Source organism: Mucilaginibacter rubeus, from assembly GCF_014643835.1.
GTDB classification, from domain to species: Bacteria; Bacteroidota; Bacteroidia; order Sphingobacteriales; family Sphingobacteriaceae; genus Mucilaginibacter; species Mucilaginibacter rubeus.
The window spans coordinates 543,527-601,197 of the sequence record NZ_BMKD01000004.1 but is presented as its reverse complement, the minus strand read 5'-3'; the positions used below and the strand labels follow the sequence as shown (position 1 = coordinate 601,197).

46 protein-coding genes and 1 pseudogene (1 of these 47 cut by a window edge) are annotated in these 57,671 nt (G+C 43.0%); 27 read left to right on the top strand and 20 right to left on the bottom strand.

Translation table 11 applies throughout. The features are described 5' to 3' along the window. Positions 1 to 4,494 carry the 3' portion of a T9SS outer membrane translocon Sov/SprA gene (gene sov / locus IEX80_RS16575; protein WP_229701658.1) on the top strand. 2,520 nt of this gene lie to the left of the window's left edge, so only the last 4,494 of its 7,014 coding nucleotides appear in the window; its start codon lies beyond the left edge, outside the window; the stop codon is at positions 4,492 to 4,494. Between the two features lie 674 nt (positions 4,495 to 5,168). Here sov and IEX80_RS16570 read toward each other — a convergent pair. Continuing rightward, a complete protein-coding gene (locus IEX80_RS16570) occupies positions 5,169 to 6,971 on the bottom strand; it encodes a hypothetical protein (protein WP_188833497.1) in 1,803 nt (600 codons plus the stop codon). A 254-nt stretch (positions 6,972 to 7,225) separates the two neighbouring features. On the opposite strand from IEX80_RS16570, the gene IEX80_RS16565 reads away from it, so the two are divergent. The 7 genes and pseudogenes from IEX80_RS16565 to secG all read left to right on the top strand — a co-directional run bounded on the left by IEX80_RS16565 (position 7,226) and on the right by secG (position 13,823). Beyond that, positions 7,226 to 8,083: a hypothetical protein gene (locus tag IEX80_RS16565; RefSeq protein ID WP_090534349.1), complete on the top strand. Its 858-nt coding sequence runs from the start codon at positions 7,226 to 7,228 to the stop codon at positions 8,081 to 8,083. A gap of 147 nt (positions 8,084 to 8,230) precedes the next feature. Further along, positions 8,231 to 9,724, top strand: coding sequence for a MiaB/RimO family radical SAM methylthiotransferase (locus IEX80_RS16560; protein WP_090534351.1), 1,494 nt, complete (start codon positions 8,231 to 8,233; stop codon positions 9,722 to 9,724). 136 nt (positions 9,725 to 9,860) lie between these two features. Then, positions 9,861 to 10,145, top strand: a pseudogene (locus IEX80_RS27995) (four helix bundle protein); the annotation flags it as partial. A gap of 112 nt (positions 10,146 to 10,257) precedes the next feature. Then, entirely contained in the window at positions 10,258 to 11,514 is a 1,257-nt protein-coding gene (locus IEX80_RS16550; RefSeq protein ID WP_090534355.1) for a sigma-54 interaction domain-containing protein, read from the top strand. A gap of 5 nt (positions 11,515 to 11,519) precedes the next feature. Then, positions 11,520 to 12,044, top strand: a complete 525-nt coding sequence (locus IEX80_RS16545) for an LptE family protein (RefSeq protein ID WP_090534357.1) — start codon at positions 11,520 to 11,522, stop codon at positions 12,042 to 12,044. A gap of 21 nt (positions 12,045 to 12,065) precedes the next feature. Next, positions 12,066 to 13,445, top strand: a complete 1,380-nt coding sequence (locus tag IEX80_RS16540; protein WP_139160069.1) for a hypothetical protein — start codon at positions 12,066 to 12,068, stop codon at positions 13,443 to 13,445. A 9-nt stretch (positions 13,446 to 13,454) separates the two neighbouring features. Next, the gene (gene secG / locus IEX80_RS16535; RefSeq protein ID WP_090534360.1) at positions 13,455 to 13,823 is read left to right on the top strand and encodes a preprotein translocase subunit SecG; all 369 of its coding nucleotides are present in this window, start codon (positions 13,455 to 13,457) and stop codon (positions 13,821 to 13,823) included. A 452-nt stretch (positions 13,824 to 14,275) separates the two neighbouring features. Here the strand turns inward: secG and IEX80_RS16530 are convergent, their stop codons facing one another. The 3 genes from IEX80_RS16530 to IEX80_RS16520 all read right to left on the bottom strand — a co-directional run bounded on the left by IEX80_RS16530 (position 14,276) and on the right by IEX80_RS16520 (position 18,132). Further along, positions 14,276 to 14,614 carry a hypothetical protein gene (locus IEX80_RS16530; protein WP_090534362.1) on the bottom strand — a complete coding sequence of 113 codons (339 nt, stop codon included), beginning with the start codon at positions 14,612 to 14,614 and terminating at the stop codon, positions 14,276 to 14,278. Between the two features lie 89 nt (positions 14,615 to 14,703). Then, entirely contained in the window at positions 14,704 to 15,573 is an 870-nt protein-coding gene (locus IEX80_RS16525; protein WP_229701657.1) for an aldose 1-epimerase family protein, read from the bottom strand. Positions 15,574 to 15,684: 111 nt separating this feature from the next. After that, on the bottom strand, positions 15,685 to 18,132 hold the full coding sequence (locus IEX80_RS16520) for a bifunctional YncE family protein/alkaline phosphatase family protein (RefSeq protein WP_188833496.1): 2,448 nt from the start codon (positions 18,130 to 18,132) through the stop codon (positions 15,685 to 15,687). Positions 18,133 to 18,281: 149 nt separating this feature from the next. Here IEX80_RS16520 and IEX80_RS16515 point away from each other — a divergent pair, with 149 nt between their 5' ends. Continuing rightward, the gene (locus IEX80_RS16515; RefSeq protein WP_188833495.1) at positions 18,282 to 18,731 is read left to right on the top strand and encodes a hypothetical protein; all 450 of its coding nucleotides are present in this window, start codon (positions 18,282 to 18,284) and stop codon (positions 18,729 to 18,731) included. An 80-nt stretch (positions 18,732 to 18,811) separates the two neighbouring features. Here IEX80_RS16515 and IEX80_RS16510 read toward each other — a convergent pair whose 3' ends face one another. From IEX80_RS16510 to galB, 3 genes are all read right to left on the bottom strand, one after another. Then, complete coding sequence (locus IEX80_RS16510) at positions 18,812 to 19,702, bottom strand: helix-turn-helix domain-containing protein (protein WP_188833494.1); 891 nt, start codon at positions 19,700 to 19,702, stop codon at positions 18,812 to 18,814. 133 nt (positions 19,703 to 19,835) lie between these two features. Next, the gene (locus IEX80_RS16505) at positions 19,836 to 20,657 is read right to left on the bottom strand and encodes an SDR family NAD(P)-dependent oxidoreductase (RefSeq protein ID WP_188833493.1); all 822 of its coding nucleotides are present in this window, start codon (positions 20,655 to 20,657) and stop codon (positions 19,836 to 19,838) included. 404 nt (positions 20,658 to 21,061) lie between these two features. After that, positions 21,062 to 23,494 carry a beta-galactosidase GalB gene (gene galB / locus IEX80_RS16500; protein WP_188833492.1) on the bottom strand — a complete coding sequence of 811 codons (2,433 nt, stop codon included), beginning with the start codon at positions 23,492 to 23,494 and terminating at the stop codon, positions 21,062 to 21,064. A gap of 342 nt (positions 23,495 to 23,836) precedes the next feature. Here galB and IEX80_RS16495 point away from each other — a divergent pair, with 342 nt between their 5' ends. Next, positions 23,837 to 24,160, top strand: a complete 324-nt coding sequence (locus tag IEX80_RS16495) for a hypothetical protein (RefSeq protein WP_188833491.1) — start codon at positions 23,837 to 23,839, stop codon at positions 24,158 to 24,160. 40 nt (positions 24,161 to 24,200) lie between these two features. Here IEX80_RS16495 and IEX80_RS27825 read toward each other — a convergent pair whose 3' ends face one another. The 3 genes from IEX80_RS27825 to IEX80_RS16480 are packed head-to-tail and all read right to left on the bottom strand — an operon-like array spanning position 24,201 to position 25,362. Beyond that, positions 24,201 to 24,416, bottom strand: coding sequence for a hypothetical protein (locus tag IEX80_RS27825; protein ID WP_176627839.1), 216 nt, complete (start codon positions 24,414 to 24,416; stop codon positions 24,201 to 24,203). A 51-nt stretch (positions 24,417 to 24,467) separates the two neighbouring features. After that, positions 24,468 to 24,704, bottom strand: a complete 237-nt coding sequence (locus IEX80_RS16485) for a putative quinol monooxygenase (RefSeq protein ID WP_229701656.1) — start codon at positions 24,702 to 24,704, stop codon at positions 24,468 to 24,470. A 19-nt stretch (positions 24,705 to 24,723) separates the two neighbouring features. Beyond that, entirely contained in the window at positions 24,724 to 25,362 is a 639-nt protein-coding gene (locus tag IEX80_RS16480) for an NAD(P)H-dependent oxidoreductase (RefSeq protein ID WP_188833490.1), read from the bottom strand. 99 nt (positions 25,363 to 25,461) lie between these two features. Here IEX80_RS16480 and IEX80_RS16475 point away from each other — a divergent pair, with 99 nt between their 5' ends. Beyond that, a complete protein-coding gene (locus IEX80_RS16475) occupies positions 25,462 to 26,358 on the top strand; it encodes a LysR family transcriptional regulator (protein ID WP_188833489.1) in 897 nt (298 codons plus the stop codon). A 38-nt stretch (positions 26,359 to 26,396) separates the two neighbouring features. On the opposite strand, the gene IEX80_RS16470 is transcribed toward IEX80_RS16475, so the two are convergent. Together IEX80_RS16470 and IEX80_RS16465 are read right to left on the bottom strand one after the other, a co-directional pair. Further along, the gene (locus tag IEX80_RS16470) at positions 26,397 to 27,137 is read right to left on the bottom strand and encodes a hypothetical protein (protein WP_090534384.1); all 741 of its coding nucleotides are present in this window, start codon (positions 27,135 to 27,137) and stop codon (positions 26,397 to 26,399) included. Positions 27,138 to 27,148: 11 nt separating this feature from the next. Further along, complete coding sequence (locus IEX80_RS16465; RefSeq protein ID WP_175490114.1) at positions 27,149 to 27,541, bottom strand: DoxX family membrane protein; 393 nt, start codon at positions 27,539 to 27,541, stop codon at positions 27,149 to 27,151. Positions 27,542 to 27,655: 114 nt separating this feature from the next. Between IEX80_RS16465 and msrA the strand changes: the two genes are divergently transcribed. The 5 genes from msrA (at position 27,656) to odhB (ending at position 35,540) form a co-directional block, all read left to right on the top strand. After that, positions 27,656 to 28,201: a peptide-methionine (S)-S-oxide reductase MsrA gene (gene msrA, locus IEX80_RS16460; protein ID WP_188833488.1), complete on the top strand. Its 546-nt coding sequence runs from the start codon at positions 27,656 to 27,658 to the stop codon at positions 28,199 to 28,201. 242 nt (positions 28,202 to 28,443) lie between these two features. After that, positions 28,444 to 29,250 carry a 5'-nucleotidase, lipoprotein e(P4) family gene (locus tag IEX80_RS16455; RefSeq protein WP_188833487.1) on the top strand — a complete coding sequence of 269 codons (807 nt, stop codon included), beginning with the start codon at positions 28,444 to 28,446 and terminating at the stop codon, positions 29,248 to 29,250. 259 nt (positions 29,251 to 29,509) lie between these two features. Next, positions 29,510 to 30,811 (top strand): DASH family cryptochrome, encoded by a 1,302-nt coding sequence (locus IEX80_RS16450; protein ID WP_188833486.1) that lies wholly within the window; start codon positions 29,510 to 29,512, stop codon positions 30,809 to 30,811. 291 nt (positions 30,812 to 31,102) lie between these two features. Further along, on the top strand, positions 31,103 to 33,919 hold the full coding sequence (locus IEX80_RS16445; protein WP_090534392.1) for a 2-oxoglutarate dehydrogenase E1 component: 2,817 nt from the start codon (positions 31,103 to 31,105) through the stop codon (positions 33,917 to 33,919). 61 nt (positions 33,920 to 33,980) lie between these two features. Continuing rightward, the gene (gene odhB / locus IEX80_RS16440) at positions 33,981 to 35,540 is read left to right on the top strand and encodes a 2-oxoglutarate dehydrogenase complex dihydrolipoyllysine-residue succinyltransferase (protein WP_090534394.1); all 1,560 of its coding nucleotides are present in this window, start codon (positions 33,981 to 33,983) and stop codon (positions 35,538 to 35,540) included. A gap of 152 nt (positions 35,541 to 35,692) precedes the next feature. Here odhB and IEX80_RS16435 read toward each other — a convergent pair whose 3' ends face one another. From IEX80_RS16435 to uvrA, 4 genes are all read right to left on the bottom strand, one after another. Next, on the bottom strand, positions 35,693 to 37,333 hold the full coding sequence (locus tag IEX80_RS16435; protein WP_090534396.1) for an ABC transporter substrate-binding protein: 1,641 nt from the start codon (positions 37,331 to 37,333) through the stop codon (positions 35,693 to 35,695). An 89-nt stretch (positions 37,334 to 37,422) separates the two neighbouring features. Continuing rightward, the gene (locus tag IEX80_RS16430; protein WP_090534398.1) at positions 37,423 to 38,220 is read right to left on the bottom strand and encodes a Fic family protein; all 798 of its coding nucleotides are present in this window, start codon (positions 38,218 to 38,220) and stop codon (positions 37,423 to 37,425) included. An 89-nt stretch (positions 38,221 to 38,309) separates the two neighbouring features. Then, positions 38,310 to 38,903 carry a glycoside hydrolase family 19 protein gene (locus IEX80_RS16425; RefSeq protein ID WP_090534400.1) on the bottom strand — a complete coding sequence of 198 codons (594 nt, stop codon included), beginning with the start codon at positions 38,901 to 38,903 and terminating at the stop codon, positions 38,310 to 38,312. 240 nt (positions 38,904 to 39,143) lie between these two features. Further along, positions 39,144 to 42,032, bottom strand: a complete 2,889-nt coding sequence (gene uvrA / locus IEX80_RS16420) for an excinuclease ABC subunit UvrA (RefSeq protein ID WP_188833485.1) — start codon at positions 42,030 to 42,032, stop codon at positions 39,144 to 39,146. Between the two features lie 508 nt (positions 42,033 to 42,540). On the opposite strand from uvrA, the gene IEX80_RS16415 reads away from it, so the two are divergent. The 8 genes from IEX80_RS16415 (at position 42,541) to IEX80_RS16380 (ending at position 50,419) form a co-directional block, all read left to right on the top strand. Further along, complete coding sequence (locus IEX80_RS16415) at positions 42,541 to 43,125, top strand: RNA polymerase sigma factor (RefSeq protein ID WP_090534404.1); 585 nt, start codon at positions 42,541 to 42,543, stop codon at positions 43,123 to 43,125. Between the two features lie 270 nt (positions 43,126 to 43,395). Further along, positions 43,396 to 43,590, top strand: coding sequence for a hypothetical protein (locus IEX80_RS16410; protein WP_090534406.1), 195 nt, complete (start codon positions 43,396 to 43,398; stop codon positions 43,588 to 43,590). A gap of 245 nt (positions 43,591 to 43,835) precedes the next feature. Further along, a complete protein-coding gene (gene nth / locus IEX80_RS16405; protein WP_188833484.1) occupies positions 43,836 to 44,594 on the top strand; it encodes an endonuclease III in 759 nt (252 codons plus the stop codon). Between the two features lie 158 nt (positions 44,595 to 44,752). Beyond that, positions 44,753 to 45,775 (top strand): recombinase RecA, encoded by a 1,023-nt coding sequence (gene recA / locus IEX80_RS16400; protein WP_090534412.1) that lies wholly within the window; start codon positions 44,753 to 44,755, stop codon positions 45,773 to 45,775. A gap of 197 nt (positions 45,776 to 45,972) precedes the next feature. Next, positions 45,973 to 47,088, top strand: coding sequence for a cyclopropane fatty acyl phospholipid synthase (gene cfa, locus IEX80_RS16395; RefSeq protein ID WP_176627852.1), 1,116 nt, complete (start codon positions 45,973 to 45,975; stop codon positions 47,086 to 47,088). A 203-nt stretch (positions 47,089 to 47,291) separates the two neighbouring features. After that, a complete protein-coding gene (locus tag IEX80_RS16390) occupies positions 47,292 to 47,576 on the top strand; it encodes a Bor/Iss family lipoprotein (RefSeq protein ID WP_143020878.1) in 285 nt (94 codons plus the stop codon). 6 nt (positions 47,577 to 47,582) lie between these two features. Further along, on the top strand, positions 47,583 to 49,091 hold the full coding sequence (locus IEX80_RS16385) for an FAD-binding protein (RefSeq protein WP_188833482.1): 1,509 nt from the start codon (positions 47,583 to 47,585) through the stop codon (positions 49,089 to 49,091). Then, entirely contained in the window at positions 49,076 to 50,419 is a 1,344-nt protein-coding gene (locus tag IEX80_RS16380; RefSeq protein ID WP_188833481.1) for a hypothetical protein, read from the top strand. Before IEX80_RS16385 ends, IEX80_RS16380 begins: the two co-directional genes overlap by 16 nt. Here the strand turns inward: IEX80_RS16380 and IEX80_RS16375 are convergent. Continuing rightward, a complete protein-coding gene (locus IEX80_RS16375; RefSeq protein WP_188833480.1) occupies positions 50,416 to 50,895 on the bottom strand; it encodes a DinB family protein in 480 nt (159 codons plus the stop codon). The two genes, IEX80_RS16380 and IEX80_RS16375, sit on opposite strands and share 4 nt — an antisense overlap. A gap of 150 nt (positions 50,896 to 51,045) precedes the next feature. Between IEX80_RS16375 and IEX80_RS16370 the strand changes: the two genes are divergently transcribed. From IEX80_RS16370 to IEX80_RS16360, 3 genes are all read left to right on the top strand, one after another. Then, positions 51,046 to 52,767, top strand: coding sequence for an ArnT family glycosyltransferase (locus IEX80_RS16370; RefSeq protein WP_188833479.1), 1,722 nt, complete (start codon positions 51,046 to 51,048; stop codon positions 52,765 to 52,767). Between the two features lie 10 nt (positions 52,768 to 52,777). Further along, positions 52,778 to 53,803: a lipid A deacylase gene (locus IEX80_RS16365; RefSeq protein ID WP_090534425.1), complete on the top strand. Its 1,026-nt coding sequence runs from the start codon at positions 52,778 to 52,780 to the stop codon at positions 53,801 to 53,803. 142 nt (positions 53,804 to 53,945) lie between these two features. Then, complete coding sequence (locus IEX80_RS16360; RefSeq protein ID WP_188833478.1) at positions 53,946 to 54,671, top strand: DUF2490 domain-containing protein; 726 nt, start codon at positions 53,946 to 53,948, stop codon at positions 54,669 to 54,671. 221 nt (positions 54,672 to 54,892) lie between these two features. On the opposite strand, the gene IEX80_RS16355 is transcribed toward IEX80_RS16360, so the two are convergent. The 3 genes from IEX80_RS16355 to IEX80_RS16345 all read right to left on the bottom strand — a co-directional run. Beyond that, a complete protein-coding gene (locus IEX80_RS16355) occupies positions 54,893 to 55,732 on the bottom strand; it encodes a DUF2911 domain-containing protein (protein ID WP_188833477.1) in 840 nt (279 codons plus the stop codon). A 42-nt stretch (positions 55,733 to 55,774) separates the two neighbouring features. Beyond that, entirely contained in the window at positions 55,775 to 56,797 is a 1,023-nt protein-coding gene (locus IEX80_RS16350; RefSeq protein ID WP_188833476.1) for a proline iminopeptidase-family hydrolase, read from the bottom strand. A gap of 165 nt (positions 56,798 to 56,962) precedes the next feature. Next, positions 56,963 to 57,671, bottom strand: a 709-nt coding sequence (locus IEX80_RS16345) for a head GIN domain-containing protein (RefSeq protein ID WP_308421697.1), incomplete at its 5' end; no start/stop codon positions are given.

Sequence of the window (57,671 nt, the reverse complement as noted above, 5' to 3'; positions counted from 1 at the left end):
GGAGCTAACAGCTGGCAAATTTCAGGAACGCCGCAATTGTTTGGAGAATCAGCTTTGTTTGATAACCTGAGCTATGGCTATAACCGTGCCCGCCTGGCATTTTATAATATCGACCCTATATTTTATACCAATGCAGGTTCCATCCCCATATCAAGAAGCGAGCTTTCCAACCATTATGTAAGGCAGGTGATTGAGCAGGAAGTTTTCCCTTACAAGCAGTCGGCTACCGGGCAACCGATTAGTTTGGCTACGCTTAACATGGCTTTTTATCCAAGTATCCGTGGGCCGTACAACTATGCTACCACAGGTATTAATCCCGATGGTACCTTGCAAAACCCTAAAACACGCTGGGGGGGTATGTTCAGGAAGTTGGAAACAAATGATTTTGAATCGTTGAACGTATCCTACATCGAGTTTTGGATGCTCGATCCGTTCATATACAAACCAAACTCAGCTGGTGGCGACTTGTACTTTAACTTAGGTTCGCTATCGGAAGATATTTTAAAGGACGGGCGTAAAAGCCTGGAAAATGGTTTGCCTGTAGACGGCGACCTGACCAAGGTGGATGAAACCAGCTGGGGGCGGGTGTCTAAACTACAGCCGGTTATTAATGCTTTTGATAACAACCCCGATGCCCGTAAACTGCAGGATGTTGGTTTGGACGGCATGAACGACCAGGATGAGCAAACCAAATTTGCCCCTGTTGTTCAGCAGATAAAAGGACAACTGAACGCGCAGGCCGCGACTACCATCGCTGCCGACCCTTCGTCAGATGATTATCAGTATTACCAGGGCGCGGCGCTCGACCAGGCCCGTGCCGGCATCCTCGACCGTTATAGCAAATACAACGGCACCGACGGTAACTCGAAAACGGCGCAGCAGTCACAGGCCGAACTCGGCATTCAAAATTCAGCCTCAACTTCGCTGCCCGATGGTGAGGATATTAACCGCGACAACAACATGAGCCAGGAAGACTCATACTTCCAATACAAGGTATCTATGCGGCCGGCCGATATGGTTGTTGGTCAAAACTATATCAACGATAAAGTTACCGCACAAGTGAAACTGCCTAACGGTACAACCCAGGCAGTTAACTGGTACCAGTTCCGCATCCCAATCTCAGATTATCAATCAAAAGTGGGCAATATCCAGGATTTTAAGGCAATCCGTTTTATGAGGATGTTCATGACCAACTTTGCCGATACCGCCGTGCTTCGTTTTGCGACCCTGGAACTGGTGCGCGGCGAATGGCGTGCTTTCAATACCGAAAAAAATCCGCTGAATGTTATTGCCGATCCGGCTATCCAAAACCCGCCGATAGATAATTCGACCATCGACGTGCAGGCTGTAAATATTGAAGAGAACGGTAACCGCACGCCTATTCCTTATGTGGTGCCGCCCGGTATTAACCGCCAGCGTAATTACAATAACCTGCAAACCAATACCAAACTCAACGAGCAATCGCTGTCTCTTAATATAAAAAGCCTGCGCGATGGATATTCAAGGGCGGCCTTCCGTACTTTTTATAATGACCTGCGCAAATACAAACGCATGCAAATGTTTATCCATGCCGAGGGTGATTATTTGAAGGATAATGACCTGAACGCGTTTATCCGCCTCGGGGTTGATTACCAGGATAACTATTATGAGTACGAATTGCCTTTGAAAATAACCCAGCCGGGTACCAGTGATGCGGGAGCAATATGGCCGGATGTTAATGAAATGGACCTGGAGCTTGATTTGCTGATCCGGGCCAAGCTTGCGCGTAATCACTCCAACGTAGCCTACAATCAGCTTTTTAAATACACCGAGGGTGATAAGGTAGTTTATATCAAGGGCCAGCCCGATTTAAGCAAGCTGCGTACCATTATGCTTGGCGTGCGCAATCCTTATAAAGGCACAAATGTTTTGCCCGATGATGGGTTGGATAAATCAGGAACTGTTTGGTATGATGAGCTGCGCCTTACCGATTTTGATCAGCGCGGGGGATGGGCCGCTACCGCGAGGATTGATGCCAAGCTTGCCGACTTTGCCGATATCACCGTATCGGGCAGTAAAACAACTATTGGTTTCGGTACCCTTGATTCAAGGCTGAATGACCGGAGCCAGAGTGATGATCAAACCTATGACGTATCGGCCAATGTTGAGCTTGGTAAGTTTTTTCCGGATAAAAGCGGCATCCATATCCCGGCATATATCAATTTATCATCACAAAGGAGCATGCCGCAATATGATCCCGGAGCGCCGGATGTTGAGCTGAAGGCATCGCTGGCAGCGGCAACGAGCACCAAAGAGCGCGACTCTATCAGGAACGCGGCTATTGATATTACCACCCGCAAAAGCATCAATTTTACCAACGTACATAAGGCGCGTACAAACCAAAATGCGCTTAACCATATTTGGGATATTGAAAACTTTAATGCCACTTATGCCTATACCGAATACAATCACCATGATTTTGTGACGCAGAATGATGTGGAGAAAACCTATAATCTCACACTTGCTTATAACTATACCAATCAGCCCAAATACTACAGCCCATTTGCCAGGATCATCAAAAGCAATATGCTGGCCCTGTTCCGTGATTTGAACTTTAGCCTGCTGCCGTCGCGATTGAATTTCAGCATCAATTTTAACCGCTTTTATTCGGAGAATACCCTGCGCGATAATGATCCTAATAACTATATCCCTATCCCGACAACTACATTCAACAAGTATTTCAACATAACCCGTGTATACGGCATAGGCTGGAACCTGTCAAAATCATTACAGATGGATATTGACGCTACCAATCTTTCGGTTGTGGATGAACCCGCCGGGCGAATCAATGGTTTAAAGCGCGATACCCTTTGGGATAACCTGAAAAAGCTGGGCCGTACAACTAACTATAATCACACTATTAACTTTAATTATACGGTACCTATTAACAAAATTCCGGGATTGGATTGGATATCGGCAGTAGCTCGTTACAGTACACACTTTAACTGGCAAACACAGCCGCTGTTTGCTATCAACAGTACCGCTTATGACGTTGGTAACAGTATTCAAAACTCAAGGGCAATCCAGCTTAATCCAACCCTGAATATGGTGTCGCTGTATAACAAGTTTCCTTTTATCCGTAAGGCCAATAATCCCAACAATAAAAAGAGCAATATCCTGATAGGCCTGCTAACCAGTATTAAAAACCTGAGCGCAACCTATACCCGTACCCAGGGAACGTTTTTACCGGGATACTTACCGCAGTCGGGCTTTTTTGGTGCAGATGGTAATGCCCCCGGATTAGGCTTTTTATTGGGCAGTCAAACAGATATCCGGGCTAAAGCTGTTGCCAACGGCTGGATCACCACCGATACCCTGCAAAATCAGTTATATACCACATCGCTAAATGAGGATATGCACTTCAGGGGTATTATTGAACCATTTAAAGATCTGCGGATTGAGCTTAGCGCATTTAAAACCCAGGATCATAATTACCAGGCCAATTTTAAATACCTGGCATCAAGCAATAGTATCGAAACATTAAGTCCGGTTACATCGGGTAACTACAGTGTATCGTTCCTTACCATCGGTACCGCATTTGAATCGGCAAAGGGGATAAATAATGTTTCATCTACATTTCAGAAATTTTTGGATGCCCGCGCCGTAATATCGCAAAGATTAGGGCGTACCAACCCAAATTCGGCAGGGCTTGTTGATGGCTATGCCGATGGTTACGGGCCAAATTCGCAAAATGTGCTGGTGCCGGCATTTCTGGCAGCATATGCAGGAAAAAATGCTTCGGGCAGTAACCTGTCGCAATTCCCAAAAATTCCTATTCCTAATTGGCAGGTAACATACAATGGCTTAGGTAAGATCTCCTGGTTCCAGGATATTTTTGATTCGTTTGATCTGAGCCATGGTTACCGTTCATCATATAATGTAAGCGGCTTTACCTCGCTGCTGCAATATCGCGAGGCTAACGGCGCTGCCACTTCGCGCGATTTAAATAATGATTTCCTGCCGTTGTACCAGTTTTCGCAAGTCACCATTTTTGAGCAGTTTGTGCCTTTGCTGGGTGCAAGCGTACGCTTCAAAAACAGCATGACCGCCAATGCCGAATATCGCCAAAGCCGTTCGCTGAGCTTAAGTATGCTTAACAGCCAGTTGGCACAGCAAAATGAAAAGATCATTGTTTTTGGCTTTGGTTATCACACCAAAGATTTCCATTTTCCGTTTGGCTGGTTTGAAGGCATTCAGCATAAGGACGTGAACTTTAAACTCGATTTTTCATTGCGCGATAATAAAACGCTCATTTACCGTGCTGATGTTGAATCGGCCGAGATCTCATCGGGCGCGCAAAATATTACCGTAAGGCCATCTGTTGATTATGTGATCAATCAGCGTTTTAACCTGAATTTGTTTTATGATTCAAACCTTACCAAACCCTATACTTCGCAAACGTTTAATACATCATTTACCAATTTTGGGATTAATTTGAAGTTGTTGCTGCAATAAAATTGAATGAAATACGGGACCTGATAAAGAAACGTCATTGCTGAGGTACGAAGCAATCGCGAACTTTACAGGGCTGTTTGCATAGCTACTCTGCCCGTCGGGGATTGCTTCGTACCTCGCAATGACGTGGTGGAGATATTATTTTCATACCTTATCAAAACTTCCCCTGGTCCATCAGCTTTTTTCGCCCCGCCGTTGTTGGTGTTGTCACCAACAACGTTTAGTCCCTCCGATATTTAATGCTTACAAGAGCCAAAGGAGCTGTTGGTGACAACACCAACAGCGGCGGGATGAAATACGGGACCTGATAAAGAAACGTCATTGCGAGGTACCCATCAGGTGGAACCCAAAAAAAATGAAATGACATGTAAAATAAATTTTAGCGATGGTGCGCGGAGGCCGCGTTAGAGATTGCAGTGTAAAGCCCACAGCGCGGGTTGGGATTGTGGGCAGGAAAGGCGAGGACTTGCAACGGAAAGCCCGGGCCGCAGGCAACGCCCATGTTATAATTTCGATCGAAAAAACACCGTTAATAATCAATAATTTACAATCACGTCATTGCGAGGTACGAAGCAATCGCGAACTTTACAGGGCTGCTTGCATAGCTACTCTGCCCGTGGGGGATTGCTTCGTACCTCGCAATGACGTGGTGGAGATGTTATTTTCATACCTTATCAAAACTTCCCCTGGTCCATCAATTTTTTTCGTTCTGCTTTTCTTTTCTGGCGCTGTGCCTTGTTTTTTAAGCGTTCTTCCTTGTTTTTGAGGTGTTCGTCAATGCGGTCTTTAGTGGCTTTTTGGCTTTTTTCATCAAGGCCGACACATGGTTTTATACCTGTAAGCAGGGTTTTCCAGATAGTTTTAAAAAATGGCGAATCTTTAGGCCGCTTATAGATCACTAATGATGATGTGAGCTTTCCTTTATCATCAGGATTACTGCGCCTGATCACGAAGAGGTTGGCATATATCGACATGATTGATTTTCTTTTGAAACGATCATTGACCGTATCGGCTTTTAGTAGTATCACCTTTAAATCGTTATATAAAAAATCAACCTTACCTTTAAATACCTTGCTGTTGGCCTGGATATCAAAGCTGAATTTTTTTACGCTGCCCGATGTCATTTTTACCATAGCCAAAGGCATGGTAGCTGGATTTAGCTTTCCAAATTCCATTGGTCCTAATGTGCCCTTATAACTGAAGGCGGCATCCGCATCGCTTAAATTAAATTTCAATTGCACATCGAGCCGGCCGCGGTTCATAAAATAGGTTGTCAGATCAACAAGGGTAATGTTGTTTTTGGCAATGGCCGATGGATTGTTGGTAATATTATAAATATGCCCGCTGGTATTGTTAAATGTAACGGTACCTGTTTTTTGAGATTTTTTATTGAACTCGTTATAGATCACATCAACGTGCCGGATTTTCATGGTATCGATCCTTAAATCAAGATTTAATTTCTTGATCATCATATTGGGGAACGTTTTAACCTTATCTGTTGTGGGATCTGGTTTCTTACCCGGGTTGGTGAAAGCCGTTATCTTGCCATTTGTCATGGTTAGGCTTGAAGCAGAAACAGTGCGGTATTTGTGATAATTTAAGTAGTCAAAATTGTTTAGCTGCACAGAATCGGCCAGTAAGCCCAGCCGGTCTTTCTTGCTTTTATCAAAAAAAACATCCGATTTAGTTGGCTGCATAGCAAGCCCTTCGATATTTAGGCGTGATGTGAGGGTGGAAAGTTTAAGATGCCTGATCTTATAAGTGTACAGGCCGCTTGGTGTTTCTCCGGTGTAATTGTTCAATTCGGTGATAATATCTTTGCAATAAAGCAGGCGCGATTTATCATATTGCGTAGCCGAATCAATGAGCAGGTCGTTTGCACTTAAGTTTAGTTCTTTAAGTTTGGAAATGGCCACCTTGTTGCCCGAGTAATCTTCATAGTTCAGGTTAACATCATTGAGCAGGATGCTTCCGATATGGATCGATTTCAAGCTTTTGGAAATTCGCTGCCAGGCCGTACGGCGATCTTTAACAACAGTATCTTTGGTATGGTTTAGCTGGTAGCTTACATTCAGGCGCGGCTCATTCAGGATGATTTGCCCAATATTAAGCTTTTTTTGAAAATAGAGCTTAAATGGATGCACATGGTTAAGCACCAGCCGTTTTACCTTAAGCTCAACCAGTGTATTGGGGACCAGGCGTAAACGCTTTTTTTGATTATAAACTGTCGTGTCGGGCTTAAGGGTTATATTGTAAATAATAATTTTGCCCTGAAGGATATGCAGCTCGGCATCCGAGAAATCTGCTTTGTAAAGGCTATCACTGCTGCTTAATACCACATCCTTTACTTTGGCGGCCAAAATGGGCGACCAATACCTGTTTACTACTACAGCCAGCAGCAATATCACTATAACCGGTATCAGCACAAATTTGAACGTTCTTTTTTGCCACTGGTGCTTTAAAAAATTGAGTGCCATTTACCGGTTGTTACTTTTTACCTGTGTTTTATGCTTTAACAGCAAGTTAGTAACTTTTGTTACAGTTGATGGGCGGGTAAGCTGTTTTTTTATAAAAACTCATACTTAATTCATTGTTTTTGAAGGTGCCTGTAGTAGTTTGCATGTTGTTGATTAACTGATATTGTGGTTTTGTTTAACTGTTAAGCAACCCTCGGGGATTTCAGGGCGTTATGTCTATATAAAAACCTTTTTTTAACACTAATAGACTCCCGATGAAAACAAAAATGTACTTAGCCCTGACAGGCTCAATTGTTTTAACTTTATTAGCAGCATCGTGCAAAAAAAATCACGACAACAACCCGACCACACCTAAAGCTGTTACCGGCGTACAGCTTACCTCAAACGCAACTTTTGGTAGCATCATAACAGACAATAACGGTCGTGCGTTGTACCTGTTCTCTGATGATGCGGCCAACGTTTCAACTTGTACCGGAGGATGCGCTGTAGCCTGGCCTGCCTTTTATAAAGAAAACCCATCTATAGGTACCGGCCTGGCAGCTGCCGACTTCGGCGTTATCACCAATGCCGACGGGAATAAGCAAACTACCTATAAAGGCTGGCCTTTATATTATTATGCAAAAGACGTGGCTGTTACCGATGTTAACGGCGATGGTGTTGGCAAATCATGGTTTATAGCCAAGCCGGATTATACAGTTATGGTTTCCTACGCTCAACTGATAGGGCATGATGGTAACCAATACACAAGCAAAGGTATCGCCGGTACTGAAAATTCACAATATATCACAGATGCCAATGGCCGTACTTTGTACCTGTTTAGCAAGGATACGTTTAAGACAAATAAATTTAGCACAGGTGTGGCGGCACATGATGCTAACTGGCCAATCGATGCGGTAACGGCGGTTCAAAGTGTTCCTTCTATTTTAAATAAAGCCGACTTTGATGTGATAACCGTATTCGGACAAACACAACTGGTGTACAAAGGGCATCCGCTTTACTATTTTGGTCAGGACAATGGTGTTAAAGGTAGCACCAAGGGTGTTAGCTTCCCTACGCCCGGTGCAGCTATCTGGCAAATCAATAATACCACCACTGTAGCTTTAACGCAGTAAGTGACGGCTTATTTGAATAGGATAAACGGGTAATGCGAAAGTGTTACCCGTTTTTTTTTGAAATAAATGAGATTTTATTTAATACTGACAATATGTCATTTAGGTATTTAAATTTTGTTTATTTTTGCAAACTAATTTTTTATATAAATGATGGATTTGCTTATTCCGGATAAAACACATGATGAGAGCAGGCAGGGTGAGGCGCTAATGTTAAAAGCCGAAACAGCTAAAAATAATGGCCGCAAGCTTTATATTGAAAGCTACGGCTGTGCCATGAATTTTTCTGACAGTGAGATAGTTGCATCGATATTGGCCGAAAGCGGTTTTGAAACCACTGCCGACTATAGCGTAGCCGATGTTATTTTCATCAACACCTGTTCTATCCGCGAAAATGCCGAACAACGCGTACGCAACCGTTTAAAAGAGTTTACCGTTGCCAAGGTGAAAAATCCGGGCCTGGTAGTAGGTGTATTGGGCTGTATGGCCGAACGCCTGAAATCAAAATTCCTGGAAGAAGAAAAATTAGTTGATGTTGTGGTTGGTCCGGATGCGTACCGCGATCTGCCGAACCTCATTAACCAGGTAGATGATGGTCAAAAGGCAGTTAACGTGCTGCTCTCCCGTGAGGAAACTTATGCCGATATCAGCCCGGTACGCTTAAACAGCAATGGTATCAATGCATTTGTATCCATTATGCGCGGGTGCGACAACATGTGCTCGTTTTGCGTGGTACCCTTTACCCGTGGCCGCGAGCGCAGCCGAGACCCTTTATCGATAGTTGCCGAATGCCGCGACCTGTTTGACAGAGGTTATCGTGAGGTTACTTTATTAGGGCAGAATGTAGATTCATATAAATGGACCTCTCCCCAACCCTCTCCAAAGGAGAGGGCTTTAGAAGGGCAAATTGAAGCAGGCGTTGAAAATGACAAAAGCCTCCCCTTGGGGGAGGTTGGAGGGGTAAACTTCGCTAACCTGTTGGAAATGGTTGCACTGATCGATCCTGATCTGCGGGTTAGGTTTTCAACCTCACATCCAAAGGATATTACCGATGAGGTGTTGTATGCCATCAATAAATACGATAATATCTGTAATTATATCCACCTGCCGGTACAATCGGGTAACAGCCGTATTCTTGACCTGATGAACCGCACTTATGACCGTGAATGGTACATCAATAGGATCGACGCTATCCGTCGTATCATTCCGGATTGTGCAATTTCAACCGATGTGATCACCGGTTTTTGCAGCGAAACAGATGAGGAGCACAAGGATACCGTAAGCATGATGGATTACGTAAAGTATGATTTTGCCTACATGTTTAAATACAGCGAAAGGCCGGGTACCTTAGCGGCAAAACGCTATGCCGATGACATACCGGAAGAGGTAAAACAAAAACGCTTAACCGAAATTGTAGCCAAGCAACAGGAATATTCTTTTTACAGAATGCAGGCCCGCATTGGCCGGGTAGAACGTGTACTGATAGAAGGTTTCTCCAAAAAATCAGACAAAGACTATTGCGGCCGCAGCGATCAAAACGCGATGGTGATTTTCCCGGTTGGTGAAAATTACAAGCCGGGGCATTATGTAAACGTATTGATTGAACGCAGCACTACGGCCACGTTGATAGGGAAAGTGGTATAGACAAAGGAAGTTAAGAGTCAGGAATCAAGAAAGAGAATAAAGCTAAGTAACGATGAGGCATAATTTTAAGAGCTTGAAGATTTGGCAAAAATCAATGGACCTTACTGATTTAACTTAGGACTATTGTAAAGCATTACCTATCGAGGAAAGATATAACCTGATTGACCAATTAAACAGATGTTCCTGTTCAGTTCCGTCTAACATAGCGGAAGGTTCAGGCAAGAGAACTAAGGCGCATTTTGCCGAGTTCTTAACAACGTCTCTTACTTCATCGTTTGAAGTGGAGACCCAATTATTAATATGTGAAAGAAGGGGCTACGGCTCTAAAGATAAATTAAAGGAGTGTTTAGACCTTGTTGTTGAAGTTCAAAAAATGATATTCTCTTTTAGGGAGTACATTTTGAACTCCGATGATGAATGAAAGCATTGCCTAAAATAAAAGACAAGATGTATTTAAGGAGCTAATTTGAGATAAGGATAATCTTCGCTCAAATCTTGCTTCCTGACTCTTGACTTCTTGAATCTTTTTTAAAATGGAAGTACAGGAAATAAAACAACGCTTCGGGATCATTGGCAATTCGCCATTGCTTAACCGGGCTATAACTATAGCAAACCAGGTTGCACCTACTGATATCTCGGTATTAATTACCGGCGAGAGTGGTAGTGGTAAGGAGGTTTTTTCGCACATCATACACCAGATGAGCCCGCGCAAGCATGGGCCTTTTATTGCCGTTAACTGCGGCGCCATACCTGAAGGTACTATCGATTCGGAACTTTTTGGTCACGAAAAGGGAGCCTATACAGGCGCCGTTGGTGAGCGTAAAGGTTATTTTGAAACCGTAAACGGTGGTACCATATTTTTAGATGAGATTGCTGAAATGCCGCTGGGTACCCAGGCCCGTTTGCTGCGGGTGCTCGAATCGGGACAATATATCAAAGTAGGTTCATCAAAAGTTGAAAAAACAAATGTGCGTGTCATCGCAGCCACAAATGTTGATGTGTATGAGGCGGTGAAGAACGGCAAATTCCGAGAGGACCTTTACTATCGTTTAAACACGGTACCTTTGAAGATTCCGCCATTGCGCGACAGGAAAGAAGACGTGTTTCTGCTGTTCCGCAAGTTTACGGCTGATTTTACCGACAAATACCGTACGCCGCCCATCCAGCTTGATGAAGAAGCGCAGCAGGTATTAACCAACTATTCGTGGCCGGGTAATGTAAGGCAGTTGAAAAACATGGCCGAACAATTGGCCGTACTTGAGCGCGACAGGATCATCACTGCCCAAACGCTGCTTACCTATATCCCGCACGAGGCCGGCGCGCGTAACCTGCCAATGCGTTTGGACAATCAGCCTAAAGAAGATTTTTCTGAACGTGACATCCTCTATAAAGTATTGTTTGATATGAAGCGGGATATGGTAGAGTTGAAAAAACTGGTGGCTGATATTATTGAGCATGGCGGTGTTTCGCCCCATTATGCTAATAATCCGCAAACCTTAAATCAGCTTTACCGCGATATTGAGCTGCATGGTAATAACGAACCACAATTTACTTTACAACAACCCGTTAATACCGTTACAAACACCAGCAGTAATAGCAGCACTATCGACGGTTTTAATATAACACATGATGCCGAAGAAGTAGAGGAATCATTATCGCTGATTGAAAAGGAATCAGACCTGATCCGCAAAGCTTTGAAAAAACATAAGGGTAAACGCAAACTTGCCGCTAATGAACTGGGGATTTCTGAGCGTACGTTATACAGGAAAATAAAAGAACTAAACTTATAAAATTGATGAAAAAACTTTTGGGGATTATTTCAGTGTGTGTGCTGATACTTATATGCCAATCATGTTACACGCTCAAAAATCAATCAATCCCTCCCGGTTTGAAGACCATCAATGTGCAGTTTTTTGAAAATAACGCCCCGCTGGTGGTAAATAACCTAAGCCAAACTTTCACCGAATCGTTAAAAGAGAGGATCCGTACACAAACCAGCCTAAGCTTAGTCCGCGGCGAGGCCGACGCAACCATGTCGGGTGCTATTACCGGTTATTCTATTGCTCCGGCATCTATTCAGGCTACCGCAAATAATGTGGCCCCAATTGCTGATGCTAACAGGCTAACTATTACCGTTCGTGTTAAATTTTCATTTGATGCCGCGAAAACTCCGGCAGATAAAAAGCTTAGTTTTGAGCAAAGTTTTACTAAGTTTGCTGACTACCGTGGGGACATTTCTTCGCAGGAACAGAACCTGATACGGCAAATTAATAAGCAATTAATTGATGATATTTTTAACGCGGCCTTTTCTAATTGGTAGGCAATTTGTATTTTCAACCACGTGGATCAATATTTGAACAGCAGGCAATACGAAATATTAGATGAACTGTTGGCTAACCCGGCCGAAACAGGTTCTTTTTATGGTTATAACCTGCAACAACTGGTTGATGCCTACCCGCAAAGCGGTATTTTGCGTGCTTTGCTTGCCCATGCCGGTACCAATAAGGATATACAGCGCGCGGCCGTTTATTACAAACCCGTTTTACTGCATAAATTAATTCAGGAGCCCGAAGGCCTTTCTCCGGTAAATTCATCACAGGTAATTAACCTGCTTGATGTTGTTCCGGTAAATAATACACCGGCCTCCGAAAACTATTTTAATATCGGTCCCGCTGTTGATGACCTGGCTGATACACTGCCACCGTTCTCCGAAGATTTAACCGCAGACACAGATCAGGATAAAAGTAGTTTCAATTTTATCAATATCGATGATCCTGAGCCTGAAATTGCAGATACAGAACCAGTAATGGAGTTTGCTGATCCGGGAGCAGTTGCAACTGAGCCCAACGGGGAATCAGTTTCATCAACCCACGATATAGATGATGAGGTTTACGATGAAATTGTTGGGATCGAGAATATAAGTATAGGCCAGGCTAATGTGAATGAACCCGTTGCTGCTAATGTTAATGCGGAAGCAGCGATAAACGATAAAACAGAGGTGGCCGATGAGGCGCCGGTTGCCGTTGAAGAAGCTAAAGACGTAAGGGACGATGTAACTGAAAAATGGATAATCGGCAATATCGCATCCACGGATTATTTTTTGTTTGATAACTCGGTCGTTGACACAAGGAATGATGATAAGGCGATATCGCAGGAGTCGGCTCCGCAGCCGGCAGAAATTGAAGCTGCTGAACAGCAGGAGGTTTTATCAAAGTACAACGACGAGAAAATGCCTTATACCTTTATGTGGTGGTTAGATAAAACCCGTAAGGAATATGCATCAACTTATCAGCCTTATAATATTGAAACGGTTGCACAGCCAAAAAAACCTGTAGCGCCTGATAGCCAAACAGCGGATGCACTGCAGCATCAGTATTATGAAAATATCTTCCATTCGCAATCTCTGGAGGAGCTGGAGAAAACCCCTCAGCCCGATGTGCCGGAGATAAAAAGAAAAGAAGATATCATTATTGAGAAATTTATTAAGGAGGAGCCCCAGATCAGGCCGCCATCAATTGATAAGCTCGATAATGAGAACAAAGCAAAGAAGAGCTCGGAAGACAGAAATGACCTGGTAAGTGAAACATTAGCCCAGATTTACATCGACCAGATGTTATATCACAAAGCTATTGCAACTTACAAAAAATTGATGTTGAAATTCCCGGAAAAAAGCCGTTACTTTGCAAGCCAAATTGAGGAGTTAGAGAAGAAAACTAATTAATATAAAGAAATGTATATCGTTTTAATCATTGTTACCGTAATTGTATGCGCTCTGTTAGGGCTTATCGTACTTATCCAAAACCCTAAAGGCGGTGGTTTGGCATCAAATTTTTCAAGCTCATCACAATTAATGGGCGTACAAAAAACCGGCGACTTTTTAGAAAAAGGTACCTGGGCGTTAGCTATCACCCTTATGGTATTGTCATTGGCTATTAACGTTGCTGTAAAAGGCGGCTCATCAAACAATGCAGACAATCCTGCGCTGCGTGAGCAAATTGAAAAAGCTTCAAAACCAAGCAACGCGCTTCCTTCATCAACTCCGGCATTAACACCGTCTGCTACACCGGCAGCTCCTAAAGCCGACAGCAGCAAAAAATAATAAGGTATTTAATCAAGATATAGAAGGCCTCTGGATATATTCAGGGGCTTTTTCTTTTTCCAGGAATTTCTGTCCCATCCGGGGCTTTCAGAGATTTAAGTTAATCCACAAAATTGTTTGTCGTTTAATCGGCAAGGCGTGTTGTTTTGCCCCTCTGGGGCAAAGGATACTTCTATTTTTCATGATACAAACCTTTTGCACCTCTGGTGCACCCGTCCATAAACAATTAATATATGTTTATTAAATCGTAAAAGTCTTCCCGGAGGGAGAAAATGTTTGCAGAAATAGCATTCTACTTTATCTGAACCCAGCTCAGCTGATTACTCAATTGGTAATAGCCAAATGAGCATTAGTTTTATAGGGTAACTTAAATTTCTGAAAGGCCCTGAACAGACATAAAGAAAACGCCCCCGATTTTCGTCGGAGGCGTTTTTTATACAAGACGATTCAAATTATAATATCAGGATCAATACCAAAATGATGATGATAATTGCACCAACAGAAAGGTAAATACCGCCGCCGCCAAGGGCATTGGCTTCTTTTTTCATTGATTTTAATTCGGTACGCAATTCCTTACGTTCAGCTTTGGTAAGCTCCGATTTATCCATTGCTTTGATCTCATTTACACGGGCCTTGATCTCCTCAACACGGGCTTGTTTTTGCTCGGTTGTCATGGTTGCTATTTCTTCCTTGCTTAGTGGGGTAAGCGCGTGGCTATCAGCAGCAAAGGTGTTCAACGCTGTAAATGACAGCAGCATGGTGAGGGCTAATAAATAAACTTTAGTTTTCATAGTTTTAATATTTAAGTGATTCTTTCTATGAAAGAGAAAAAGTGCGAAAAATGTTTTACCGAAGTATAAAATTATTGTAACCCAAATGTTTATAAGCAAACAAAATAGGCCGATTCAAAAACATGCCCCACGCTTAATTTTTGGATAGCTTCTTTATCCTTAATGTCAACGTGTTTGCCTTCGGTATCGGCACAGCCAAGCCATGGTTCTATGCAAACAAAATCAGCCCCCGGTTTGGCCCATAAACCAAGATAATTAAAATGAGGAAATTCAAGCGCTAAGGTTTGATCATGTTTATCGCTTTTAATAGTCACCATGCGCGATTTTAGATCTTTAAAAACAAGCGCGTCATCCTTAAAAAGGTCGCGGGTTAAGTAAAGTTTTTTGTTGGGAGTTGGCACAGGATGGGTTATGCCGTTAAAAAAGCCATCTTTTGATAAAAGGTGAGTGTTAAAATGTTCTTCGGTTTCAAACTCCAGGTAATAGTCCTCGTAGTTTTCGCCTTTGTTGAAGGGAACGTTAAAAGCCGGGTGCCCGCCAACAGAAAAATATATCGATTTTTTATCGAGGTTGATCACTTTATAGGTAATCCTAAGCGCGTTATCAATAAGATGATACAGGATCTGGAAATCAAATTTAAAAGGATAAACCTTTAATGTGTTTTCGCAGTTTGGTAACGAATAGCTTGCCGATGTCTCATCCGACTCTAATAAGAAAAATTCCGACTGCCTTGCAAAACCATGGCGCGACATGGCAAACTTTTCACCATCAACCAAAAGTTCATTGTTAATGAGGCCGCCTACTACCGGGAAAAGATTGGGGGCATGCCATGGCCATATTTTTTCATCAGCCTGCCACATATGTTCAATACCTGTAGCTTTATTGATAAATGAACTCAGTTGAGCGCCTTTGGTGTCGATAGCTACTTTAATGTGGTCGTTTTCTAAATGAGTGATCATAGGTGTATAATTAATGTAAAAGCCCGGCTTTATAAATCATAAACCGGGCCTTAAACCAATGTATTAAGAATTCGTTAATTGGACAACTTCCGGTTCAACGAAGTTAACAAATCAATCATCATCCTGTTCTTTTTTAGGTTCTAAAATTACAAAAGCGCTCCTTTTTGGTGCAGGCATAACCGATGCTTCGCCTTTTACGTACTTCCAAACCACTTCATTCAGGTCGATATCGGGTGCGGCGTCTTCCCTGGCAAAATTAAACAGTTCCGAGCGTTTGCTGCTCTCGTTTACCGCTATATTCCGCTGTTCCAAATCAACCTGTGCCGGCTTGGCAGTATATGGTGTAAGGTCGGGCTTGCTGGTGAAACAATCAAATAGCGGCATAGCGGCTGCATCATACTGGCTCATTGGAGGCAAGCCTAAAATAAGCTCGATGGTACGTAAAACACCCGAGGTTGAGTACATGCCGTGGATCACAGCGTTGCGTTTTACATACGGACCGGCCACAAACACCGGTGAACGGTGGGCATCAATATGGTCGGGGCCGTTTTGGGCGTCATCTTCCAAAATAAAAACCACCGACTCTTTCCAGATCGAACTGTGGGATAAATGTTCGATGAACTGGCCTATGGCAAGATCATTATCGGCCACGGCGGCGATAGGCGATATAGCGCCTTTGCGCTGCCCGCTGGTATGGTCGTTTGAAATGCGCACGGTGTTAAAATGCGGCACCGCGTTTACAGTTAGTAACGAATCAAAGTCATGGGCCCAGATCTCAGTCCTTTTAACATCTTTCACATTCAGGTCAAAGCCGGGCGACTTGATACAAAAATGCCCTTCCAGCGATTTTAAGTTTGCTTTGCCGGGGTTGCCATCGCTCACAAACTCGCCGTAAGTACGATAGCTTACACCAGCGCGTTTGCAATAATCCCATATAAAGCCATCGCGCGGATAGGCGGCTTTGCGGGTACCTTCAAAATCATAATTTCCACCGCGGCTTCCGTAACTGGTTGGCCATGTTTTTTCTACAAAATCGGTAGCATAAGCAGCCATGCTCCAGTTGTGGCCGTCGGCACTTACCTCCGCATCAACGTAAAAGTTATCAAGTAGTACAAATTCATTGGCAATAGCGTGATGGTTAGGCGTTACTTTATTGCCGAAGATGCACAACGAAGTGTCGCCGTTCCCTTGCGGCATATCGCCTAAAACCTGGTCGTAAGTGCGGTTTTCTTTAATAATATAGAACACATATTTAATAGGCGACTTTTCGCCCAGGCGCCGCGGAATGGGATTGCCTTCTTCTCCCTTGGCTGTTTTTTCAACTTTAGCTGTAAACGGTGTATTGGCGTAAACTTGTTTGGTGTAAGTTTTCAGTTCGGCATCAGACGGGCTGTTGATAAATGACAGCGTACCTTTAAACAGGCCACCTATGTATTGCTCCCGGCTGTTGATGGCCCCTTGCTTGTAACCGCTGTTATCGGTTTTTTTAACCGGCTGCGGCCCTTTAGGATTGGCCATTGATGAAAACCCTTTGCCGTTTGATACCAGGATTTTATTGCCCAATACTTTTACGTTGGTTGGGTACCAGCCTACCGGGATAAAGCCCTTGCTTTTGCTACTGCCCGGCATAGTAACATCAAATAAAGCAAGGCAATTGTTATCCGCGTTGGCTATATAAAGCGTTTTTCCGTTTGGCGATAAGGCCAGGCCATTGCTGGTTGAACCGGTGAGGCGGGTAGGATAAAGCGCGGTAGAGATGGTTTCTATTATCTTGTGTGTAGCTGTATTTACTACAGATACGGCATTGTCATTAGCATCGGCCACATACAGGAATTTCCCTTTCTTATCTAAAAGCAGTTCGTTAGGATGGCTGCTGGTTTTAATGGTGCTGAGCGTTTGCGTAGCTATGTTATAAAAGCCAAGCATATCACCACCCCATAAAGAGATGTACAGCGTTTTTTCATCGGGCGATAAAATGCAGCTGTAAGCTTCAGCAGGGAGTTTTACCTGTTTCAGAATGTCTTTTTTATCAGGATCGATAATATAAAGGGTGCTGTCTTCCTTTGTCACCGAATACAGGCGGCTGTTACTTTTGTTAGCTACCATGCCGGTAGGGCAAACCTTATTTTTGGGCCAGGCATTCGGTGCTAATTTGATGGTATCCGGGGTGCCCAATTTGCTACCGGCGATGTTGAATACCAGGATCCAGTTGTCATTACCGCCCGATGCATATAGTTTTTTTTCATCACGACTGAAAGCAAGTCCGTACCATGATTTTTTAACCACTACTTCATCAAGCAGTTTTTCATTTTTAGGGTCGATGAGCTGTACCGACTGGGTGCTTTGGCCGTTGTTGGTAACAGCTAATAATTTACCCGACACGGAAAGCTGCATGTTTAACGGTAGATCACCGAGCGGTAAAGACCTGCCTGCGGGACTAAGCTTCCAGCCGTTGGGCAATAATACCTGCCCTGTTTGTTCAATTTTTCCCGGAGTTTGAGCGAAGGATTGTAAAGCCGCACATAAAAGAACAATGCCGGCGATGAGTTTTAGTTTCATAAGAAAACGATTGTAGCCAAAATTACAAAATCGTTTTATTCCGAAAGGCTTGTTAACAGAAACTTAATACAACTTTATATCTACAGATTTTCTACAGAATTTAAAATTGCTATTTTAGTAAACTTGAATTTGAACAAATAGTTTCTGCTATGTTTAATTTATTCAGAAAGAAGCAAATACCACTCATAACACATCAATATAAAAACTTGATTATTGCCCTTCCTGCGCATTGGCAGTATGAATCTGAAGGAGAAGATCAGGAAGCTTGCTTTGATCCGAAATCGAAAAGTAGCCTTCGTTTTAATATTATGGAGGCAATTCCTCCGGAAGGAATTAATGAAGACGAAAATTTAAAACTTTTGATTGCCGGTTTGCCTTATGCAACCACCGTGCATGGAACAATTTTGGCAGGACCTGCTTATAAAGAATCGGAAGATAATGGTGTAATGATTATGCTTATCACCTGGCGATTGATAAAGCCTGAAAAAACGATTGCGGTTATTACCTATACGGTTTTGTCTGCTGAAAAAGATTCAGCATCAGAAAAGAAAACCCTAAACCTGATCAGAACTTCGCTGCTAAATGCGCAATTAACATAGTTTAGCAATAAACTAAAAAACAAATCTTTCGTGACGCATGATTTAGCCTCTGGTCAGCATACAATAAGCGTATCCAGCCGTTAGTTAAGCAACTGTTTTTTAAACTGGTTAGGGCTGATACCTGTTTCTTTTTTAAACAGCCGTGAAAAATATGGAAGGTTCTCAAAGCCAAGTTCGTATGCTATTTCAGAAACGTTTTGGTAATCACTTTTAAGACGGTTTTTTGCCTCGTTTATAAGGTAAATATGGATCAGTTCAATAGCAGTTTTTCCTGTTTCCTGCTTAAGCATATCACTTAGGTAACGAGGTGATAAATTAAGTTGTGAGGCCAGCGCGTTAACAGAGGGCAGTCCCTGGGTTAGCAATAAGCCGTTGGTAAAATAAGCTGCTAACACTTCATTAAATTTTGATACTGTTTTACCCGAAAGCTCTGTACGGTTAATAAACTGGCGTTTGTAAAACCGTTGCGAGTATTTCAGGATAGAATCGATATGCGTAAGTATAATGTCGCGGCTATACTCATCGGTGTTATTGTGATATTCGGCTTCTATCTTGTAATAAAGGTCCCACATGATCTGCTCTTCCGATGGCGAAAGGTGCAGGGCTTCGTTTGCCTCATAGTCAAAAAAAGCATATTTGCTTATTTCGTTATGCAAAAAGTGACCATGCAGAAAATCCTCGTGGATGAACATAATAAACGCATCCTCATCATACTCCACACTATTAAACTGGATCACCTGCCGGGGTTTGATGAACATCATGCTGCCATTATCATGATCATATTTGGTGCGGCCATACATGATCTGACCTACCTTAAGTTTTTTAAACCCGATCATGTAAAAATCAGATGTAAACTCTCTTTCGCCAAACCCACAGGTATGGGTGCACCTGTACAAGCTGAAGAGCGGGTTCTCCGGCATCGGGAAACCATTGGAGCGGTGCATATCGGCCAAACTTTTAAAATGCTGCATGATGAATAAAGTTAAACAAATCTACGCCGAATTGCGGCGTAGATTATACCAAATAATACCATTTATATAGAAGCTGAAAGCAGAACGCTTAAAGCCCAAAGCTATGGTCTGATTATTAACAGGAACTATAATATTATTTACCGTGTGCAGCGGCAGCTACCTCGTTCCAGCTATCCCACTCGGCAGCACGGCCTTCATAAGTTTGTTTAACCCACGGATACGCGTGTTTACCCAGGAATAACCGCAACGGAGGGTTTTCGGTGTCAATCAGTTTCAGCACAGCATCTGTAGTAGCTTCCGGTACACCGAAAATATCGGTGTCATTTAAACCAGCATGGAAAGCTGCCCTTACCGCGTCATATTCCGGCATTGCCACGGTTTGCGCGGCAGAAGCACCGGCCCAATCAGTTGCAAAGCCGTTAGGTTCAATCAGGGAAACGTTTATTCCAAAGCCTTTTACTTCGGCGGCCAGGGTTTCACTTAAACCTTCTACCGCAAATTTAGAGGCATTATACAAGCCCAGCACAGGTAAAGTAACGAGGCCAAGTACGCTCGAAAGCTGGATAATATGGCCGTAGCCTTGTTCACGCATAACAGGTAACACTGCCTGTGATAACCATAGTAAGCCAAAAAAGTTGGTTTCCATCTGCTCGCGGGCTTCCTGCTCGGTAGTTTCCTCAATACTGCCGAATAAACCGTAACCTGCATTGTTGATCAGTACATCGATGCTGCCGAAGTGTTCTTTTGCTTTGCTGATGGCCGCGAAATCTGCCGCGCGGTCATTAACATCCAGTTGCAGCGGTAAAATACTGTCGCCATATTTATATACCAGGTCATCCAAAGCGCTCAGGTTACGAGCGGTTGCTACTACTTTATCGCCTCTTTGCAGTAATGCCTCGGCCCATAATTTACCGAAACCACGTGATGCGCCGGTAATGAAAATTGTCTTTGCCATTGTTATTGTTTTTAAATGATGGCACAAAATTAACAGGGCAAACACAGGGCGATTTATACAGAAGTAGGGAACAATGATACATTTTTACGCGGAGACTTATAATCGGTAATGAGAATGTCATTAAGCGTAAATATCGGCAAAAACTCAAAAGCTGTTTGACTTTGATTGATTTAAATGTAGAGACGCATAATTGCGTCTCCCGCATTCAATTTCGGACGAAATCAGAAGCCTTTTAAATTGGCTCGTCCGCCGGGAGACGCAATTATGCGTCTCTACAAAAAACTTTCCCTCCGTTTTAAAGGCTCTTCGGTTTATAAAAAAACGCACCCCATCTACAGGGAGACGGGGGGGCGTTTTTTTATACGTCCAAACTCCCTCTCTTTTGGAGAGGGCCGGGGGTGATGTTATTTACTTTTCAGTACCAGTGTAGCACTTTTCAATCCATCAGCCGAAGCGGTTAAAGTGATCGTGCCGGCTTTTTCTTTGGCCTGTACTATGGCCAGCGCAAGGCCATGAAATGCTTTTCGGTAATCAGCTTTAAACGGATCATGGCTAACCGGATCGCCGTTGTCAACGCTGGCAATGGAGCCCTCGCCGGCAATCTTAAAGTTTACCTTGTTATCAGCATCAGGTACAACGTTGCCGTCTTTATCCAATATTTTTGCGGTGATAAATGACAGGTCCTGACCATCGGCTTTGATCTGCGAACGGTCGGCAGTCAGTTCGATTTTTGCAGGAGCCCCGGCGGTATGGATCTCGCGGGTTAACACGGTTTTGCCGTTTTTGCGTGATATAGCTTTCAGCGTGCCGGGCTGGTATTTTACACGCCACATCACATGCAGGTCGTCGCCGGTTTTCTTTTGGATGCCCAATGATTTACCGTTCAGGTAAAGTTCAACCTCATCGGCATTGTTATAGTATGCCCAGATGTCGATCATTTTACCGGGCTGCCAGTTCCAGTGCGGGAAAATATGGAGCACATTTTTATTGGTCCACTCGCTTTGGTACATATAATATACATCTTTAGGGAAGCCGGCCAGGTCAATAATCCCGAAGTATGAGCTGCGCGATGGCCATGAATATGGAGTTGGTTCGCCCAGATAGTCAAAGCCCGTCCAGATGAACATGCCCGAAAGGAAGTCGTACTTTTTCATCACCTTCCAGGTCATTTCATGTGTTGATCCCCATGGTGGTCGGGTGTTGTCATATGCCGAAACATTGTTGCCTTCCCTTACAAAAGGTTTATCATAGCTTGGCGGCCAAACCCTGATGCTATCCGAAGGCATTTCATAATAACCACGCGTTTCCAAACCCGAAGTAGTTTCAGTAGCAATAAACTTTTTACCCGGGTAACGGTCATGAAACTTAGCGTAATCAAACTGGTGATAGTTATAACCAACCAAATCAATAGCACCCGATTTTATAATTTTGTTGGTGCTATCCGGACGGTCATTAGCCGTAGTGAGCGGACGGGTTTTATCGAGGCTGTGAACAATAGCCGCCAACTCAGGCGCAATGCGTAAGGCGCTGGTATCTGCCTGTTGCGGGATTTCGTTGCCGATACTCCAGATCATGATGCTTGGGTGATTGCGGTCGCGTTTGATTTGGTCTTCCAGGTCGCGTTTATGCCATTCTTTAAAGTACAGATGATAATCGTAAGTAGCCTTTTTCCATTCCCAGCAATCAAAGGCCTCATCCATCACAATAAAACCCATTTTATCGCAAAGGTCGAGCAGTTCGGGAGCCGGAGGGTTGTGCGAGGTGCGGATGCCATTACAGCCCATCGCTTTGAGCATCTGCAACTGACGCTCCAATGCACGGTTGTTAATAGCTGCGCCAAGGCTGCCAAGGTCATGGTGATTACAAACACCTAAAATCTTCATCGGCTTCCCGTTCAGGCTGAAACCTTTATCGGCATCAAAATTAAAATAGCGGATCCCTACGGTGGTGGTATATTCATCAACTACTTTTTTGCCTTCAATAAGCTGGGTAACGGCTTTATATAAGTACGGGTTCTCTACCGACCAAAGCACCGGGTTTTTTACCGTAAGGGTATTGGTTATCGTTAAAGGCTCATTTTTATTTTGCGCTGCCGATGTAGCTTCGCCCGCGGCGGCTACCTGTTTACCGGCCGCGTCATAAAGTTTGGTGCTGATAAGCACCTGCGGCGATGACTGGTCATTATGCAGTTGTACCTGTACATTTACTTTGGCAGACGCATCGCTGATATCGCTCGTAGTTACATAAGTACCCCAATGATCGATAGCGGTTTTGTTGGTAGTAACCAACCACACATGGCGGTAAATGCCCGAACCTGAGTACCAGCGCGAATTTGGCTGCACCGAGTTATCAACTTTAACAGCGATAACGTTATTACCGCCGAAATTTAAGTAAGGAGTAAGTTCATACCTGAAAGAGATATACCCGTTTGGCCTGAAGCCAAGGTGATGGCCGTTGATCCACACATCGCTTTTTTGATATACGCCATCAAAATCAATATAAACCAATTTGCCTTTTGATGAAGCAGGAACAGTAAAAGTTTTACGGTACCAGCCAATGCCGCCGGGCAGGGCGCCGCCTTCAGGTGTGGCCGGGTTATCTTTTGAAAATTTACCTTCAATACTCCAGTCATGCGGCAAATTGAGCACGCGCCATTTGCTGTCGTTCAGCGTTGTTTTTTCGCCGTTTTCAACAGCGCCGAGGTTAAAGCGCCAGCTTTTATCAAAATCAAGTTTCTGCCGGTTTTGGGCAAAAGGTTTTAACGCGGCCAGCGTCAGGACGGCAAGGATGCATGCAAACTTATAAGCCCCGGCGCGGTGGGTTTTTATTGATGACATAATATCGTTTGAGATTAAATGTATTTTGGACACTAAATTATAAATAATAGGCTAAAAGCAAAGGAATAGTATAAATTAACCGGGGGGATCGCTTTATGCTAAATTATGTGTAAAATATCAAACTACATCTTAGATGCTGTTTAAGAATGATTAAATGAGACTACTATATCCGCCACGTCATTGCGAGGTACGAAGCAGTCCCCGACTATACAGGGCGGATTTGCTTAGCGGATCTGCCTCTTGGGGATCGATTCGTGCCTCGCAATGACGGCTTTTATATAATTTTTAAACAGCTTCTTAGTGTTTAATACTATTTCCTTTAACATTCCGTTTCAAGATTCAATGAAAGCAATCGCCTTTATCATGTTAATTTTTATGGTGCTCATTTCCACAATACCGGGAAAAGCGGAGCCTATATACAACATGACCAAAAATTGCTGTCATCATATGGATCATATGCCGCAGAAACAGCATGGCGGTCAAAAAGGATGTGACGGTGGTATGTGCATGACCATGCTATCGTGCAACAATTGCTGCTTTTTAAAAGCTGAACCTGTCAAGGCTGGGCCTGCTGTGGTTAACATTAATAACAATGTTGCTTCGCCTTACCTCGCAGGCAATTTATCCGATTACGCCAACGCCTGCTGGAACCCTCCGAAAGCTTAATAAAAAGACATCTGCCTGTTTTCAATAGTGTATCTTTTTATTAAAAATTCAAATTAAAAATCATGAAAAAGTTTCTTTTCATCACCACTGTGATGCTGTTTACCATATTTAATATTTCGTTTGCTAATACGCCTTGCTGCAATAACAAAATGAACCATTGCACCAAATGCGCAAAGTCATGCACCCGGCCAACGTGTTTAGACAACTGCAGCAAATCATGCAAAGCCTCGGGCGATTGCAATAAAACCTGCGGCAAATAACAAAACGCCCCCGGTAGAAACCGGGGGCGTTTTGTTAACTATCAATTTTAATGAACCTTATCGGTTTTATATATCCCAAGCGGCCCATCTATAATATCAACAATCTGCTTACTGAACAGTTGGAAATGCTCCTGCTTAACATGCTGATCAAGCCCTTCCTGGCTGGCCCAGGTTTCGTGAAAAATAAACTGGGTTTCGTCAGTTGTTGACTGGTATAGCTCGTATTGCAAACAGGCTTCTTCCTGGCGGGATGCTGCTACCAGCTTATCCAAAAAATCTTTCATTTGGGCAGTGGTGCCGGCCTTACACTTCACTAAGGCTGTTAAGTAAATTTTCATGGCTTGGGTTGTTTTGAGTAAATAGTTTGTTTAAATGTTCGTGGTAGCGTTGCAGGTTCTCCTCAATATTAGCGTTTTTCATTACGTCATAAAAGTGGATACTTTCTAAAGCCTGCATGCCGGTAAAAGCGTTCATGCGGTGAAAGCCAAACAGGGGGCCTTCGTCAACACTGCGTTCGTTAAAAAATTCGCCGGGTAAGGTGAATGCGGTAACCGGTGCGTTCCATGATGTGGTAAGCATGTATTTTTTGCCCTGCATTAAGCCGCCTGTGCCGTAATTAATACCGGGGTTTTCGGCGGTGCGGCCGTCGCTGCGGTAAATACCGTTTTGATATCCGGCGGTAAAAACTTCGTCGATATATTTTTTAAAGGCATGCGGTACCTGGAACCACCAAACCGGGGTGTGGTAAATGATCACATCGGCCCACTTATAATTTTCGGCCTCCTGCATAGGGTCGTACTCATGGTTTACATCGGTTGAACGAACTTCAAAATCAGGATGAGCGGTAAAATACTGTACGGTAGTATCCAATAAAGTTTTGTTAAATCTTCCGCCGGAGTGACCGAAGATCTGCCCTCCGTTTATTACAAATATGTTTGTCATTTATTTTCTGTTTTAATTTTCATCAAAATTACACCGGCTTAATTCATTATTAAAATAGTTTAATTTATACATTTGTATCATAATTATAATAGATAGGCTATGGTTAATTTTGAATGGTTCCGCACCTTTAAAGCGATCTATGAAACCGGGTCGCTAACCGGGGCGGCCGAAGCGCTGTTTATTTCGCAGCCGGGCGTGAGCCTGCATTTAAGTTCATTGGAAAGTTATGTAGGCTATAAACTGTTCGATCGCACATCGCGAAAAATGGTATCGACAGAGCGCGGTAAGATCCTGTATAACTATATACAGGAGTCTATCAGTAAACTGGAGGATGCCGAGCGGCATTTTCATAAAAGCACCGAAAAAGATATTCCTACTATAAGTATAGGTATGTGCTTTGAAACTTTTCAGTTCACACTTGAATCCTATTTGCCTACGCTGCCTTTTAATGTGATCATTAAATTTGGCGAATACCCCGAAATGCTGGCCGACCTGGACAACGGCATCCTCGATATGATCGTTACGCCTCATAAGGGTGATTATAAAGGTCTTGAGTATAAACCCTTTTTTAAGGAACGCATAGTGGTACTGGCCGGGGCGCAAACGCCAACCGACGAATTTAATGAACTATTGAAAACTAAAGACCTTAACCAGATTCAAACCTGGCTTAAAGCCCAAACCTGGTACGGCTCATCTGGCGATATGGAACACCTGCGGCGCTTCTGGCATATCAACTTTGGTAAAAGGCCCGATTTTAAACCCAATTTCATTGTGCCAAACATGGGCTCCATTATCCGCTGTCTCAGCAATGGCAAGGGGATAGCCGTGATCCCCGACTTTCTTTCAAAAAAGGAGCGCGATAGCGGCAACATCAAATTGCTTTGGGAAGGATATAATTTAATTGAGAACACCTTGTACTTCGGCACCCGCAAAAAATCCATTTATGCGGAGCAGGTGGCTATGATCCAGGAAATTTTTGAGCGGGAGATGGTGTAAGCCTCTAATCGCCGCCGTGGCAAAAGAAGATCATGTGATTATTGAAACTCAAACATGTCTTTGCTAAGGCCACCCGTATACCATCTGCCATTTATAAAGTAATAAGTTTCCTTACCTAAAATGATCATAGGGAAATTACCTGCAATTTTTTGTTTGGTCTTGTTTTTTGCGGTGATAAAGTGATCGTATATGTCTTGCTTAACGCTGTAAAAGACATTTTGCTGCGTGTCGAAGGCTAAAACTGTGTTATTGTCATAGGCATAGTTTTCTTTAGGGCGAGGTTTTGAATCAACAAAATCATGTACACTGACTTTTAATTTGCAGTTGTTAACACTGTTGCCAACCAAACGCAATTTAATGCGATACTCTTCCTGTTGTTCGCCGGATTCTCCGGTAAGATATCTTAAAACATGCATGGCCTTGTATAGATGTTGGCCATCCACGCAGATGATCAGTGTATTTCCTAACCCAACCCCCGATCCGCCTCTTACTGCATAGTTAATCGCAATGAAGTTTTTATTCAATAACCTAATGTCAGGAGGTTCTCCCCAAAAATCATCTATTGTAATAATATCCTTGAGGCAAATCATTTTAAGCACGTGGTTTGCATAGTCAGGAACGATCTTCACCGTTTGATTTTTACCATCGATCGAAATTATGTGATATGTTTTTGTGTCTCTCCCGGTTGCTTTTGCTTCGTATGTTTTCAGTTCATCCTGAGCAAATGCATGATTGAATGAAAGCGTAAGGATAGTAATAACTAAGGCGCATTTGTTCATAAGGCAGGTATTTACACCGTTGGTGTGGCCGTAAAAATACTCGCGTAATATTTACGATAGGCAAACAGCAAAAATACCTCTAAAACGATAACTGCCAGTCCAATTGGCAAACCGGCCGGTGCCAAAATGGCATGGAACAGGAATATATTAAGTGCAATAGGCAGCAGCAATAACACAAACAGTGCCGTATACCGGTTAATAATTAAAAACAGGCCGCTGGTTATTTCAATTACCTTCATGTATTGAAAAAAATAACCTGAACCAAATAACCCGCCGCTAAATGCCTGTGCCTTATCGCTCATGGGCGGTTGGGCCATATGCAGAAACTGGAAAAAGAAGTTTAAACCAAACACCACGAAGACCAGGCCCAGCAAAACGCGGGCAATTAATACTGCAATTTTCATAATTAATAGGTTAATATAAGGTTAAACACTAAGTTTAGTAATTTAATTGACATATTCAAATCCGCCTCATAGCTAACTATTTAAACAGGCATTACTTTTGATAAAACAGGACATATGAACATTCAAAAAATAACTTTTGGCAACGGTTGCTTTTGGTGCACCGAAGCCGTTTTTCAATCGCTTAAAGGTGTAACATCAGTAACCTCGGGTTATATGGGCGGTAAAGTTTTAAACCCAACCTATGAGCAGGTTTGTACAGGCGCTACCGGTCATGCCGAAGTGATTCACCTGGAATATGACGCCGGCGTGATCTCGTTTGATGAATTGTTATTGGTTTTCTTTAAAACCCATAACCCAACCACACTTAACCGTCAGGGCAATGACGTGGGCACACAATACCGCTCGGCTATATTTTATTATACAGATGAACAAAAGCAGGCTTCGGAAGCGATGATCAAAACACTTACAGATGAGCAGGTTTTTGACGATCCTATCGTAACCGAAATCACGCCGGCAAGTACATTTTACAGCGCCGAAGATTACCACCAGAATTATTTCAACGATAATCCTAACAAGTCGTACTGCGCGTTTGTTATCCAGCCAAAACTCAATAAATTTGCCAAGGAGTTTAAGGATAAAATAAAGCCGGAGCTGTTATAAGATGCCTATCATACGGAGTGTTTAAATCGAGCGGCTCTGAAGATGAAATAATATAAAGCAAAAGGGCCTGTCACCCTGAGCCCGTCGAAGGCTCGTGGGCAGAGGCCCTGTTCACCATGCTTCGAGGGCCTCAGCATGACACCCGTTTTAGTTAAACGGTAGTTCGTCAAAGCATGCCGGCGTACTTTTTCCGCATGAGTCTTCAGCAAGGTCTCGACCGGCACTCTTTTTAATCAACCCATATGAAAAAAAGCTATAGCTATCTACTATCAGGCCTGTTGTTATTCAGCGCCTGCTCATCTGTTAAAAAAACGGCCAATCCTAATCCCAGCATTACCAACGATGGTAAGATCTGGACTTCATTATGGCAGCAGCGGGCAGCGGAATACAAGGCATTATGCTTTCAGGCCTATAACGTAGCTAAACTCAGGGTTGATGAAGGGATTAAGAACCCCGGTGATAAACCACTGGCTATTGTTACCGATATTGACGAAACCGTGCTGGATAATAGCCCCTATGATGCCCATCGCGCCTTACAGAATTTAGATTACAGCGATGCCACCTGGAAACAATGGACCGACAAAGCCCTTGCTGATACCGTGCCGGGCGCACCTGCTTTTTTTAAGTACGCTGCATCAAAAGGGATCACCATATTTTATATCACCAACCGTAATGAAAATGAGCGGGCAAGTACGTTAAAAAATCTGCAGTTGTTTGGATTGCCTAATGCGGATGACGAACACCTGCAGTTGAAAACCACTTCGTCGAGCAAGGAAGCGCGACGTCTTAACGTTTTAAAAACACATAACATCCTGCTGCTTTGCGGCGATAACCTGCCCGATTTTGACCTGCTGTATGATAATCACCCGGCCGAAGAAAGCAGGACGGCTACTACACAAAAGCTGCAAGCGGAATTTGGCAAAAGGTATATTGTTATTCCCAATCCTTCGTATGGTGATTTTGAGGGGGCACTTTTCCGGTTTAATTATAAGCTTAGCCCTGCCCAAAAAGATTCGGTGATCAGGGCGAAGATCAAAGCCGATCAATAGAGTTCCCGATCTGTAACGATTGACCGGGGATAGCCGCCTGGCAGGTATATAACTTAATTGCCTGTATTTACGTATATTTACACGCTGATCCCGCTGTGGGTTTAATTATTTTATATAGCTAAAAGCATTTTATTTAGTTTAATAAAATAATTGAATGTTTGGGTGATGTCATAATCTTGCGGTAAAATGTGCATGAAGCGCAAATAAATTGCAAATTTGCATACTGCATTATTATTATTCAGTTAACCCCTGTTTAACTATGAGTGATAGAACTATTCTGGTTTGGTTTAGAAACGACTTGCGCATAAATGATAACGAAATTTTGTTAGAAGCTGTACGCAAGGCTGATAAAATACTGCCGGTTTATTGTTTCGATCCTTATTATTTTCAGCATAATGAAACCGGTGCCTCAAAAACCGGAAATTTCCGGGCGAGGTTCCTTTTAGAGGCCGTTGCTGATCTCCGCAAAAATTTACAAGGCTTCGGTGCCGAACTCATCATCAGAATAGGTAATCCGGCAGAAGTTATTCCCCAACTTGCCGAAGAATACCAGGTAAATGAAGTTTATCATCACCGTGAGGTGGCCTACGAGGAAACCAATATCTCCGAGCAGGTTGAAACTGCGCTATGGAAAATGAGGCTTAATCTTAAGCATTTCATCGGTCATACCATGTATCATAAGGAAGACCTTCCTTTTCCGATCAAGGATATCCCGGATAGTTTCGCGGTTTTTAAAAAGAAGGTAGAACGTGACAGTAATGTTCGCCCGTGCGTACCCAAACCCGATCATATCAGCGTTCCGGAAATTACCGATGCCGGCGAATTGCCAACCTTGCAGCAATTAGGTTTAAACGAGCCTGTTGACGATATGCGCGCTACTGAATATTTTCAGGGGGGCGAAACAGCGGCTTTGGTACAAATGCATAAGTGTTTTGCCAATGCAGACCAGTTGCTGAAACAAAAAAATGGGCGTAACGGCTCTGATTGCTCTTCAAAACTTTCTCCCTGGATCTCGATAGGATGTATCTCGCCGAGGCAGGTTTACTGGGAAATTCAGAAATATGGCAGTAATGGTAACCTGTTAAAGCTTGAATTGCTTTGGCGCGATTACTTCAGGTTCATGTTTAAAAAACACGGCCAAAAATTTATCAAAGCTAAAGACGAAGCTCAGGGCACTGACCTTGCACCGGACGCCGACCTGTTGCTCCAAAAATGGAAAAACGGCGAAACAGGCGTGCCCCTTATTGATGCAGCAATGCATGAGCTTAACGCTACCGGCTATATCAGTAATCAAAACCGGCAGGTAGTAGCGGGCTATTTGGTAAATACCCTTAAAGCCGACTGGGTACAGGGGGCTGCTTATTTTGAAGAAAAGCTTATTGATTATTCGCCGGCCAGCAATTGGGGCAACTGGGCCTTTATTGCCGGTGTTAACGATGCTAAGGAAAGCAAATACGCTATAGTTACCAAGCTGCCCAAAGAGCTTGAAGCCAAAACCGATTTTGTGAATACCTGGCAACCATCATCCATTGATGAAGCCGGGGATTTGGTTGGGGTGTAATTGAAATTCGACGTTTTGGCGTTTTGATAGTAGCGATATCGTCCATCAGCCGATGGATAATGCCTTGCGCAGTATAACCGGACCATGAGCCGAAGCAATACCTAAATCTTATCTAATTATTATTTCTATAAACCATCTATTTAAATAACTGTTGTTCTTTTGCCTCAAAACTCCGTATTTTCCCATTTAAGGATAAAATAAGCTTAACAAAGGCTAAATTTCTTTACAATTAATTATGAAGTATATAGCGGTATATCATTACTTTTGTACCGTTTTAAAGATCAGTTTCACATGGATCGTCTCAATTATATAAATAGCGGAAACGCTGCCTACATATCTTCCCTATACGAACAGTACAAACAGGAGCCGGAATCGGTTGATTTTGGATGGCAAAAATTCTTTGAAGGATTTGATTTTGGTAAAGATACCGATGCTGCCGGGGCAATTGCACCTGCTGCAGTTGGTCAAGCTACTCCTGAACATTTCTTGAAGGAAATTAACGTATTAAACATGATAGATGGTTACCGCTCACGCGGGCATTTGTTTGCAAAAACAAACCCCGTTCGCGAACGCCGCCATTATTACCCAGGCAAGGAGCTTGAAACTTTTGGTTTGAGCGAAGCTGATCTTGATACCGTTTTTAATGCGGGTGTTGAAGTAGGCTTGGGCGCTGCCAAACTGCGCGATATCCGCCAGTTACTTGAGGATACTTACTGCCGTTCAATAGGTACGGAATATAAATACATCCGCAATCCCATTAAAATAAAATGGTTTGAAGAGCGGATGGAGGGCCATCGCAATACGCCTTCTTTCACCCTTGATGAAAAGAAGGAGATGCTTAATAAGCTGAATGAAGCCGTAACATTTGAAAACTTTTTAGGTACCAAATTCCTTGGTCAAAAACGTTTTTCACTGGAAGGTGCCGAAGCGCTGATCCCTTCAATGGATTCGGTAATTAAAAAAGGCGCCGATCTGGGTATCGAGGAGTTTATCATCGGTATGGCGCACCGCGGGCGTTTGAACGTATTGACCAATATCATGGAGAAAACCTATAAAGAGGTATTCTCTGAGTTTGAAGGTAAAAACTACGATTCTGAATCACCTTTTGGTGGCGACGTGAAATACCACTTAGGTTTTTCAACCGATGTGCATACCAAAAGCGGTAAAAAAGTTCACCTGAGCCTTTGCCCTAACCCATCGCACCTCGAAGCGGTTGACCCGGTTGTGGAAGGGATCACCCGTTCAAAAATCGACTTTAAATATGGCGGCGATCATTCAAAGATCGCTCCGATCCTGATCCACGGCGATGCTTCAATTGCCGGACAAGGTATAGTATATGAAGTTTTACAAATGGAAAAACTGGATGGCTACCGCACCGGCGGCACCATTCACCTGGTTATCAACAATCAGATAGGTTTTACCACCAACTATAAAGATGCACGTTCAAGTACCTATTGTACCGACGTTGCCAAAACTGTGCTTTCGCCGGTTTTCCACGTAAACGGTGATGATGTTGAAGCTTTGGCTTACGTAGTAAACCTGGCTATGGAATACAGGCAGGTATTTAATGAGGACGTATTTATCGATATCCTTTGCTACCGCCGTTATGGTCATAACGAAGCTGATGAACCTAAATTCACCCAGCCGCTGTTATACAAAGCAATCGACGCGCACCCTAACCCGTTAAAGATTTACAATCAAAAACTGATAGATGAAGGCAGTATAGATGCTGAATTCTTAAAATCTATTGAAAAAGCCTTCAAAGATGAGTTACAGCAAAAACTGGACGAAGTAAAATCAGAGGAAAGGTTTACTGATACCATTGCCATGTTTGAGGGGGCCTGGAGCGGATTGCACCTGGCAAGCCATAAAGAACTGGTAAAAGCTATTGATACTTCTGTAGCCGAAGAAACCATATTGGAGATCGGTAATAAGATCACTGTGTTGCCACCAAATAAAGAATTTTTCAAGAAAATTGAAAAGCTTTTTGAAGACCGCAGTGCCATGGTGAACAAAACCAAAGTGTTTGACTGGGCCATGGGCGAATTGCTTGCCTACGGAACTCTGCTAAAAGAAGGTTACCCGATCAGGTTAAGTGGCGAGGACGTGAAACGCGGTACTTTCTCGCATCGCCATGCGGTATTGACGCTGGTTGATTCGGAAGACGAATTTACACCGCTTGCTGCCATTAACCCCGAAGCTAAACTGAGCATTTATAACTCTTTATTATCTGAGTATGGTGTTTTAGGTTTTGAATACGGCTATGCACTTGCAAACCCAACTGCTTTAACCATTTGGGAAGCCCAGTTTGGTGATTTCTTTAACGGTGCCCAGATCATTGTTGATCAGTACATCGCCAGTGCCGAAACTAAATGGCAGCGTGGCAACGGTTTGGTTATGCTGTTGCCTCACGGTTATGAAGGCCAGGGCCCTGAGCACTCATCTGCGCGTGTTGAACGCTTTTTAGAACTGTGTGCCGATGATAATATTCAAATTGCTAACTGTACAACCCCTGCTAACTTCTTCCATATTTTAAGGCGTCAAATGCACCGTGATTTCCGCAAGCCTTTGATCATCTTTACACCAAAAAGTTTGTTGCGCAGCCCTAAATGCGTATCGCCAATTGAAGATTTTACCAACGGCAAGTTCCACGAGTTGATAGACGATACTTATGTTGACCCTAAAAAGGTAAAACGCGTATTGCTGTGTACAGGTAAAGTTTATTATGACCTGTTGGACAAACAACAGGCCGATAATCGTAAGGATGTGGCTATTGTACGTGTAGAGCAGCTTTACCCAACTCCGGTTACGCAAATTTTGAAGATCAAAGCCAAATATGAAAAGGCAGAGTTTATCTGGGTACAGGAAGAGCCTGAAAACATGGGCGCATGGCCATACATTTGCCGCAAATTCCATAATGATAAGGTGATTAACCTGAGCGTTATTTCGAGGATAGAAGGCAGCAGTACTGCTACCGGCTTTGCTAAACAGCATGCTGCCCAGCAGTTATACATAGTTTCAAAAGCTTTTGAAGCCCCAGCCGGTAAAGCTGTTAAAGAAGCTGTTAAAAAAACAACAAAGAAAATGGCTGATGCCGGTGCTGATTGATCCGTCAATTAAGCATCCTGATATAATCCATTAAAAAATATAAAATCTACAATACTACAATATGAGCTTAGCGATTAAGGTGCCTACCGTAGGCGAATCAATTACAGAAGTAACCCTTTCGAGCTGGAAAAAGAAAGACGGCGACCACGTTGAAATGGACGAGGTTATTGCCGAACTGGAATCAGACAAGGCTACTTTTGAGCTTACTGCCGAAAAAGCCGGTACTTTAAAAATCGTTGCCAACGAAGGCGATGTACTACCAATTGGTGCTGTTGTTGCCAATATTGAAGACGGAGGTGCTGAAACTGCTGCCCCAGCGGCACAGCCGCAGCCTGAAGTTGTAGCCAACGCACCTGCTCCGGCCCCTGTTGCTGCTGCCCCGGCTGCTGCATCAGCAGCGTCTGTTGAAATTAAAGTACCGCCGGTAGGTGAATCTATCACGGAGGTTACATTATCCCGGTGGATTAAGAAAGACGGCGAAGCTGTTGCTATGGATGAAGCCATTGCCGAACTGGAATCAGATAAAGCTACTTTTGAACTTACTGCCGAAAAAGCAGGTACATTAAAAACAATCGCTAAAGAAGGCGATGTATTAGCGATTGGTACCGTAGTTTGTACTATTGAAGGTGCGGGTGCTTCACAACCTGCAGTTACCCCGGTAACCCCGGCTGTAGTTAACGCTACCGATGAATCGCCACGTGGTGGTGCAGCTGCCGAAAGTGCTAAAACTTATGCCTCAGGTACGCCATCACCGGCTGCCGCCAAAATATTAGCCGAAAAAGGTGTTGATCCAAAATCAGTATCAGGTTCGGGTGTTGATGGCCGTATCACTAAAGGTGATGCCCTTGGCGCGCAAGTCCCTGCAGCTAAAACAGCTGCTCCTGCTGCTGCCGCTCCGGTTGCAACTTCTACAGGTGGTGCCAGGGACGAAAAACGGGAGAAAATGACTTCGTTGCGCAAAACCGTTGCTAAACGTTTAGTATCGGTTAAAAATGAAACGGCAATGCTTACTACCTTTAACGAGGTAGATATGCAGCCGATCATGGAATTGCGCGCTAAATACAAAGACAAATTCAAAGAAAAGCATAATGTTGGCTTAGGCTTCATGTCGTTTTTTACCAAAGCGGTTACAGAAGCTTTGAAAGACTGGCCGGCTGTTGGTGCACGTATTGAGGGTGAAGAGATCGTATACAGCAATTTTGCTGACATCTCCATTGCTGTATCTGCTCCTAAAGGCTTGGTTGTTCCTGTTATCCGCAATGCCGATAGCATGAGCCTTGCCGAAATTGAGAAAGCCATTGTGGTACTTGCCGGTAAAGCCCGCGAAAACAAACTGACTATCCCTGAAATGACCGGCGGCACATTTACCATTACCAATGGTGGTGTATTTGGTTCGATGTTATCGACGCCGATCATCAATGCGCCTCAATCGGCCATTTTAGGTATGCATAATATCATTGAGCGCCCGGTGGCAGTAAACGGCCAGGTTGTGATCCGCCCGATGATGTACCTTGCCCTGTCATATGATCACCGCATCATTGACGGTCGCGAATCGGTAAGTTTCCTGGTAAGGGTTAAACAATTGCTTGAAGATCCTGCAAGGTTGTTGTTAGGTGTATAACCCTGCAAAAACTTTATAAAAGAGATCCCGGTTGGTTTTCCCTTCCGGGATTTTTTTGTGTAATAGGTTTCGCAAGGTTTTGAAATTTGTCAGGTGATTAGAAGTAGCGACGAACCAAGTACAACTAATCTCTGACCTCCAACCTCTAATCTCTAAAACGAACTCTTCACCACCCTTTTTAGCACTAACAAATTTTGACCATTAAGGCTATAGCCACTAATGTTGTTTTGATAGAGGTTTACCAGTTTATCGTAGTATAATACCACAATGGGCGATTGCTCCATCACCAGGTTGTCCATCTGGCGGTAGAGGCCGAAGCGTTTTTCATCATCTTTTACCTGGTAAGTTTGTTCAAAAAGTTCATCGAACCTTTTATTGTTGAACCCGGTATAATTGGGGCCGAAGGGAATTTTATTTTTGGAGTAAAAAACTGAAAGGTAGTTTTCGGCATCAGGATAATCGGCTATCCACGAACCATAAAAAAAGTTGATGCCATTTTTGGAGATCAGTTCGCGCAGACTGGCGCCCTGGGTTATCTCCACATTTGTTTTTATGCCGATGCGTTCCAATTGGCCTTGTACATACTCAATTAAACTGCGGTAACCAACGGTGGTAGCCAGGGTAATTTCGGGCATGTTTTTACCATTCGGATAACCGGCGTCTCGGAGCAGGCAACGGGCTTTTTCCGGGTCGTATATATAACCTTTTACCCCGGTGCCGTTAAAGCCTGGCATGCCTTCGGGCACAAAACCTCCGTAGCCCGGTGTACCCATACTGTTACGGAGGTATTTGATCATCTTTTCGCGGTCGATGGCGTAGTTGATGGCCTGCCTGATCTTGAGTATTTTTAAAGGCGATTTTTTTACAATGGGCAAAGTGGTATCCACCAGCATGCCCAGGTAAATGGTGTTCAGGTAAGGAGCGGTATTGAGTATAAATTTACCTTTATATTTTTGCGTTACCTTGCCTGCTTTGGTGAGGATGTCATCGCGATAGCTGCCGTCGATATCATTCAAAAAATCGATATTCTTTTTTACAAACTCCAGAAACGAAGTCTGCTTATCAGCAATAAAGGTAGAACGGATGGCATCCAGGTAGGGGAGGCGGTTGCCTTTTTCGTCTTTTTCCCAGTAATGCTCGTTTTTTAAAAACACCAGTACTTCGCCTTCTTTCCAGTATTTAAACCTGAAGGGGCCGGTACCTACCGGGTGGCTCCTGAAGTCCTTGCCATAAAACTCAACCACTTCTTTGGGTACTACAGAACAATATTGTGCCGTGAGTAAGCTTAAAAAGGGAGCGAAAGGCTGCTTAAGCCTGATCTGGAAAGTACTGTCATTAGGTGCCATGAAGGCGCTTTTGCCCTTTACCTTATCACTGAAGATCCATGAGCCGGATGAAGCAACTTTAGGATCGATCAAACGACCGAAGCTATAGGCAAAATCTGAGGCCACTGCCTTTCGACCTGTACCGTTTGCAAAATGAGGATCGTCATGAAAATATACATCATTACGCAGATGGAAGGTATATAATAAACCATCAGCTGATGTTTCCCAGCTTTTAGCAATACAGGGAATGGTTTTTAAACTATCGTTGATCTGTACCAGGCCGTTATAAAGCTGGTTGTCCATCCAAATGGTATAATGATTACGGCAAAAGGCAGGATCAAGCGAGGTAAGGCCTTCTTCCAGATTGATATTAAAAACGGTTTTGTGCTGATCGGGAGAAGTATCCGTATGGCAGGAACAAAGCTGAATGGAGAATAATACAAAAAGGTAAGTGATCAGCTTATTCATTTAAGCTAATATATTAAATGTTGCGTTAGCTGTGTGAATGAATAGCTGATTATTACGCGGGGATGATTGATTGCCGGCGATGGCTAAAATTAAAATAGAAAAGTAAAACCAGTTCCTTTTGATGGCTTTTTCATTTCTTCAAACTTTTCAATTTCCTGATTGAGCAAAAAAGAATATTCACCTGCCATGAATTCACGAAATACTTCAATATTTTTCTGTTCGCGGGTATCAATCAGCGCCTGGATATAGGCTACTTTATTTTCACTCCGCACTATTGCCAATGGAAGATTATAATATGCCTGAATGTAGTTCATTAATAATCGCGAAGTGCGCCCATTGCCATCATAATAAGGATGTATGCTGACAAGATTGAAATGTGCATCAAAGGAAAGATTCAGCTGTTCAACAACAGATAAGGGGGAGCTGATGGATTCATTGAGCTTTTTTACCAGGTCATTTGTCAGGCGTTCCACTTTATCAAAATTGGGGAAATAGGAAATACCTGCAGTGACGTTGCCTTTCCGAAATGCTCCGGTTCGGGAATCCACGGTACCCAGCATAGTATTGTATACTTTGCCGGTATTCTTCATCACCAAAGCATTGATTTCCTGCAAAAGAGATACTGACAATGCTCTTTTTACTTTTGCATTTTCAATTGTAAAAAGGAGGGCCGCGTGATGATCTGTTACCATCAAGCTGTCTTCCAACGGCTTGCCGTTGGGCGTGCGCCCTTCGGTGATCAGCACTTGTGTTTCTACCTCTGTCAATGTTGAGCCTTCAATCCGTGTAGAGTGATGGTCAATAGAAATGAGGTTAAACCGGTTGTGGTCAATCACATCAGCTATGCCAAGATCGTTGTATTTCTTTATCAGGTTAACTATTTCCATCGTTTCAACAACGCGAAAATACTTATAAGTTTTTACATAGTGGTTCAGTTGCCTGGCACCGGTAAACCTGGCAACTGAATTTAATTTTACTACGCATCAATACCGGTCAATCCCTTATAAAAATGTTTGGCATAACCTGCTATCAGCACATCGTGATCATTCCCGTTAATAATATGGCGGGCGTTGATCCAGTCGGCATGGGTGGCGTCAAAATATTTGCCTAAGCCAACGCCGGTAAACATGCCTTTTGTCATACCTTCAATCATAATATTGGCGGCTATATCAGGTTGAAGCGCCAATTCGGGATGGTTAAGCAGGTCGAGATGTAAATGCTTGCCCATGGCGTCATAGTTCTCGTACCAGGTTAATTGTACAAAACCGCGGCCATAATAAAGCTGATCGGGCGTTGTATAAGGGATACGGTGACCAGGCCCCCCGCCCATTTTAAATTTTTCGCCATAGGGATGACCTTTACCCTTGCCAAATTCATTTATCGGCTGCATAGTGCCTGCGCATTCATGGTAAACGGTGCCTAACATGTAGGCTACCTTACGCTGATCGGTAACGCCGGCATCAGCTGCGGCCTTTAAAATGGCTTCGATACCATCAATCTGGCTTTGTGAAATGTGCCCTTTAAATACAGACGCACGGATAGTGTCATAAAATTCTTTTGTACCTGGCATGATAATGAAATTTAGGTATTAGTAATAAAATTAACTGCTGTAAACGGATGTTTCAGATTAAAAAGGTATGGAAGATTTAGGTAAATATAAATATTCACGTTTGGAATACCAAGGCTGATATTCAAAGAGTTGGGCCAGGATTTTCAAGCCAATTCCGGCATTGGTTGAAAAGGCCTAAAAAAGGAATACGTTTATAAAGCAAATTTTAAAGTGCCCGTTTTATTACACGGGCACTTTAAATTAAAACCGCTCTTTTAAAAACTTGCCCGTATAGCTGTCTTTTTGTTTTAGAAGGTCTTCAGGAACGCCCTCAAATACTACTTTACCACCGCGGTCGCCGCCTTCCGGGCCAATATCGATAACCCAGTCTGCACATTTGATCACATCCATGTTATGCTCAATAACAATGATGGTATTGCCATGATCAAGCAGGGCATCAAATGATTTCAGCAGTTTTTTAATATCAGCAAAGTGCAAACCGGTAGTAGGTTCGTCAAAAATAAACAATGTTTTATTGGTGTTGTTGCCTTTCACCAGGAATGAAGCAAGTTTAATACGCTGGGCTTCGCCCCCTGATAAGGTATTTGACGACTGCCCTAACTGAACATATCCCAAACCAACATCAACCAGCGGTTTTATTTTGGCGATGATCTTTGGCTCTTTGGCAAAAAACTCGACAGCCTCGTCAATGGTCATGGCCAGGATCTCCGATACGTTTTTTTCTTTGTATTGGATATCTAAAATATGCTGCTTAAAGCGATGTCCCCCGCAGGTTTCGCAGGTAAGAAAGATATCTGCCATAAATTGCATCTCTATCTTAACTTCACCTTCACCCTGGCAAACATCGCAGCGGCCGCCTTCAACGTTAAATGAAAATGCGGAGGGTTTTAGCCCGGCGGCTTTTGCTGCCGGCTGAGCGGCGTACAGGTTGCGGATCTCGTCCCAGGCCTTAACATAAGTAACCGGGTTTGAGCGCGATGAACGGCCTATCGGGTTTTGGTCAACCAGTTCAACCTGTTCAATTTTGCTGTAATCGCCATCAATGGCATCATATGAGCCTGTTTGTTCGCCCGAATAATTACCTAAGGCCTTTTGAACGGCGGGGGCAAGGATACGTTTTACCAAACTGGTTTTACCCGAGCCGGATACGCCGGTAACAACAGTAAGCACGCCTAATGGAAATTTGGCGGTGACATGTTTCAGGTTGTTTTCGCGCGCACCTTTTATTTCAATAAAATCATGCCATTTGCGGCGGCTTGACGGGATAGCTATTTCCTCGCGACCGCTCAGATATTTACCGGTGAGGCTTTTATCGTCTTTTATAATTTCATTATAAGTACCGGTAAAAATCAGCTCCCCGCCATGGGTACCGGCTTCGGGGCCAATATCAATAATGTGGTCGGCAGCTTTCATGATCTCTTCCTCATGCTCAACAACCAATACGGTGTTGCCCACATCGCGGAGGGATTTTAATACGGTGATCAGCCTTTGGGTATCACGCGGATGCAAACCGATGCTTGGCTCATCCAAAACATACACTGAACCTACCAGGCTGCTGCCCAATGACGTAGCGAGGTTGATACGCTGCGACTCACCACCTGATAGTGTATTTGATAAACGATTGAGCGTTAAATAGCTCAAGCCCACATCGTTTAAAAAGCCGAGGCGGTTGGTTATTTCCATCAGCAAGCGTTTACCGATTTTGGCATCCGTTTCACTGAGTTCAAGCGATTTAAAAAATTCAAAGGTTTTATCCAGCGGCATCAGTACCACATCGGTTATCGACTTTTCATTGATCTTTACGTAGGAGGCATCCATTCGTAAACGGCTGCCCTTACATTCCGGGCAGGTAGTTTTGCCCCTGTATCGCGACAGCAAAACACGGTATTGGATCTTATACGTTTGTTCTTCCATTTCCTTGAAAAATTCATCAAGACCACGGAAAAACTTATTGCCGGTCCAGAGCAGGCGCTGCTCTTTTTCGGTTAGCTGATTATATTGACGGTGGATAGGGAAGTCGAACTTTAAGGCATGTCTTACCAGCGCATCGTTCCATTCGCGCATTTTTTCGCCGCGCCACGGGGCGATAGCGCCCTCGTAAATGGATTTACTTTTATCTGGAATAACCAGGTCTTCATCAATACCGATCACCTTGCCGTAACCTTCGCATTTTTTACAAGCGCCATACGGATTATTAAAGCTGAAGAAGTTTGGCGTAGGCTCTTCAAACTTCAATCCGTCTAACTCAAAACGGTCGCAAAAAAAGCGCTCATGCTCGGTATCGTTGTCAGGTTCCTGGAAACGAACAAAACAATCGCCCTTGCCTTCAAAAAAAGCAGTTTGTATGGAGTCGCCTAAACGGCTAATGGTTTCGTCTTCCTCATTTTTGGTAACGCGGTCAACAACTATGCGTACTGCAATTTGCTCATCAATTTCGGTAGTTTCTGCAGCGGCTTTTTTTGTCTTTGTTTTTTTGATCTCGACTGTTGGTTCAGCCGCCATTAAAGGAACGTTCTCTACTGTTTCATCCTCTAATAAAGATTCGATACGCGAAAGTTTGCCATTGTATTCAACACGAACAAAACCTTTTTGCATCAATACTGCAAGCTCTTCTTTAAGGCTCCGGTTGTTGTGCGGGTGCAATGGAGCAAGAATGGTTACCTGGGTTTCGTTAGGCAATGAAAGCACAAAGTTAACCACATCGGTCACTGAGTCTTTTTTTACGATATTGCCTGATATGGGCGATATCGTTTTACCGATACGTGAAAAAAGCAGTTTTAAATAATCGTAGATCTCGGTTGATGTACCAACAGTTGAACGTGGGTTTGAGGTAATTACCTTTTGCTCAATAGCTATGGCCGGTGCAATGCCTTTAATATAATCAACATCGGGCTTGTTCATTCGGCCCAAAAACTGGCGGGCGTATGATGAAAGGCTTTCCACATAGCGGCGCTGGCCTTCGGCGTACAAAGTATCGAAAGCGAGTGATGATTTGCCCGAACCCGACATGCCGGTAACTACCACCAGTTTGTTTTTGGGAATAGCCACATCAAGGTTTTTAAGGTTGTGCACCCTTGCGCCTTTTATAATAATATGCTTTTGCGGATCTTTTGCTGCTTCTTTACTCATTCTATTGAATTAGTTCATAGTTGATGGTTGATGGATCATAGTAGTACGCTTTGCAGGTTAGTGGCAAAATTTATACCATGAACCATGATCTATTAACCATGAACTTTTTGCGAATGCAAAAATCCTAAAATATTTAGCAGAATCCAAATGAGTTTTGATTGTTTATTGGATTAAACTACGTGAAATATTGGAGTTTACAGTTTGCTGACTTTTTAAAACTTAATGTTGTTTTAACAACTACTTTTTAAAAAATTTATTTTGGCGAATGATTAAACCTTCGGTATTAAAAATAAGTCTAACGGAAGCGTACCAAATAAATGATGGTTTTACAGGTAATTATGCCGATTAATAGTAAAGTAGGACGCAAAAAAAAAAATTTTATTTGTTTTTTTGCCAATAATTTATTTTATTTGAGCGAACAAATCTTTAACCCCTAAGGAGCACGCTATAGAATATACTTTACTTTAAAAGGTTTTAACTAAAAATTAAGTTTTAAGTAGTACTTTCTATGGATTTTCAATTGAAGAGTGATCAGGATCTAATCCATCTATATGTAGCTGGCGACGAAGCCGGTTTAGTAGAATTGATAAGGCGTTACCAATCAAAAATATATACTTCTATTTACTTGCTGGTAAAAGACGAATACCTTGCCGAAGATATTTTTCAGGATGCATTTATAAAGGTGATAAACACCCTTAAAGCCGGTAAATATAATGAAGAAGGTAAATTTTTGCCCTGGGTAACCCGTATTGCACATAACCTGGTGATTGACCATTTTCGCCGTGAAAAACGTGCGCCTATGATCAGCAATGGCGATGATTTCGATATTTTTGAAGTGCTTGGTAATTATGACGAAAGTACCGAGGACAAGATGGTTAGGGATCAAACCCATAAAGATCTTAAAGCACTGATCCAGCTGCTTCCATCCGAACAAAAGGAGGTGCTTATTATGCGCCACTTTGGTGATATGAGTTTTAAAGAGATTGCCGATATTACCGATGTTAGTATCAATACCGCCCTTGGCCGTATGCGCTATGCCCTTAATAACCTCCGCAAAATGATGCAGAGCAAAGAGCTTAGCCTGAAAAATTAGTTTTTCAGTATAAGAGTTTAGCAATAAAAGGTTAGAATATTATTGTTTAGGTTAAACTGGATAATAATATTCTAACCTTATTTTTTGTATAAAATTCTGATATTGTTTCATTAGTTGCTGATATAAAGTTATTTACTGTTGCAATAACGTAATTCATAGCTTCCGGCAGCTAATTTCTTTAAATAAAAATTTCATTTAATTTTCATTTAACAAAATATTATCTTTAAGCCACCGTTATAAACCATATAAAAATTATAGTAAAATAAGCTTATGGATGAAACCTTTACAAAAACGTTAAATGCATTAGCTAACGAAGCTGAAATGAACAGGAACGCACAAGAAAATCTGGACGCCGACGAAGTGATTTTTTACAATTCAATTCGTGCTGATTTGGACCTGCTGATCAGGAAACCAAAAGTGCAAACCATACACCAGATCCTGGATTATTCAAAAAGCTTACGTTAGTATTTATTGCGGATTCCCCACTGGTTCATAGATCATGATTGTTGAAAAGGTTACCGATGCGAATCGAAAAACCAAAACCCAATAAGTGATTTATGAACCTTTCTATTTTAAGATGGCTTATGGTTGATGGATCATAGTTCATGGTTTTTTATTGTTGTGAATATCTATACTTTTGGACAGGATCGCCATTGCGTTAAGCTGGGTGCTTGAGCCATGATCCATGAACTATCAACCATGAACTAAAAATGTTAAAAGCCGAACGCTATCGCCATTTTGTTGATTATTTTTCTAAAAACCAGCCTAACCCGGTTACTGAGCTGCACTATAGTAATCCATTTCAGTTATTGGTGGCCGTTATACTTTCGGCACAGTGTACTGATAAACGGATTAACCAGGTAACGCCGGCACTGTTTGAGCGTTTTCCTACTCCGCAAGATCTGGCTGCTGCAACATCCGACGAAGTTTTTGCATACATCCGGTCTGTAAGTTATCCTAATAATAAAGCCAAACATTTGGTAGGCATGGGCAAAATGCTCGTGGAAGTTTTTAACGGCGAAATACCTTCGGGGATAGAAAATCTGCAAAAATTACCAGGTGTAGGCCGCAAAACAGCCAATGTGATCGCTTCGGTTATTTTTGAAGAACCGGCCATGGCTGTTGATACGCATGTTTTTAGGGTGGCCAACCGCATTGGCTTAACTAATAATGCCCGTACCCCGTTGGCGGTTGAAAGGCAACTGGTCCAAAATATTCCTAAAGAATATATAGGTGTTGCACATCACTGGCTTATATTGCATGGGCGCTATATTTGTTTGGCGCGCAGCCCTAAATGCGATATTTGTCCGCTAACGTGGTTTTGTCGCTATTATGAGCGCAATAATACGGAAGCCGCGCTGCAAAGGCTTGAAGCTGCAAAACTTAAGAAGGCCAAAGATGCTAAAAAGAAAAAGGCCCTTAATATTATAGATAAAGAGTTGAAGAAGCGGAGTGTGGATAAAGGTTGATTAGGTGGGTAGTTGATTAAGTGAATAGTTGGTTATCTTCGCCAATACTAACCTAATCAACTACTCATTTAATGAACCATTCACTATAAAAATAAATTACTAAAAAAATTAGTATTTTTAAAAAAAATGTAATTATATTTGTTGAAGAAATTAATACGATGGCTAACATAGATAAAAATAGCGCTGATAAATTGAAGGCATTACAGCTTACGTTAGATAAGCTGGAAAAATCATACGGTAAAGGCACCATCATGAAATTGGGCGAATCCGTAGTTGAACAAACTGAAGTAATATCAACCGGCTCATTAGGGCTTGATATTGCTTTGGGAGTTAACGGTTTGCCTAAAGGAAGGATCATTGAGATCTACGGACCTGAATCATCAGGTAAAACAACTTTGGCTATCCATGCCATTGCCGAATCGCAAAAGAACGGTGGTATTGCCGCCTTTATTGATGCGGAGCACGCTTTCGATCGTTTTTATGCCAAGAAATTAGGCGTGGATGTTGAAAACCTGCTGATCTCCCAGCCTGATAATGGTGAACAGGCACTGGAAATTGCCGATAACCTGATCCGTTCGGGCGCTATTGATATTTTGGTTATCGACTCTGTTGCGGCATTGGTTCCTAAAGCCGAGATAGAAGGCGAAATGGGCGATTCAAAAATGGGCCTGCATGCACGTTTAATGTCACAGGCATTACGTAAGCTAACCGGCACTATCAGCAAAACAGGATGCTGCTGTATCTTTATTAACCAGCTGCGCGATAAGATCGGTGTTATGTTTGGTAACCCTGAAACTACTACCGGTGGTAATGCATTGAAATTTTATGCTTCGGTACGTTTGGATGTACGCCGAATCTCCCAAATCAAAGACACCGATGAGGTTTCCGGTAACCGCGTAAAGGTTAAGATAGTTAAGAATAAAGTTGCCCCTCCGTTCCGTGTAGCCGAGTTTGATATCATGTTTGGCGAAGGTATTTCAAAGGCCGGTGAGATCATTGACCTGGGTGTTGAATACAACATTATTAAAAAAGCAGGCTCATGGTTTAGCTATGGCGAAACCCGTTTAGGCCAGGGCCGAGATGCTGTTAAACAACTGATCCTTGATAACCCAGAGCTACAGGAAGAGTTGGAAAATAAGATTAAAGAAACGGTAACCGGCGAAAGCATGGAAGAAGTTTAATCGTGATTATACTATATACTAATCTTTAAAGTGATTTAATGAATATATAAGAAAGCTTCCTGTAAGGAGGCTTTTTTTGTAAAATATAAACTGCCGCGGGTTTAGCGCAGCGTAACCCGTGGCAGTACTATGTTAGCAATTGTTCCCGTTTTTCCGCAAAAAGAATATCTTTATCACTACATAAACCGGAAAAAGCTATGGGATCATCAAAAGAGATTGTTACAAATATGTTTGCTTCAGGTGGTATTACCGTGAATGGCAATAACTCATGGGACTTACAGGTACACAATCCTAAATTGTATGATCGTGTGCTGGCAGGAGGGTCCTTGGGTTTTGGGGAAGCCTACATGGAAGGCTGGTGGGATTGTGAAGCGCTTGACGAATTCTTTTTCCGCGTCCAGTATCACCGGGTTGATAAAATGATCCCGCGCGACTTAAATACGCTTAAATACTTTCTCAAGGCAAAATTTAGTAATCAGCAAACCAAATCAAAAGCTAAAGAGGTTGCACATAAGCATTATGATATTGGTAACGACCTTTTTGAGTTGATGCTTGATAAGCGGATGATATACTCCTGTGCCTATTGGGAAATTGCACAAACATTGGATGAGGCCCAGGAAGCTAAGCTTGATCTGATTTGCCGCAAACTAAAATTGGAACCCGGCATGAGCTTGCTTGATATAGGCTGCGGATGGGGCGGTCTTCTTCAATATGCAGCCGAAAAGTATGGCGTAAAAGGAATAGGTGTAACCCTTTCAGAAGAGCAGGCCATTATTGCAAAGGAGATTAACAAAGGTTTACCTGTGGAGATCAGGGTGCAGGATTATCGCGATGTACACGAAAAATTCGACAGGATAGTTTCTGTGGGGATGCTTGAACATGTTGGCTACCGTAATTATCGCATCTTTATGGAAAGGGTAAACGAAAATTTAGCAGATGACGGTATTTGCCTGCTTCATACCATAGGCGGTAATTACTCAACTAAAGTTACCGATCCCTGGATTGCGAAATACATATTTCCGAATGGGATGCTGCCATCTGCAGCACAGCTCTCAACGGCCTGGCAGGGCCTATTTATTTTGGAGGATTGGCATAACTTCGGCGTATATTACGACCGAACCTGTATGGAATGGCGTAAAAACTTTGAGCAAAGCTGGCCGCAGCTTAGCGTTAAATATGGTGATACCTTTTACCGCATGTGGCGCTACTATCTTAGTGCAAGCGCTGCATCCTTCCGCTCAAGAAAAAACCATTTATGGCATATTGTTTTAACCAAACCAAAGCATCTGGGATTGTACAAATCAATAAGATAAGCCCCTTCTTTTTCATTATCAAATAAATGACGTAAAAGTACGTATTCAATAAACGTGTTTTTACTTAATTGAAAATCAAGTATTTGGATTTACTTTATTGTATTTTAGGAAATTTCCAAAATACATACAATATGTTGCCATCACGTTTGAACAGGCCCCTGTATTTTTATAGGAAGCTTATCCCTTCTGTTTTAATCTCATTAATGCTGTGCAGTTGTTACACGGCCCGTGTCGAAACAAAGGCGCAGGCTGGGTCAGAGGTATCGCACCAGAATGTAAACTTCTTTTTTTGGGGGGCTATCCAAAGCCCCAAGCGAATCGTTACTCCTATATGTGATTCCCTTGGCTCCAATGGTATGGCCGAAGTTACGGTGAAGAATAATTTCGGTTATTCCTTGCTTACTGTTGTAACCTTAGGTATCTGGAGCCCTGCAAGGGTAGAGTGGAAATGCGGTAAACCTTGCGCCAAAGATGGCGTAATCAAATAAGCGGCTATGAAAGTTATTAAAACAGGGGTCAGCAGCTGGGAAAACCGGCACGAAACTTTTACCGAGCAAATTAAAGATCTGTATGAATTGGGCAACGAAGACAATCTTGATGCCCTTGAAGGTTATAATGACGCTACCAAAGGGCTTCAAAACCTGATTAAAGAAGCTATTGAGACCGGTACCCCATTGCGATCATTAGGCGCAGGCTGGTCATGGACAAAAATAGCCACCGTTAAAGATGGTGTAATGCTGGATACCAAACCCCTTAACACCAGGTTTACTGTTGCCGATACTGCGGTTAACCCGGCTTATACAGGCAACAAGGACCACCTGCTTTTTGCACAAAGCGGCAACGGCATCTGGGAGCTTGGCGCATTTCTGAAAAACAGGGGCTTGTCACTCAAAACTTCCGGTGCCAGTAATGGGCAAACTATAGCTGGTGCAGTGAGTACAGGAACTCACGGCTCGGCGTTTGACTTTGGTGCTACACCAGATTTTGTAGTAGGGCTCCATATTGTAATAAGTCCCGACAGGCATATTTGGCTGGAAAGGGCTTCGGCTCCTGTTGTGGCACAACGGTTTGTTGATCTGCTGCAAACAGAACTGGTACAGGATGATGAACTTTTCAATGCCGCTTTGGTAAGTTTTGGGAGCTTTGGTATCATCCACGGCGTACTAATGGAAACAGAACCCCTGTTTTTGTTAGAAACTTATGTGCAACGGTTACCTTATGATGCCGAACTTCAGGGTATGATGGCAACACTTGATTTTAGCGATACCGATAAGCTGCCATGCGGTAGCGAACGCCCCTGTCATTTTTCGGTGCTGCTTAACCCGTACGATCTGGACAAGGGGGCCTTTGTAACCACTATGTATAAGCGCCCGTATCGTACCAACTACCAGCCGCCGGTTGATAATGCGGCAGGGATTGGTCCGGGAGATGATGCTGCCAGTTTTATAGGTACTATAACTGATGCCGTACCTGCTTTGGTTCCGGTTGTAGTTACCAAGGTATTAAATACCAGCATGACAACTAATACTGATCCCCATTTTGGTACGCTGGGCGAAATTTTTAGCAATACTACATTAAGAGGCAAGCTGTTGAGTTCTGCCATTGGTTTCCCGGCAGAGCTTTCGCCAAGGGTTGCCGATTTGATGTTGAAGATCAATAAAGATATCGGCCCTTTCAGCGGTGTATTTTCATTCAGGTTTGTTAAGCAAACCAAAGCCACATTGGGCTTTACCCGGTTTGAACATACCTGCATTATGGAGTTGGATGCACCGCTATCAGACAAAGCTTATAACTTTTATACCCAGGTTTGGCTGATGCTTGAGCATGAAAATATCCCCTTTACATTTCATTGGGGCAAAGCCAACGAAATTACCCCGCAACGCATCCAAAGAATGTATGGCAATGCAGCCACCCGGTGGATCAACGCCCGGAAAACCCTGCTCAATGCCGATTGCCAGAAAGTTTTTACCAATCAAATTACGCAGCAATGGGGGCTGGCCTGAAATATGTAAATCCGGCGAAGGCAGTAATATACTGTCTGCTCTTTGTATGTTGCTTTGTGGTGAAGTTGAAAGCCCAGACCACCGGGCAGGTCATCGATGAGATAAAAGCGATAAACAATAAAGTAACCAATTGGCCTAATAGTAACGGACAGGGAATGTTGATCTCCAACAAGGCCATGAACATTTTCCTGTCAAATAAAATGAGTTCTTATCTCTCGGGTAACGAAGATCTTTCCCTCTATAAAAACTATGTTAATATCAATGCCGCCGAAGGGATGATCAGCATCAATCATAATTTTCACCAACCGGTTGATAGCGATGATTGGGTAAGATCATTTGTTGTAGCAGGAGCAAGGGTAAATATCGCCAACGCATATTCGGCAAAAAGTGCTAACAGGTATTATGATAATCAACTGGGTTTTACCATTCAAAAAACCTGGATGGGAAAACCGAAAACTTATTATATAGCAAACGGTGATTTCAAAAAGGAGATGGATGCTGCCCGGGCATTAATGGTAAATACAATCGCTCAAAGTATCAACAAAAAAGCTGAAGAGTTTGAGCAATCTCTTAATGCTTTAAAGCAGGAGGAGGTACCGGGCCAGAATCTAACTCAGGTTAAAAGCAAACTCCGCAAAACCTTTTATGCTTCGCTTCGGGCAGATTATTTGCAACAATTTTTTGAACAGCAATCAGAACTATTGGTCAATACAGGCAATTATGACCTGATAACCGATAACTGGACAAGCCTGGGCGTTTATATCCCGGTTATCCCACAAAAATTTATGGTAAGCAATGATGTTAATACACAGGTTAACAAACATTATAACTACCCGCTCGAATTATTTGTAAGTCATACCCGTTTCTGGGAAAGCCCCAAATTGGGCAGGTTCTTTTTAACTTTTGCCGGTAAAGGTTTTGTGAATAACGCGGTACAAAGCGGTTCCTTATTTAGTGCTGATGTAACAGGGGCACAGGGACTGGATGGAACAAATACCGTCACCATAAATAAAGGCGACCGGTACATAGGCCAATATAAAAACTTTATAACACCCCTCGCGGCAGGCAAGTTGGTGTATATCCCCGGAACCTCACATGTTGGCATTTGCTTCCGCATCGAAAAAAATTGGGGGCCTTATAAAGCACTTAACTCCATCATCGGCATCCCGATTGTATTGATCGATAAAAAAGGAGTCCCGGCCGTAAATTTTGAAGCACAACTTTTGCTTCAGGACATGAATAACTCCTTAAAAAATACCCGACTGCCTTACAATAAAACAGCAATCGGGTTAACGGTAGGGATCCCGTTTAGTAAAATTGTTTACTAAACCAGCTTACTCATCTCCTCCAAAACCACTCTTTTTAAAGCCATAATGTAACCGGTATGCAAGCCATCATGAAATGGCACAAAACGGATTGCTTCTTCTATATTGCTCAAGGCAACACCATAACGAGTCGTCATCGGTTGATAGTTTGAGAAAATACCCATCTGGTAATCTTCCTCCATTTTATCAACAGTTGAAATAAGCAGCTCTTTAACTTCGGCTATGTCATCAGCATTGATAAAGCTCTGCGGCTTTGTTTCGGGACGGTAGGGGGTATAGTATTTGTCATCAACCACAATAGGTACACCTGCGCGGGTATAGCAAATACCTTGCTGGCCCGAAATAAGGTGCGCCAGGTTCCAGATCAGGTTGTTATTAAACCCTGCGGGGATGTGGTTAAGTTGTTCGGAGCTAAGATCTTTAACAACGTTTAACAGCATCAGGCGCGGTTTTTTGATAACCTCAAATTCTTGTTTCATTTTATATTGGATGGGTTAAGGCCTTACAGCTGCGCTAAATTATGAAGATTGTGGTATGTTTTTCGTCAAATTATCACATCGCCGTTGCCAACGTTTTATGGCTTATATCTTTTATCATACCTTTGCCCATTCATTTACTCATCCATTTTAATGCAGGATACCTCTTTAAATAGCGCGCCGGTAAAATATAACAAGCCAATAATTTATTTTTTACTGTTGTGGGCTTTGCTAAATGCCGTACAGGCATTTACCCTGGAGATCCATGCGGATGAGGCCTACTATTGGGTTTATTCGCGTTTTTTAGACTGGGGGTATTATGACCATCCGCCTATGGTGGCCGTTTTCATTAAAGCAGGTTACAGTCTCATACATAATGAATTTGGAGCGAGGCTCTTTACGGTGATCAGCACAACTGCATCTTTATACCTGATGTGGATGATGTTAAAGCGTTACAGGGTTGATGTCATCAACTTTATACTGGTGGTTTCGGGCATCTTTGTATTCCATATTTATGGTTTTACCACCACACCTGATGCTCCTTTGCTGTTTTTCACGGTGCTGTTCCTGTATTTTTATCAGCAATATATTGAACAGGACAGCTTAAAACTGGCCATTATATTGGGCGTGGTGATAGCCTGCCTGCTGTATAGTAAGTACCATGGCATTTTGTTGGTTGCTTTCACGCTTGTATCTAATATAAAATTGCTTAAGCGAGGGTCTTTTTACGGAATTGTGCTGCTGGCGCTGGCTTTGTATGCACCGCATATCCTGTGGCAGGTAAACCACGATTATCCGTCAATAAGCTATCACCTTAGCGAACGTTCGGCCGATGACTACCAGTTGGATAATACCTATTTATATCCATTGGGGCAATTGATAATGGCCGGGCCGCTGATTGGCTGGTTCCTTTTTTATAAAGGGTTTACAACTAAGATACAAGATGTTTTCACCCGCACCCTGCTCGTAAACAGCGCGGGCATTTTAGCATTCTTTTTTCTTACCTCCTTTAAAGGTGAAGTACAACTCCATTGGACGCTTATCGCTTACGTACCGCTAAGCATGCTGGTGCTTATCAGTTTTGCTAAGCCGGGAGGCAAACCTGTTTGGTTTAACCGTTTGGCGGTGATCAACGTCAGCCTGATTTTGCTTGTTCGTATCTGTATTATCTGGGGGCCTCCGTTCTTGCTAAAGATCGATGCCATGAAAAGCTTTTTCGGCTTTAAGGATTGGGCGCATCAGATCAAACAAAAGGCTGGCGACAATTATGTGATTTTTTATGAAGGTTTTCAGGATCCGTCCAAATACAATTTTTATAATAACACCACCCGTGGGCTTGCCTATGATTCGCGGCATTATCGCCGTACCCAGTATGATATCTGGCCTATAGAGGACAGCGTTCAGCATAAAAAAACTTATTATGTACTGGATGTTTGGTTGCCCGGTGTAACAACCGATTCCATTAACGTATTTGCCGGTAAATGGTATGGCGGATGGGTGGATGACACACGCACCTATCAGCGGGTTGAATTTGAAACACTTGCTCCCAAAGAAGCCCTTAGTCCGGGCCAAAAAATAGATTTCGATCTTACGGTTAAAAATCCTTATCCATTCGCTATTGATCTCAGTAATAAAAATCAAAAGCACCCTGTATTTTTTGAAGCCTGCTTTTTTAAAAAGACAGATCAGATCACTAATCAAAAGGCAGATGATTCATTCCATAACATTGCCCTAAAGCCGGGCGAAAGCACTCATTTTAAATTTAACGTAACAGCACCGGAGCAGCCTGGCAGATATCAACTCATTTTTTCATTGCGTACCGAACCATTTTTTGGCGGACGTAACAGTAAGAGCATCAACATTACAGTAAAATAATAAATCGACTATGTTTAAACGGATATACCTTTTTGTCTTTTTTTCGATCATAACCACCACTGCAGCCCTTGCACAGGGCAGTCTTGATATCCATTTTAATGGCTTGGGTTTTATGGATAACCGGGAGTACAAAGATTTTGTTGCCCGCTCACGCACCTATTCGGGCGTACGTACCGCGCTTGACCTGGGTTTGAATATCGACAGCGTGAACCACTTTATTGTAGGGGTTAACGGCATTCATGAGTTTGGTGCAAAACCATACTTTTTAAAAGTTAACCCCGTTGCCTATTACAGCTTTACCGGTAAAAACTGGCTGTTCAATGCCGGTGCTTTCCCGCGCGAAGGTTTGCTGGACGATTATCCACGGGCTCTACTGAACGATACTTTGCGCTACTATCGCCCCAATGTTGAGGGTTTGCTTACGCGTTTTCATAATGCCCACTTTACCGAAACTGCCTGGATTGACTGGGTAAGCCGCCAAACCGTTACCGACCGCGAGCAGTTTCTGTTCGGCTTTTCGGGCAAATATCGGCCAAGCTTAACAGGGCCCTTTTATGTATCGCACTATTTTTTGCTGATGCATGATGCAGGCGCCGAGGTGCTTTTACCAAACGACCATATCCAGGACAATGGCGGCGGACAAATAAGATTAGGTTTAGACTTAAGTCATAAAACCATTTTAGATTCGTTATCTATTGAGGCAGGCGGCATGATGTCGTTTGAGCGGGTTAGGGGTGTTGATGGTTTTCATAAACCTGCCGGCTTTGTAGCCAATGCCTATTTAAGCTGGAAACGTTTTGCCTTGTTTGATGAATTTTACAAAGGCCAGGGTAGCCATATTATTTACGGCGATGCCTTTTTTGAAAAGAAAACTTATAACCGTTTGGATATTATTTACACGCCGTTTTTATACAAGCGTGTAAAAGGACAATTTATATTAAGCCTGCACCAAACACCGGGCTACAGCAGCAACCAGGAAGCCTTCAGGGTAACGGTTGACCTGGGCCGACAGACTTTGGTGAGGTTTAAAGATTAGTGAAGTTATGTGTAGAGACGCATTACATGCGTCTTTGCCTTAAATAAAATGACAGATCCTGCAAATTTCTGTCGCAAAAAGAGACGCATCACATGCGTCTCTACAATAATGTTAACCTTTATAACACACATATATATCATCCATGCAATTAAAAAAACAACTATTAATTTTTGCAGTATTACTGCTGGCGGTACCTGCAAGGCTGCTGGCACAAGACAACCAGTTTTCGGGCTGGGCGGCTATTTTTCACAGCCAAAAATTATCCGAACATTGGGGCTATTCGTTCGATGGGCAATTGCGCTCGCATGATGAGGTAAGTTACCTAAAGCATATCCTGCTTCGTCCCTCGGCTAATTATTATTTTGCCAAAAACAAGGTAGGGGCCTTGGGTTATGCCTACATAGCTACCTATGGCCGCACTCCAGGTAACGAAACAACATTTCGCCCGGAACACCGTATCTGGCAGCAGTACACATATACCCATAAGCTTACCAAGCATGTGCAATTGGCACACCGTTTTAGGTTAGAGCAGCGTTTTTTAGGGAATACCGCTGCTAATAAAAATGATCGGTATTTTGCCCAGCGTTTCAGATATTTTGCCCGCGCGGTGATCCCGATGAAGCCTGACTCGGACGTGTTTACAGAAGGTGCTTTCCTCGCCCTGCAAAACGAGGCTTTTGTAAACGTTCAAAATAAGAATAAAGTTAATAAACACTTTTTTGATCAAAACCGTGCTTATGTAGCGGTTGGCTACCGCTTTAGCAAATCATTTGACGCCGAAGCTGGTTATCTTAATCAATACATTAAACAAGCCGATGCTTATGTGGTAAATCACGTAGCGCAGCTGGCTTTTTATACGAGATTTTAAGACCAAAAAATTCCCCTCTTGAGAGGGGGCGCGGAGGAATGAGCGGTAGCAGGGGTGTGTTTCTGCTGTAGATTTATCAAAGCAGAGACACACCCCTACACCCCTCTCAAGAGGGGAATCGCACACCCCCAGCTTTTTAGAATCTTACTTCCCAACAAAAAAACCTTGCCAATATCACTGGCAAGGCTTTTTTGTTTGGGGATTATATTGAGTTAAAATGATCACTTCTTCGCCTGTGCAATCAACTCATTATTTAAACGTACGTACTCATCTGTTTTCATATCGGCTGCCATTTTTGCACCTTCCTGGGCTGTAGCTATTGCTGCAGCTTTATCACCTTTTTTCAATAAGATCCGGGCTTTCCATAGTTTGGGCACAAACGGCGGAAAGTTCTTGTCTTTTTCCAATTCGGTAGCCCAGGCTAAGGCTTTGTCCATATCTTTATTATTGTTGTAGTAATAGATCAAAGCTTCATAGTATGGCTTTTTATCTGTATTCATGGCCGAGTCAATTCGGGCCATTACTTTGGCATCGATATCGGTGGTCATGTGGATCGTGAAACCGCTATGCTCCCACATCATCTGCAAATCGCATGTAGTTGCCGCTACATTGCTGAACGCGAGGGTCATGGTTTCTGTTAAAACCTTAAGGTGTTCTGTTTTTACTTTAAACCGCAAAAAATCATCAGCTTCCTTATAGTTATACGCGCCCCATTGTTTAGGTTGTTTGCTAAGGATGATAGTCCACTCGTTTTCGCCGGGGATGCTGAACAGGCCATACTCGCCCGCCGGGATCTTGTTGCCCTCCATACTTACCTCGTCGGTAAATTTAATTACCGTGGCCGAATTGGCCCCCGTGCGCCAAACTTTTCCGTAAGGTTCCATGCCTCCAAATATTTTACGGCCTCTTACATCCGGACGGGAGTAAACCAGGCTGATTTTGCCGAGGCCGAAATCCTGCACAATACTTTGTGTTGAACTGGGTTGCGGCGTTAACTGCGCATAAACATTTACCGCAGTAAAGATCATCATCGTGATGATACAGGTAAATAACTTTTTCATGATTAAGTGTGTGGTGGTTATATAAGATTAATAATTGGTGTGCTACTTTTTATCGGCAGTGAATGTACCCGCGTCAACATCTTTTAAAAAGGCAATGAGATTTTTGAAATAGTTTTGCTGATCATCATACATACTCATGTGGCTGCCGTTAGGGCACAGGTAAGTGCGGCTGTTGGGCAGCAGGCGACCTTCTTTTTTCATGTCTTCGGGGTTCATTTCATCGTGTACGCCGCCTAAAACAAGGGTAGGCTTTTTTATATCCTGTAGTTTGTCCCAAAATTCCCATCCTTTAAAATTGCCGGTTACGTGAAACTCGTCAACGCCCTGCATTTGTATGTATATGGTATGATTAGCTTTTTTAAAGGCACGCCATAAAGGTTCGGGCCAGCTCTCTAATGGAAGCCTGCAGATCACCTGGGTATATAGTTTATTCATCAACAGGTCGTTGTATTGAGGCGAGTCGTATTGTTTAAGCCTGTCTAACGAATCAAATACAGTGATATCACGCGGCGTAAAAAACTTCTTCTTCAACTCAGCGGCATAGGCAACATAGCCTTTAATACCGGCTGTCATGTTTGATAATACCGCACCCTTAACGTGCGATTGGTATTTGTGCAGATATTCCATAGCCAGCATACCGCCCCATGAATGTCCGAGTATGTAAAAATTATCAAGCCCTAATCCTTTACGCACTTCTTCAACCTCTTCAACATAACGCGGAATGTTCCATAATGAGGTATCAGCAGGAGCATCCGAATTACCACAGCCAAGCTGATCATAATAATAAAACTCAATGCCCTCCTTCGGCAGAAAATCCTCAAAGCATTCCATATAGTCGTGTGAAAAGCCCGGACCGCCATGCAGTAGCAGCACTTTTATTTTACCGTCGCCAACTTTTTTCGTCCATACGTTATATTTACCGGCAACTTTAATGAGCTTATTCCCGCCGGTTTTTATTTCGTAAGGAGTGTTTGATGATTCAGTTGCGGTATCCGCCCCTGGTTTTGACGGATTGTTGCATGCGCAAAAGCAGGCAGCAATCAGGACGAAGAATAGCTTTTTCATGGTTAGCGATAGGAATGGTGGAGGTGATTATTTTAGATAAAGATAATAAGAAGCTAACTAAATTAGCTTCACTGGATATACAAAAAAAGCGTCATTGCTTTATTAATTGCAATGACGCTTCTAAATACTTAAAGAGGTTGCTTCTTTGGGGAGGATAAGTGAGGTTTATATCCTCTCGATATCTCCGCTACCTGCTTTTGAGCTTGAAATATTTTTAGCACCGCCGGTGTAATGCACATCGCCTGAGCCGCTTACGGATGCTTCAATTTTGTTGCTGGCGTTGATGGTAGCATCGCCCGAACCAGCTATGTGCACTTCGGTGTTAATGGTGATCAGGTCTCGGGCGGTAAAATCACCGGAGCCTACAACATTTACTCTTGAATTATCGGCACGGCCCGAAAGTTTCATATCACCAGAGCCTGAAATGCTGCTGTCCAGGTTTTTAGCATTCACTTTGCCCAGCATATCGCCCGAGCCAACAACTTTTAATTTTAATGAGGTGGTGGTGATGCCTTCTTTAAAATAAACATCGCCGGAGCCGGCAACGTTAATGCTGGTCATATCTTTAGCTACCACATGTACAATCATTTTACGGCTGCGGCCAAAGCTCCAGCTATCCCAGTTGGTGCCTTTTTTACTGTAAATCTTCAATACACCGCCCTGCACTTCGGTAATGATCTTGTCGATAACATCTGAAGGCGCTTCAACTTTTACCGATTCGTTTGAGCCCTGTGTAAAGTAAACGTCAAAAGAGCCTGCCAGGTCAATAGCGCTGAAGCCCGATAAATGACGGTCTTGCGTGGTTTGGTCGGCGTGTTTAACAATTGGGTTTACTGTTTTTGCCGATGCGTAACCTGTAGTTCCTGCTGCCAAT

Bases quoted from the DNA above. Each gene is read 5' to 3' on its own strand.
- msrA (WP_188833488.1), top strand. From the start codon at position 27,656: ATGAACATTCAAAAAATAACTTTTGGCAACGGTTGCTTTTGGTGCACC.
- IEX80_RS16445 (WP_090534392.1), top strand. From the start codon at position 31,103: ATGGATCGTCTCAATTATATAAATAGCGGAAACGCTGCCTACATATCT.
- IEX80_RS16530 (WP_090534362.1), bottom strand. From the start codon at position 14,614: ATGAAAACTAAAGTTTATTTATTAGCCCTCACCATGCTGCTGTCATTT.
- IEX80_RS16430 (WP_090534398.1), bottom strand. From the start codon at position 38,220: ATGGAAATAGTTAACCTGATAAAGAAATACAACGATCTTGGCATAGCT.
- IEX80_RS16380 (WP_188833481.1), top strand. From the start codon at position 49,076: ATGGGGGCTGGCCTGAAATATGTAAATCCGGCGAAGGCAGTAATATAC.
- IEX80_RS16375 (WP_188833480.1), bottom strand. From the start codon at position 50,895: ATGAAACAAGAATTTGAGGTTATCAAAAAACCGCGCCTGATGCTGTTA.
- IEX80_RS16550 (WP_090534355.1), top strand. From the start codon at position 10,258: ATGGAAGTACAGGAAATAAAACAACGCTTCGGGATCATTGGCAATTCG.
- IEX80_RS16390 (WP_143020878.1), top strand. From the start codon at position 47,292: ATGCTGTGCAGTTGTTACACGGCCCGTGTCGAAACAAAGGCGCAGGCT.
- IEX80_RS16370 (WP_188833479.1), top strand. From the start codon at position 51,046: ATGCAGGATACCTCTTTAAATAGCGCGCCGGTAAAATATAACAAGCCA.
- IEX80_RS16515 (WP_188833495.1), top strand. From the start codon at position 18,282: ATGTTTAATTTATTCAGAAAGAAGCAAATACCACTCATAACACATCAA.
- IEX80_RS16450 (WP_188833486.1), top strand. From the start codon at position 29,510: ATGAGTGATAGAACTATTCTGGTTTGGTTTAGAAACGACTTGCGCATA.
- IEX80_RS16385 (WP_188833482.1), top strand. From the start codon at position 47,583: ATGAAAGTTATTAAAACAGGGGTCAGCAGCTGGGAAAACCGGCACGAA.
- IEX80_RS16510 (WP_188833494.1), bottom strand. From the start codon at position 19,702: ATGCAGCATTTTAAAAGTTTGGCCGATATGCACCGCTCCAATGGTTTC.
- IEX80_RS16435 (WP_090534396.1), bottom strand. From the start codon at position 37,333: ATGAATAAGCTGATCACTTACCTTTTTGTATTATTCTCCATTCAGCTT.
- IEX80_RS16410 (WP_090534406.1), top strand. From the start codon at position 43,396: ATGGATGAAACCTTTACAAAAACGTTAAATGCATTAGCTAACGAAGCT.
- IEX80_RS16570 (WP_188833497.1), bottom strand. From the start codon at position 6,971: ATGGCACTCAATTTTTTAAAGCACCAGTGGCAAAAAAGAACGTTCAAA.
- IEX80_RS16565 (WP_090534349.1), top strand. From the start codon at position 7,226: ATGAAAACAAAAATGTACTTAGCCCTGACAGGCTCAATTGTTTTAACT.
- IEX80_RS16365 (WP_090534425.1), top strand. From the start codon at position 52,778: ATGTTTAAACGGATATACCTTTTTGTCTTTTTTTCGATCATAACCACC.
- cfa (WP_176627852.1), top strand. From the start codon at position 45,973: ATGGGATCATCAAAAGAGATTGTTACAAATATGTTTGCTTCAGGTGGT.
- IEX80_RS16560 (WP_090534351.1), top strand. From the start codon at position 8,231: ATGATGGATTTGCTTATTCCGGATAAAACACATGATGAGAGCAGGCAG.
- IEX80_RS16360 (WP_188833478.1), top strand. From the start codon at position 53,946: ATGCAATTAAAAAAACAACTATTAATTTTTGCAGTATTACTGCTGGCG.
- uvrA (WP_188833485.1), bottom strand. From the start codon at position 42,032: ATGAGTAAAGAAGCAGCAAAAGATCCGCAAAAGCATATTATTATAAAA.
- IEX80_RS16415 (WP_090534404.1), top strand. From the start codon at position 42,541: ATGGATTTTCAATTGAAGAGTGATCAGGATCTAATCCATCTATATGTA.
- IEX80_RS16480 (WP_188833490.1), bottom strand. From the start codon at position 25,362: ATGACAAACATATTTGTAATAAACGGAGGGCAGATCTTCGGTCACTCC.
- IEX80_RS16455 (WP_188833487.1), top strand. From the start codon at position 28,444: ATGAAAAAAAGCTATAGCTATCTACTATCAGGCCTGTTGTTATTCAGC.
- IEX80_RS16495 (WP_188833491.1), top strand. From the start codon at position 23,837: ATGAAAGCAATCGCCTTTATCATGTTAATTTTTATGGTGCTCATTTCC.
- IEX80_RS16545 (WP_090534357.1), top strand. From the start codon at position 11,520: ATGAAAAAACTTTTGGGGATTATTTCAGTGTGTGTGCTGATACTTATA.
- IEX80_RS16520 (WP_188833496.1), bottom strand. From the start codon at position 18,132: ATGAAACTAAAACTCATCGCCGGCATTGTTCTTTTATGTGCGGCTTTA.
- IEX80_RS16470 (WP_090534384.1), bottom strand. From the start codon at position 27,137: ATGAACAAATGCGCCTTAGTTATTACTATCCTTACGCTTTCATTCAAT.
- galB (WP_188833492.1), bottom strand. From the start codon at position 23,494: ATGTCATCAATAAAAACCCACCGCGCCGGGGCTTATAAGTTTGCATGC.
- IEX80_RS16350 (WP_188833476.1), bottom strand. From the start codon at position 56,797: ATGAAAAAGCTATTCTTCGTCCTGATTGCTGCCTGCTTTTGCGCATGC.
- IEX80_RS16505 (WP_188833493.1), bottom strand. From the start codon at position 20,657: ATGGCAAAGACAATTTTCATTACCGGCGCATCACGTGGTTTCGGTAAA.
- IEX80_RS16425 (WP_090534400.1), bottom strand. From the start codon at position 38,903: ATGCCAGGTACAAAAGAATTTTATGACACTATCCGTGCGTCTGTATTT.
- IEX80_RS16475 (WP_188833489.1), top strand. From the start codon at position 25,462: ATGGTTAATTTTGAATGGTTCCGCACCTTTAAAGCGATCTATGAAACC.
- IEX80_RS16355 (WP_188833477.1), bottom strand. From the start codon at position 55,732: ATGAAAAAGTTATTTACCTGTATCATCACGATGATGATCTTTACTGCG.
- IEX80_RS16485 (WP_229701656.1), bottom strand. From the start codon at position 24,704: ATGAAAGATTTTTTGGATAAGCTGGTAGCAGCATCCCGCCAGGAAGAA.
- odhB (WP_090534394.1), top strand. From the start codon at position 33,981: ATGAGCTTAGCGATTAAGGTGCCTACCGTAGGCGAATCAATTACAGAA.
- secG (WP_090534360.1), top strand. From the start codon at position 13,455: ATGTATATCGTTTTAATCATTGTTACCGTAATTGTATGCGCTCTGTTA.
- recA (WP_090534412.1), top strand. From the start codon at position 44,753: ATGGCTAACATAGATAAAAATAGCGCTGATAAATTGAAGGCATTACAG.
- IEX80_RS16465 (WP_175490114.1), bottom strand. From the start codon at position 27,541: ATGAAAATTGCAGTATTAATTGCCCGCGTTTTGCTGGGCCTGGTCTTC.
- IEX80_RS16525 (WP_229701657.1), bottom strand. From the start codon at position 15,573: ATGATCACTCATTTAGAAAACGACCACATTAAAGTAGCTATCGACACC.
- nth (WP_188833484.1), top strand. From the start codon at position 43,836: ATGTTAAAAGCCGAACGCTATCGCCATTTTGTTGATTATTTTTCTAAA.